This window comes from uncultured Sunxiuqinia sp. (assembly GCF_963974515.1).
Taxonomy (GTDB): domain Bacteria; phylum Bacteroidota; class Bacteroidia; order Bacteroidales; family Prolixibacteraceae; genus Sunxiuqinia.
In genome coordinates this window covers 1-44,615 of sequence record NZ_CAXBDD010000026.1, presented here as the reverse complement: position 1 = coordinate 44,615, position 44,615 = coordinate 1, and the positions used below count along the sequence as shown (strand labels likewise).

Annotated in this window: 35 protein-coding genes; 18 read left to right on the top strand and 17 right to left on the bottom strand. The window is 45.6% G+C overall.

All coding sequences use genetic code 11. From position 1 onward, the window contains the following. The coding region (locus AAC033_RS08350; RefSeq protein WP_339736973.1) for a hypothetical protein at positions 1-540 on the top strand (540 nt) is incomplete at its 5' end. A 65-nt stretch (positions 541-605) separates the two neighbouring features. Here AAC033_RS08350 and AAC033_RS08345 read toward each other — a convergent pair. Genes AAC033_RS08345 through AAC033_RS08335 form a run of 3 tightly spaced genes read right to left on the bottom strand, consistent with a single transcriptional unit; the run spans position 606 to position 2,851 of the window. Continuing rightward, entirely contained in the window at positions 606-1,163 is a 558-nt protein-coding gene (locus tag AAC033_RS08345) for a hypothetical protein (RefSeq protein ID WP_339736971.1), read from the bottom strand. Beyond that, the gene (locus AAC033_RS08340) at positions 1,150-1,614 is read right to left on the bottom strand and encodes a NigD-like C-terminal domain-containing protein (RefSeq protein WP_339736969.1); all 465 of its coding nucleotides are present in this window, start codon (positions 1,612-1,614) and stop codon (positions 1,150-1,152) included. Before AAC033_RS08340 ends, AAC033_RS08345 begins: the two co-directional genes overlap by 14 nt. Beyond that, entirely contained in the window at positions 1,607-2,851 is a 1,245-nt protein-coding gene (locus AAC033_RS08335) for a serpin family protein (protein WP_339736967.1), read from the bottom strand. Before AAC033_RS08335 ends, AAC033_RS08340 begins: the two co-directional genes overlap by 8 nt. A gap of 409 nt (positions 2,852-3,260) precedes the next feature. Between AAC033_RS08335 and AAC033_RS08330 the strand changes: the two genes are divergently transcribed. Both AAC033_RS08330 and AAC033_RS08325 read left to right on the top strand, forming a co-directional pair. Next, entirely contained in the window at positions 3,261-3,815 is a 555-nt protein-coding gene (locus tag AAC033_RS08330; RefSeq protein ID WP_339736965.1) for an RNA polymerase sigma factor, read from the top strand. After that, on the top strand, positions 3,812-5,302 hold the full coding sequence (locus tag AAC033_RS08325; protein ID WP_339736963.1) for an outer membrane beta-barrel protein: 1,491 nt from the start codon (positions 3,812-3,814) through the stop codon (positions 5,300-5,302). The genes AAC033_RS08330 and AAC033_RS08325 overlap by 4 nt, the downstream gene beginning before the upstream one ends. Positions 5,303-5,443: 141 nt before the next feature. On the opposite strand, the gene AAC033_RS08320 is transcribed toward AAC033_RS08325, so the two are convergent. Further along, entirely contained in the window at positions 5,444-7,276 is a 1,833-nt protein-coding gene (locus AAC033_RS08320) for a fasciclin domain-containing protein (RefSeq protein ID WP_339736961.1), read from the bottom strand. Positions 7,277-7,576: 300 nt separating this feature from the next. Here AAC033_RS08320 and AAC033_RS08315 point away from each other — a divergent pair, with 300 nt between their 5' ends. Further along, positions 7,577-8,491, top strand: a complete 915-nt coding sequence (locus AAC033_RS08315; protein WP_339736959.1) for a sugar phosphate isomerase/epimerase family protein — start codon at positions 7,577-7,579, stop codon at positions 8,489-8,491. Positions 8,492-8,524: 33 nt separating this feature from the next. Here AAC033_RS08315 and AAC033_RS08310 read toward each other — a convergent pair whose 3' ends face one another. Beyond that, a complete protein-coding gene (locus AAC033_RS08310) occupies positions 8,525-9,475 on the bottom strand; it encodes an NmrA/HSCARG family protein (protein ID WP_339736957.1) in 951 nt (316 codons plus the stop codon). 241 nt (positions 9,476-9,716) lie between these two features. Here AAC033_RS08310 and AAC033_RS08305 point away from each other — a divergent pair, with 241 nt between their 5' ends. After that, positions 9,717-11,246, top strand: a complete 1,530-nt coding sequence (locus tag AAC033_RS08305; RefSeq protein ID WP_339736955.1) for a bifunctional GNAT family N-acetyltransferase/carbon-nitrogen hydrolase family protein — start codon at positions 9,717-9,719, stop codon at positions 11,244-11,246. Between the two features lie 8 nt (positions 11,247-11,254). On the opposite strand, the gene AAC033_RS08300 is transcribed toward AAC033_RS08305, so the two are convergent. Further along, positions 11,255-11,884: a hypothetical protein gene (locus AAC033_RS08300; protein ID WP_339736953.1), complete on the bottom strand. Its 630-nt coding sequence runs from the start codon at positions 11,882-11,884 to the stop codon at positions 11,255-11,257. A gap of 223 nt (positions 11,885-12,107) precedes the next feature. Here AAC033_RS08300 and AAC033_RS08295 point away from each other — a divergent pair, with 223 nt between their 5' ends. Both AAC033_RS08295 and AAC033_RS08290 read left to right on the top strand, forming a co-directional pair. Then, positions 12,108-12,863 carry a hypothetical protein gene (locus tag AAC033_RS08295; RefSeq protein WP_339736951.1) on the top strand — a complete coding sequence of 252 codons (756 nt, stop codon included), beginning with the start codon at positions 12,108-12,110 and terminating at the stop codon, positions 12,861-12,863. 14 nt (positions 12,864-12,877) lie between these two features. Next, the gene (locus AAC033_RS08290) at positions 12,878-14,179 is read left to right on the top strand and encodes a hypothetical protein (protein ID WP_339736949.1); all 1,302 of its coding nucleotides are present in this window, start codon (positions 12,878-12,880) and stop codon (positions 14,177-14,179) included. Between the two features lie 405 nt (positions 14,180-14,584). Here AAC033_RS08290 and AAC033_RS08285 read toward each other — a convergent pair whose 3' ends face one another. Continuing rightward, the gene (locus tag AAC033_RS08285) at positions 14,585-15,052 is read right to left on the bottom strand and encodes a GNAT family N-acetyltransferase (protein ID WP_339736947.1); all 468 of its coding nucleotides are present in this window, start codon (positions 15,050-15,052) and stop codon (positions 14,585-14,587) included. A gap of 149 nt (positions 15,053-15,201) precedes the next feature. On the opposite strand from AAC033_RS08285, the gene AAC033_RS08280 reads away from it, so the two are divergent. After that, complete coding sequence (locus AAC033_RS08280; protein ID WP_339736945.1) at positions 15,202-15,951, top strand: polyprenol monophosphomannose synthase; 750 nt, start codon at positions 15,202-15,204, stop codon at positions 15,949-15,951. 188 nt (positions 15,952-16,139) lie between these two features. Further along, the gene (locus AAC033_RS08275; RefSeq protein ID WP_339736943.1) at positions 16,140-17,483 is read left to right on the top strand and encodes a dihydroorotase; all 1,344 of its coding nucleotides are present in this window, start codon (positions 16,140-16,142) and stop codon (positions 17,481-17,483) included. A gap of 717 nt (positions 17,484-18,200) precedes the next feature. On the opposite strand, the gene AAC033_RS08270 is transcribed toward AAC033_RS08275, so the two are convergent. Next, positions 18,201-19,073 (bottom strand): hypothetical protein, encoded by an 873-nt coding sequence (locus AAC033_RS08270; protein WP_339736941.1) that lies wholly within the window; start codon positions 19,071-19,073, stop codon positions 18,201-18,203. A gap of 83 nt (positions 19,074-19,156) precedes the next feature. Further along, positions 19,157-19,966, bottom strand: a complete 810-nt coding sequence (locus AAC033_RS08265; protein WP_339736939.1) for a patatin-like phospholipase family protein — start codon at positions 19,964-19,966, stop codon at positions 19,157-19,159. Between the two features lie 371 nt (positions 19,967-20,337). Between AAC033_RS08265 and mfd the strand changes: the two genes are divergently transcribed. The 7 genes from mfd (at position 20,338) to AAC033_RS08230 (ending at position 31,513) form a co-directional block, all read left to right on the top strand. Beyond that, positions 20,338-23,685, top strand: a complete 3,348-nt coding sequence (gene mfd, locus AAC033_RS08260) for a transcription-repair coupling factor (RefSeq protein WP_339736937.1) — start codon at positions 20,338-20,340, stop codon at positions 23,683-23,685. Between the two features lie 119 nt (positions 23,686-23,804). Next, on the top strand, positions 23,805-24,917 hold the full coding sequence (locus tag AAC033_RS08255; RefSeq protein ID WP_339736935.1) for an efflux RND transporter periplasmic adaptor subunit: 1,113 nt from the start codon (positions 23,805-23,807) through the stop codon (positions 24,915-24,917). Between the two features lies 1 nt (position 24,918). Further along, positions 24,919-26,577, top strand: a complete 1,659-nt coding sequence (locus tag AAC033_RS08250) for an efflux RND transporter permease subunit (RefSeq protein ID WP_339736933.1) — start codon at positions 24,919-24,921, stop codon at positions 26,575-26,577. Between the two features lie 12 nt (positions 26,578-26,589). Then, a complete protein-coding gene (locus AAC033_RS08245) occupies positions 26,590-27,972 on the top strand; it encodes an efflux RND transporter permease subunit (protein ID WP_339736931.1) in 1,383 nt (460 codons plus the stop codon). Further along, positions 27,944-29,320, top strand: coding sequence for a TolC family protein (locus AAC033_RS08240; protein WP_339736929.1), 1,377 nt, complete (start codon positions 27,944-27,946; stop codon positions 29,318-29,320). The genes AAC033_RS08245 and AAC033_RS08240 overlap by 29 nt, the downstream gene beginning before the upstream one ends. A gap of 210 nt (positions 29,321-29,530) precedes the next feature. Beyond that, entirely contained in the window at positions 29,531-29,917 is a 387-nt protein-coding gene (locus AAC033_RS08235) for a BlaI/MecI/CopY family transcriptional regulator (RefSeq protein ID WP_339736927.1), read from the top strand. Between the two features lie 3 nt (positions 29,918-29,920). After that, positions 29,921-31,513 carry a carboxypeptidase-like regulatory domain-containing protein gene (locus AAC033_RS08230; RefSeq protein ID WP_339736925.1) on the top strand — a complete coding sequence of 531 codons (1,593 nt, stop codon included), beginning with the start codon at positions 29,921-29,923 and terminating at the stop codon, positions 31,511-31,513. A 72-nt stretch (positions 31,514-31,585) separates the two neighbouring features. On the opposite strand, the gene AAC033_RS08225 is transcribed toward AAC033_RS08230, so the two are convergent. The 8 genes from AAC033_RS08225 to AAC033_RS08190 all read right to left on the bottom strand — a co-directional run bounded on the left by AAC033_RS08225 (position 31,586) and on the right by AAC033_RS08190 (position 41,060). Then, positions 31,586-32,641: an AMP-binding protein gene (locus AAC033_RS08225; RefSeq protein ID WP_339736923.1), complete on the bottom strand. Its 1,056-nt coding sequence runs from the start codon at positions 32,639-32,641 to the stop codon at positions 31,586-31,588. 3 nt (positions 32,642-32,644) lie between these two features. Further along, positions 32,645-33,709: an o-succinylbenzoate synthase gene (gene menC, locus AAC033_RS08220; protein ID WP_339736921.1), complete on the bottom strand. Its 1,065-nt coding sequence runs from the start codon at positions 33,707-33,709 to the stop codon at positions 32,645-32,647. After that, positions 33,706-34,617: a 1,4-dihydroxy-2-naphthoate polyprenyltransferase gene (locus AAC033_RS08215; RefSeq protein WP_339736920.1), complete on the bottom strand. Its 912-nt coding sequence runs from the start codon at positions 34,615-34,617 to the stop codon at positions 33,706-33,708. Before AAC033_RS08215 ends, menC begins: the two co-directional genes overlap by 4 nt. A gap of 117 nt (positions 34,618-34,734) precedes the next feature. Continuing rightward, the gene (gene menB / locus AAC033_RS08210) at positions 34,735-35,559 is read right to left on the bottom strand and encodes a 1,4-dihydroxy-2-naphthoyl-CoA synthase (RefSeq protein WP_339736919.1); all 825 of its coding nucleotides are present in this window, start codon (positions 35,557-35,559) and stop codon (positions 34,735-34,737) included. After that, on the bottom strand, positions 35,556-37,256 hold the full coding sequence (gene menD, locus AAC033_RS08205) for a 2-succinyl-5-enolpyruvyl-6-hydroxy-3-cyclohexene-1-carboxylic-acid synthase (RefSeq protein ID WP_339736918.1): 1,701 nt from the start codon (positions 37,254-37,256) through the stop codon (positions 35,556-35,558). Before menD ends, menB begins: the two co-directional genes overlap by 4 nt. Then, positions 37,253-38,368, bottom strand: coding sequence for a chorismate-binding protein (locus AAC033_RS08200; RefSeq protein WP_339736917.1), 1,116 nt, complete (start codon positions 38,366-38,368; stop codon positions 37,253-37,255). Before AAC033_RS08200 ends, menD begins: the two co-directional genes overlap by 4 nt. Next, positions 38,355-38,795 carry a PaaI family thioesterase gene (locus AAC033_RS08195; RefSeq protein WP_339736916.1) on the bottom strand — a complete coding sequence of 147 codons (441 nt, stop codon included), beginning with the start codon at positions 38,793-38,795 and terminating at the stop codon, positions 38,355-38,357. The genes AAC033_RS08200 and AAC033_RS08195 overlap by 14 nt, the downstream gene beginning before the upstream one ends. Before the next feature lie 171 nt (positions 38,796-38,966). Continuing rightward, a complete protein-coding gene (locus AAC033_RS08190; RefSeq protein ID WP_339736914.1) occupies positions 38,967-41,060 on the bottom strand; it encodes an alpha-galactosidase in 2,094 nt (697 codons plus the stop codon). Between the two features lie 361 nt (positions 41,061-41,421). Here AAC033_RS08190 and AAC033_RS08185 point away from each other — a divergent pair, with 361 nt between their 5' ends. Then, on the top strand, positions 41,422-41,862 hold the full coding sequence (locus tag AAC033_RS08185; protein WP_339736912.1) for a DUF4395 domain-containing protein: 441 nt from the start codon (positions 41,422-41,424) through the stop codon (positions 41,860-41,862). Positions 41,863-42,159: 297 nt separating this feature from the next. Continuing rightward, the coding region (locus tag AAC033_RS08180; RefSeq protein WP_339736910.1) for a TlpA disulfide reductase family protein at positions 42,160-44,615 on the top strand (2,456 nt) is incomplete at its 3' end.

Sequence of the window (44,615 nt, the reverse complement as noted above, 5' to 3'; positions counted from 1 at the left end):
TTGAAGTATGAATTCCAGACCGCACTGAAACTTACCAACGACACCAAGGTGGACGATACCGGCATGTTCCCGGACAAAGCGGAATCGCGCAGCGACATCCCGGCTATTCTGTCGGTTGGCGTGAACTACAAACCATCAAGAAAATGGCTGACTTCTGTGTCGTTCATCAACTATTTCGACAAGGGTGTTGATTGGGGAAACAACGTGTACGGGCAGGAAAGAGTGATTGAAAGCGGTTTGTGGGAGCTTTCAGCTGGTGTGCAATACAACCTGACCGACCGTTTTGCCTTGAGCCTGGGTGGTATGCAATCCACCACCGGCGTGAGCGAGCAATACCAAAGCGACTTCAGCTACAGCAATTCATCCAACTCGATGGCTTTTGGTTTCCAGTGGAAAGCGACCGAACAACTGACCTTGGATGCCGGCGTGCTGTACACCACTTATCAGGATGAAGACAAATCGTTTGGAACATACACCGAAACTTACGACAAGGAAAATCTCGGTATTGCCATTGGTTTATCCTACAGCATTTTTAGATAGAACGAATTGATTTCAGCTTGGATAACAGAGGCTCCCGAAACGGAGTCTCTTTCTTTTTGACGTTTTCAGAAATGCTCCCCGCCATAACCTTCTTCGCCGCGGATACCGATGAGCCACTGGGTGAGTTGATCCGAAGCCGAGCTGGTATTTTTCTGGTACAGGTCGCCGCGTTGTTGCAGCAGGTATCTGGTCAGCGTTGGGCTGTCTTTTTCGGCAACATAAACAGCATAAACCTCTGCGCCGGCATCGGCCATCACATGGTTTGGCTGGGTCAACTCTCCATGCCTGGCTTGCAGTGCCAGGATCCCGGCGGTTCTTATGTCGCTTTCGTCGAGCAAGGATAAACGCGCTTCGGCCTGCGAAAGGTTGCTTTCAAAATTTTGCCGGTTAATTTGATTGTCTTCCGGCCAATCCCAGTTTTCCGGCTGCTCGTAATCGTAAACCTTTCCCGCCTGATCGATGATAAAACCCTGGTGTTGGTAGGTCCAAGCATGGTTCACGTATTCAAACTGGAAATAAATGGTCATTTGCTCCGGCTTGGTTTCAAGCTCTTCGTGGACGCAGGAGGCCGAAAGCAGAAAGGGCAGAATAAAAAACAACATTTTCAACTTACTCAAATTCATAGCTCAATTCTTTTTGAAAGTGTTCGTCGCCATATCCGGCAGCCGAAAAGAGAAATGTAACGGGACTTTCGCCGCTTTCGCGCAGCCGGCTGATATCAAATTGCAGGGTTTCGGAGATCCAGGCTTCGCAGGCATCGTTGTTGGCGTTGTGCCTGATTTGGAAGCTTGGCGGAGGCAGCGGTGGCGTGCCGCACGATGGGTGCACATGCGCCAAATCGATGATGTGCTCCTTGCAGCCGCCGCCATAGCTCAGGTTGACGATCAAAAGGTCACCTTTCACCTTGACGGTATTGATCGTAACCGGATCATTCTTCAGGCTGTCGTAGTTGAAAACATTTAGATCGACATAGTCCGAAATATCGGTCTTTTGAAGCTGAAAATCCGGAGTGTCTTGTTCTTCCGTACAAGCCCAGAAGAACGCCAAAAACAGTATGAGCCAGAATTTATTCATGGAGCAGCGGATTATTTACTTTACCCAGAAAGAGGAACGCGTTGGTGTCTTTTTCGCGAATAGCGAAAACAAAGGGGCGGTCTACCCTAAAGACCGGCTCGGGGCCAACGGACGTGACGCCTACAGTAACGCCGGTTGCGGCAGCGGCTTCGGTTCCTTCTTCGTCTACCTTGACAAAGGTTTTGTGCTTCACTTCGGAAATGAACAAGTCACTGCGGTCGGCAATTCCTGAAAAATCGGATAAGCCGGGAGCAAAAGCGTTGGTCATGCCCAACGACTTGAGGTTGTCAACCAAGCTGTTGTCATATTCAAACTCGAATTTTGGCAGGTACACTTTCAGGTTGCTCTCGTGCATGTTTTCCAGCCAGCCATTTAATGCTGAAGGATTCATATTGTCAATCACCTCGTTGGTTGAATGATCCGCTTTGGGCAAAAACAACAGCATGCTGTATTTTTCACTTCCATACGGCAGTTCAAGCAGCTCGAAGGTGCTGGTGCTGGTATAGTGGAGCGTGGTTGGTTCCAGCATCATGGTCGGAACCTGCAGCTCGGCGCCATTGCCCGTATAAAACGGGCGATCGCTGGTGTCTCCTTTTTTGAATTGATAGGTCCACTTCCCGTTAAAATAAATGGCATTGATCAGGTACATGATGTCATATTCAGAAACCTGCTCGATGATTTTGTCAATTTTATCGCGGGTCTTGTCCTTCACCCAGCCGTTCACCCAGTTCAGCGTGGCGTCCTCATTGCCGAAATTCAAAGCTTCCACTTCAGCATCGTAGTAGTCTTGGTTGGTTGAAATGAAATCCGGCTTCACGCTGAAGTCATCCCGGTGAAAAATAGCGTTGGCAATGGACAGTTCCACCTTGGGGTCATGGCTTCCCAAAGCGGCAACCAGCGTTTTGTAGGCTTGGTTTATCTGTTTCGAAGTCAGACCAGCTTTGTGCAACACCATTTCCATTTGGGTTTTGGTGTCACCGTCGGCCCCGTTGTAAACCATGGCCAGGGCCAGCGAAACACTGAGAGGCGAGATCATCAGGTTTTTACCTTCGTCCAGCTCGGCGTTCACTTCGCGCAGCAACTCCAGTCCAAATGCATTGTCGGCTTCCACAATCTGCTCCGATTTGAGGTCTAGTTCAATATCGGTTACTTCACCTTCATCGATTACCGAATTGGAACAGGATTTTAGAAGGGGAGACGCTAAAAGCATGCTTAAAAATAAGATTATCGTTTTCATGGCTTCCGGATTTAAGTTTTGTTTCTGTTGTTTTAGACTGACAAGCTGTCGAAATGGTTGCGTCAGGAGATCAATAAAGAAAATGATTGTCCACGTACTCACGTATTTGTTTTATCGAGGCTGTCAATTATTGTCATTCATGGTCCTGTTATTGTCATTGATCGTTTCAAAACAAGTTTATGACAATTGAATGGCTTTTTAATGACATAGCCAATCTGACAGATATTCATCAAAAATAAATTCAGAAAATAATTTTCTCCACGCAACCCTTTGCTAACTTTTCCCATCTGTTTGTTGAAATCACCCACTGAGCCATTGCGGCTTGAACAGCGTTAAGCGAACAAAGGAATAAATTGCAAATTGTGCAAGTATTCTGCTAATTTTGATCTTAACCAATTTTGAATGGATTTTGAAAGAGCTCAAGCAACTCATTATTGATAGTGCTGCTGGAAAAGCGAAAGCGCAGGCTCAGCTTTACCAGTATTTGGCGCCCAAAATGTATGGGGTCTGTTTGCGCTATTCGAAAGATGAAACCGAAGCGGAGGATAATTTGCAGGAGGGATTTTTAAAGGTCTTTGAAAAGATTGGTTCATTCAGGCACGAAGGCTCATTCGAAGGTTGGGTGAGACGAATTATGGTGAACGCGGCACTGGAGCGCTATCGAAAAAACCACCTGATGCATCCGGTGGAGGATATGGGCATTTACGATGGGCCGGAGCTGAACGAGCAGATTATTTCGGAAATGTCGGCCAGGGACTTGATGAAGATCATTAAAGAGCTGCCGCCTCGTTACCGCATGGTTTTTAACCTCTATGTTTTTGAAGGTTTAAACCATAAGGAAATAGCCGAAGAAATGAAAATATCGGTAGGTACATCGAAGTCGAACCTGGCGCGTGCCCGGGCGATCTTGCAAGAAAAAGTAGTCAAGGTGTTTGGAGAAATAGCAAATAATTATTCTGCATGATAAAGGATAATAACCAATTGGATGATTTGTTCCGTTCGAAATTGAGCGATTTTGAACAAGAGCCGCCTGCCTATGTGTGGAGCCGGATTCGGGAGCAACAGGTGGGAAAGAAGCGGCGCTTGGTATTCTTCTATTTGAAAGGAGCCGGCGTAGCCGCTGCTGTATTGCTGGCCTTTTTACTTGGATGGCAGTTGCAACAACAACCAAAGGAGCTGGCTCCTGTATTGACCGATCATCAGGTCCAATCGGACAAGAAATTAAATCAGCCCGAATCGTCAGATTCCGCGACTGATACAAATGAAGGAACACTTCCAATACAAGAGAACGCTTCAGTTGAACAGCCGGGCGGCCTGGCTTTTGCCGAAGGTGGCCGGGAAAAAACAGAAGCAGATCAACCTGAAGCGATCGACAGCAACAATGCCATTAAATTTCAATTAACAGCAAATGAAGATGCCTCAAGCCATGAGAGCCAATTGGAAACTGATTCTTCAGAAAACAGGAACCCAGAAACCCGACAGTTCCAATTGCTGCGTTTGTTTCATTTAGAGTTGGACGATTCGTTTAAGGAACAGGCTCAACTGGCTGATTTGCGCAAAAAACAGCAGGGGGCGACAAGTCAGTTGAATGTGCTCGAACAAAAGCAAATGGAAGAGAATGCCCGTTTGTTAGCCGCCAACCGGCGGATGGGAAAACAACCATCAGGATGGCAGGTGGGCGCTATGCTCACTCCAGGCGTTTCGGTCAGCCAAAGCTCCCAAAGCCAGGAATATGCCAGCAGCATGGCCATTCCCGGATCGAAAGATAAATTGCAGATGGGTGGTGGAATTTCGGTTGAGTACAAAACACAAAAGCGCTGGAGTGTTCAAAGTGGTGTTTACTATAGCAAGCTGGGACAAACATCGTCCAATCAGGCTTTTCGTACGGAAGGGCTTTACTCCGATGTTGTTAGTGGCGAAACTTTGCGGGGCGAGGCGGCATATTTTAATACAGCCGTTGCGGTGAAGTCGGGCGAAATGTTGATGAATACCGCGGCCGGCGTGGTGGCGATCGACCGGTTGCCAACCAATGCGAGGCTGAGCAGCGGCTTTGAAACCTTAGCTGCCGATGATGGGATTTTACTGACTCAGACCGAATTTGAACAGAATTTTGAGTACATCGAAATTCCGTTGATACTGCGTTATCAATTGCTTGACGCGACTTTCGATTTGCAATTGCTTGGCGGCTTGAACACCAGTGTTTTGGTTGGCAACAATGCCTATGCCAACAGCCAATATGGCAACGAACGCATTGGCGAAACGCGCGATATGAATGCCGTGAATTACAGCACCAGTTTTGGATTTGGGCTGGGCTATGGCCTTTCAGATAAGATTAGCTTGCGGGTGGAGCCTCAGGTGAGGTATTTTTTGAATTCGCTGAACAGCAATGCCAACGTGAATTTTAAGCCCTATACCATTGGCATTTATACCGGCTTGAGTTATCAGTTCTAAGAAGCTGAGTTTGACGTAGACACAAGACCCCTGATTTTTTCCGGAACCTTCTTACAAACGAAAAAAGCATCTCATGTTGAGATGCTTTTTTCGTTTGTTTCTAATTGTTTATCTTGTTTTTGGCGTATTTCGATGGTTTTTTTATGGTATCATCACTTTGTCAATCACATGAATCACTCCGTTGGTGGTCTGCACATTAAGCAGCGAAGGAACCAAGCCGGATTCGCGCGTATTGGCATCGGTTATTGTCAAAGTGGAGAGATCAAGTTCAAATGTTCCGTTCAAGGTCGTTACCGATCCTGATTCCAGATCGCTGGAGTAAACCCGTCCTTCAACCACATGATAGAGCAATACGTTCGTCAAGGTTTCCAGTGGAATGTCATCCAGACTGTTAACATCTGGTCCCAGTTCGTCAAGCAAATCGAGGAAAGCCTGGTTGGTCGGTGCAAACACGGTAAAAGGCCCGCCTGTTGCCAGAGTGTTTGTCAAGTCGGCTTTGATCACTGCATCAACCAGAATGGAGAATTCGGGCGCTAAACTCTGAGCCGTTTCCACCAAATTCATGGTTGGTGGCAGCAGCACCTGGTCAATGGCGTGAATCACACCGTTTGACGCTTCAACATCAGGAATGGCCACATTGGCGTCATTAATCATTACCCCTGAAGTCAGGTCAATCTCAACTGCTGCACCATTCAGTGTCGGTACAAATCCGTTGGCCAGATCGGTTGAATAAACACTGCCCGAAACCACGTGGTACAGTAAGATCGGAGTCAGTTGTTCAGCTGTCAAATCAGACACTCCACCTACGCCCATTGTCGAAAACAAAGTTGTAAAAGCTGCGTTTGTGGGAGCGAACACGGTGAAAGGGCCTTCTCCTGAAAGTGCTTCAGCCAAACCAGCTTTGACAACCGCTTCAACCAAAATCGAAAATTCAGGATCAAAACTAATGGCTTTCTCCACAATATTCATCGGTGGAAGTAATACTTTGTCGATGGCGTGAATAACCCCGTTGGTCGCTTGCTGGTCAGCAATCACGACGTTCGCGTCGTTAATCATCACACCTGAGCTCAGGTCAACTTCAATTTCTTTTCCGTTCAGGGTCGGAACTGAACCGCTTGAAAGGTCGAATGAGAAAACCCTTCCGGCAACCACATGATAAAGAAGAATTGGAGTCAAATCTTCGGCGGTCAAATCTTCAATACCATTCACGCCCAAAGCGGTAAACAGCTCTTCGAAAGCAGCGTTGGTTGGCGCAAATACGGTGAATGGACCGCCATCGGCCAATGTGCCGGCCAGGTCAGCTTTTACAACCGCTTCAACCAAAATCGAAAATTCAGGATCAAAACTGATGGCTTTCTCAACCAAATTCATTGATGGTGGCAATAATACTTTGTCAATAATATGGATCACGCCATTTAGGGCTCTCAGGTCAGCTATTTCAACCATCGCATCGTTCACCATTACACCGCTCGACAGATCAATGTTGATATACGCTCCGTTGACCGTTTCAACCAGTCCATTTGACAAGTCGCTGGATTGCACGCGTCCTGCAACGGCATGATAAAGGAGAATCGGTGTCAGTTGTTCGGCCGATAGCGCATCAACCCCATCAACCCCAAGGACATCGAACAGTTCTTCAAAAGCGGCGTCGGTTGGTGCAAAAATGGTCAGTTCGTTTCTGGCCACAGTACTGGTCAAACCCGATTTTGCTAAAGCTTTCATCAAGGTGTTAAACTTCGGTTTTTTAGCATTAATACTTTGCTTTTTTAAATCAGAGAGCGTGCTGCTATATGCATCCGGAGTGTCGGTAATTTGCTGTAATGCCACGGTAATGTCGACCGACGTTGGATCTTCAAGGACAACGGGATCATCGTCATCGTTGCAGCTAACAAAAGTGAAGGCCATGATGACCACTAGAAGTAAAGAAGTTAAAGACTTCAATTGATTCGATTTTTTGTTTTCTTGTGTTTTCATTTGAGTTAAAGTTTTTGAATTTGAAAGTAAAACACGAGAAAGAATAAAAGTGTTTAAGATATAAAGATCTAAATTAGACAAAAAAGCATTTAATAATCGTTATATGCTAATAAAATAAGGGTTTCTGTAGGGGTAATGTTGTTTGTTAAGAATTGTTAATGATTTTTTGCATGAAAAAATTTTGGTTGTTTTTTCATAAGGAATACTGGTTTCGAAAAAAAGCGTGAGCATGGTCTGTAGAATTCATTGATTTGGTTTTCAGTCAAATTCGGACTAATTTGCTAATCAAAACAGAATGCCATGAGTCAGTCAGTATCGCGAAGAAGTTTGTTGAAGGCAGCGCTTGCCGCTTCCGTAATGGCAGCCGGAAGTTTTATTCCGGCCTATGCCGCCTCGTTGATCCCGGAAGTTTATTCCCATTTGTTTAAGCTAAGTTTGAATTTGTACTCGTTTAATGGTTTGTTGAGTCGTGGGGAAAAGGATTTGTTCGATATGCTTGATTTTTGTGCCCGGCATAATTTTGACGCCATCGACCCAACGGGTTATTATTTTCCCGGCTATCCCGAAGTTCCTGCCGATGCGTTTATTTTTGAATTTAAACGGAAAGCTTTCTTGCTTGGACTTGATATTAGCGGGACGGGTGTCCGTAACGACTTTGCCAAGCCGGATACGGACAGTCGCCGAAAGGATATTACGTTGATTAAAAAATGGGTGGAAGTGGCGGCTAAACTTGGCAGTCCGAACCTGCGCATTTTTGCCGGAACCAGCAGTCATGAGGGTTTTTCGCGTGAGCAGGTTTTTGAGTGGATGGCAAAGGACATTCGGGAGTGCTGCGATTATGGGGCGCGATTTGGGGTGATGATCGCTTTGCAGAACCACAATGATTTTTTGAAGACGGCCGATGATGTTGACCTGGTCTTTGACTTGGTTAATTCCGATTGGCTGGGTTTAAACCTCGATATTGGGAGCTATCGCCAGAAAGATCCCTATACGGAGATTCAGCAAAATATTGGGCGAGCCGTCACCTGGCAGATCAAGGAGAATGTATGGATTGATGGTGTGGAGAAACCGACTGACTATGTGAAGCTCTTCAAAATCATCAAAGAATCGGGCTACCGTGGCTATCTTCCTTTGGAGACTTTGGGGCCGGGCGATCCATATGAAAAAGTCCCAAACTTGCTCAGCCAGGTAAGAACCGCATTGGAGCAAGTTTGAAACTGGAGTAGAAGGTTTTAGGGCAGCTTGAATTTACCCAAGCGCAATCTGATCCTTATTTTGGCTGAGCCAACGTTCAAAAGTTTGTAGCTCAGGATTCAGTGATTTGGAGCGTTCCACATCACGTCGGCCACAAAAATCCGCTTCAAAATCATGTTTGAACTGAAACATGTTTCCCAAATCATCGGCTCCCGGAAAGTTGAAACTTCGATAGGTTGCGGGAGGGACATCATTGTACACGATCATTTGACCCAGCACCTTTGAAAAACCGTCTGCCATTTCCTTGCCAGTTAAATGCTGACCCGAAATTCCTACCGATTTATTTTTATAGGTTTCGCCAGCTTTGAAAATTCCGTAAGCGCATTTTCCAATGTCTTCGGCCGCAATGCCGGGAAGTTTCTTGTCGCCCATTGGCAGGGTTATGCCCAGTCTGCCGTCCTGCCCTTTCTGGGGGCCCATGCCAAAGTGGATAAAATTGTCCCAGTAGAACGAGGTGTAAAGCAGTGTGTAAGGGACGCCGCTGTTCTCGAAAAATGCGTTCGACTCGCCTTTGGCATCAAAGTGCGGTACTTTGAAGTGTTCCATCAGGGTCGGCATCCGGTCGTCGCTCAGCGGAACCCACTTGCGGGTATCTTCCAAAGTTGACCAGATGACATGGCCAACACCGGCCTCTTTGGCGGCTGCAGCCAGGTTTTGGGCATTGGCCCGTTCTGTTTCCGGCGAAAAGTGTTCCCAGAAAAAGGTCACACAATAGGCGCCATACGCTCCTTCAAATGCTTTTACCAGACTGGCTTTGTCCGCTACGTCGGCTTCAACCACTTCGGCCCCGAGTTGAGCGAGCTGTCTGGCTTTGTCCGAGCTGGCATTGCGTGTGATGGCCCGTGCAGTGAATTCGCCACTTTTATCGTTTAAAATGGCTCTGACCAGCCCGCCACCCTGCGATCCGGTAGCACCGGTAACCGCGATTATTTTCTTTGCTGTCATAAATCAAAAAAGTTAAATTAAATAATTAAATAATAGCAAGTTACGACAAAATCAATGCAAGCGCAATATAAAAGGATCAAAATATCTCAAATCAGTTTTGACAGGGTTGATAATTTTGAATCGGACGTTTATTGTTTTAATCAGGTCTGATGTTGAACCTGCGTTTTTATTTTCAGGATTCAGGCAGTAACTTTAGCGGCAATTAACTGTTTAGTATGAAAAATACAAGACCATTTTGACCATGATAAATACCAATGACATTGAGAATATTGAGCTGAGTTTTCTACAACTGAAGGATTACCAGGAATTGAAGGAGGCGCTGATTGAATCGTATCCGGAAATGCCTGATTCATATTGGCTGAAGCCGCATCTAAAGACTTTGATCAACTTGTTTCCCGAAGGGCAGGTGGTGGTGAAGGTGAATGGGCAGATTGCGGGTTGCGCTTTTTCGATTATTGTCGATTCGGCGAAGTTTGAAAATCAACACACCTACAAAAAGATTACCGGAAACCTGACCTTCAATACGCATAACCCCGATGGCGATTTGCTGTATGGCATTGAAATTTTTATCCGACCCGAGTATCGGGGACTGCGCCTTGGCCGCCGCTTGTACGATTACCGGAAGGAACTTTGTGAACGGCTGAATTTGAAAGGGGTTGCTTTTGGCGGGCGAATCCCGAACTATCGTAAGTACGCTGATGAAATGACACCCAAGGAGTACATTGCCAAAGTTCGTCTGAAAGAGATTCACGATCCGGTATTTAACTTCCAGATATCGAATGATTTTTATCCGTCCAAGATTTTAAAGAATTACCTCGAAGGTGATGACTCTTCAAAAGATTACGCCGTGTTGTTGAAATGGGATAATATCTACTACGAAAAAGAAAGTAAGCAGCCCTCAACCATCAAAAAAATTGTTCGACTCGGCCTGATTCAGTGGCAAATGCGGCTCTATAAAAATCTGGATGATGTGATGAACCAGGCAGAGTATTTTCTCGATGCAGTTTCAGGCTATCGCTCCGATTTTGCCTTGTTTCCCGAGTTTTTCATGGCCCCTCTGATGGCCGAGAACAACCACTTGAGTGAGCCCGAAGCGATTCGCGAACTGGCCAAACACACCGATGAGATTATCCGGCGCTTTTCGGAACTGGCCATTTCGTACAACATCAACATCATTACCGGCAGCATGCCCGAAATTAAAAACGACCGCTTGTATAATGCCGGCTACGTATGTAAGCGCGACGGGTCAATCGACCGGTTTGAAAAGCTTCATGTTACCCCCGACGAAGCTAAGGTTTGGGGAATGCAGGGAGGCTCGGAACTGAAAGCGATTGATACGGACTGCGGCAAGATTGGCGTGCTGATTTGTTATGATGTGGAGTTCCCCGAGTTGGGTCGTATTCTGGCGGATGAAGGTGTCGATATTTTGTTCGTGCCGTTTCTGACGGATACCCAAAATGGTTATTCGCGTGTGCGCAATTGCGCCATGGCCCGTGCCATCGAAAACGAATGCTATGTTGTCATTGCCGGAGGTGTTGGCAACCTGCCCAAAGTGCATAACATGGACATTCAGTATGCGCAGTCGATGGTTTTTACACCGTGTGATTTTTCTTTTCCCATGAATGGAATCAAGGCCGAAGCGACACCCAACACTGAGATGATCCTGATTGCGGATGTGGATATCGATTTGTTGCGCGAACTGAATCAGTTTGGCAGTGTTCGCAACTTGAAGGACCGCCGGAAAGATATCTATGAGGTGAATCGAAAATAGGCCGGATCTCAATAGGGAGCTACCCGGATGGAAGGAGGTGGTTGTTCGAGCCCCGTCATGATCAAAAATTCAGATGGGTCGATCGCAACCAGTTTCCCCTCCCAAAAAACATCAGTCGATTCTTTCGTGCTTTTTATTTTATGTTTTTGACGGTTGCCACCAATCAAGCTGACAATATGTGGTGTGCGGTTTTCCAGAGTAAAGGAAAACTCATTTTCCGATTTCTCGGCACCCAATAATCGAATAAAAAAAGGAAATGGCTTTTTGAGTCTGGCCCTGGTTATATCGAGGTCTTGCCTGAGTTGGACAACCCTCACTGGCGTAAATAGCTCTTTGTTGTTGCCCTCGTCGACAATAATCAGTTCAAACTCGCCATGAGTGTTCGGAACTTTGATCAGGATCTTGTCGCTACCCTCAATGGTGGGTTTTACAGAGAAACTCAGTGTTTGGTTATTCTCAAAGCAAATCACCGTGTTTGAGCCATCACCGTCAAATGGGCCGTAGATGTAACAATCAGAATTCGCTACGAAATAGCGAGGAATCACAAAATCGGCTAAAGCATTTTTTGAGGTCTGAGCGTCCGTGTGCTTGACAAGTGTCAGGACGACTATCAGGCAGAAAAGGTGGCATGGGTTCATTGTTTTAGATTTTTCGGTTTAGCAATGAAAAAAAACTAGCCTTTATGCATCAAAGATCAAACCATTTTTGGAATCACGCAAGCATGAGTGACGCCATTTTGCGAGAATTGATAAGAAAATAAGAGGCTCCATCTTCGTTTACACATTTAAAATATCCTCTCTCACGCAACCCTTTTTAAGTTCGCGCATCAACTTTCTGTAACCGACCTCAAAAAAAATCATTATGAATAAATTCATCTGCCTTTTTGCATTTCTTTTCGTTTTCGGAAGCGGCTTTGCTCAAAAAAATAAAAGAGAAGTCATTTACCTGAAAAACGGTACGGTACTGAAAGGGCAACAAACCCCGGTCGACGATGACAAGGTGGTTGTGCGTTCCGGAAAAAATCTTTGGGTGTTTAATTATTCTGAGATTGATACCATTACATCCAAGCCGATTTCAGGAGTATTTGAAAATGAAAACGCTACCTATTTTCTGAAAGCCTCCGCGGGGATATTGGCCGGCAGTTCGAACAATTCCAAACCCACTCCATTTTCGTTCGATGCCTCCATTAATTTTCGCCTGCTGCCTAAGTGGTATATGGGCGTTGGTGCCGGCATCGATTTTCTGGACGAATCATATATGCCCGTTTTTGGTAACCTGGAATTCCACTTTCGCGAGTCGCGTTTTACGCCGTTTATCGCTCTGCAGGGTGGCTACATGATCCCGTTGGATGACGAGGTTTACTCCGGAGGTGGTGTTTATTACGATTATATGCCTTGGTCTTCGTCGTATTATTATAATCCCGTGCCGCTCGAAAGTAAAGGCGGTTTAATGGTGAATCCATCCTTCGGATTTGTGAGTCAGCTAAACCCGAACCTGGGCTTGATGCTATCATTTGGCTATCGCTACCACGAGGTCAATTTTAAGGGTGACAACCATTATCAACTGGATCGCGAATACAACCGCCTGTCCATTCGCGTGGGAATTCTTTTCAACTAAAAAACACGAACACGATGAATACAAAAACGAGTTATATCAGCCTGATATTTGTGCTAACGCTGCTGTCGGCCTGCGAGGACAAACTGTACGAGACTTTTATGGGCAACGCACCGGTTTACATGACTTACGAGGATCTTCGGTCGGCCATTAAAATCGAGTCCACCCGCGAAATTGAAAAGCCCGGGAAAATCTATTTCAAAGATAACTATGTGTTTGTCAACGAAATTATGGAGGGCGTGCATGTGCTTGATGTGACCGATCCGGCCAGCCCCGAAAATGTTGGCTTCATTGTTATTCCCGGGAATGTGGATATCGCTATTAAGGAAGACGTGCTGTATGCCGACAGCTATGTTGACTTGGTTGCCATCGATGTATCAGACCTGGATAACATTGAGGAAGTAGGACGTGTGGAGGACATTTTTCCCTACACCGTTCCGGAATATGACACTGAATACCGTTTGGGAGAAATTGATGAAGACAAAGGCGTCGTCGTCGATTGGGAAATTGAGGAGGTGAAGCAGGCGATAAAGCAATACTATTACCCGATTTACTATGCCCGAAGTTTTGCAGAGAATATGGCGCTCGATGGAGCCTATTCGTCTAGTAAAGCCGGGGGAGTAGGAGGTGGCAGTGGTTCTACCTTTGGGGTGGGCGGTTCGATGGCCCGCTTCGGCTTGTACGAGGATTTCCTGTATACGGTGGACAAATCCAATTTATACACGTTTAAAATTGATGATCTTGAAAATCCTGTTGAACTCGATTCTAAAAATATTGGATGGAATGTGGAGACCATGTTCATCTATCATGATCACCTGTTTTTTGGCACTACTACCGGCATGCTGGTTTACAGCCTCGAAATCGGTCAGAGTCCAACTTATATCAACCGCTATAACCACATCACAAGCTGCGATCCGGTTGTGGTTCAGGACGATCTGGCCTACGTAACCCTGCACGACGGAGGGGGCTGTGGTCGTTCGGTGAACCGGCTGGATGTGATTCGAATGAATGAAGACTACTCGCAACTAAACCTGCTGAAAAGCTATTCGATGGCCAATCCGCATGGGCTGGGGATTGATGGCGATGTGCTCTTTATTTGCGATGGCGACGCGGGGCTAAAAATTTTTGATGCCTCCGATCCTTTGCAGATTTTATCCAATAAACTGGCGGAATTCCCCGACATCAATGCGTATGATGTCATTCCGCTCAACAACTATTTGTTTATGATTGGCGATGGAGGTTTTTACCTCTACAATTATGCCGACCTTCAAAATATTACCTTGCTTTCGACAATTCCCATTTCCGCGGCAGGTAATTAATCCAGTTAATTCAGTTTTAAAAATCCGGCTTTGTTATTAGGCCGGATTTTTCAGTGAAGCGATGTTGGCAGGGCAGGTGGTTTTGATTGGTAGTGAATGGCTGATCGGATGGTAAGCAGTAGTCTGCTCAGCCAGATGACAATCGGACAATTGGCAGTTTGTCGCCGCGCGGAAAATGGATTTTCCGACATCCAGTTTTCTCATTTCCCGGTGAGAGAAGAAGAAAAACGGTCGAGTTTTCTGTTGCCGTGCTGAGATGAGTGAATTAGTTATTGGTCATTGGATAACTAGTCATTAAATAGGAGCTCAACTCCGTTGGTTGGACTATTGGATTTTGAAACATGGATTCTGGAATTTGCCCCTCCCCGCGATTGTCTTCATGTTGGTAGCAAGCCCTTCTCCTCCTTAAAGCAACTTTTCCCAAAAATACATGGGCTCGTGGCATTCGGCATAACCAGCTTTGCGGTATAGCTTTTGTGCGCTCGCATTGTCGCGCCGCACTTCGAGGTTGATGCGGCAATAACCCTGTTCTTTGGCAAACGCGGCCAGGGCATTAAGCAGGAAGCGGCCGACTCCCTTGCCGCGAAAGTCGGGGTGCACCACAAAGTCGTGAATGTTGATCAGCGGTTTGGCCTGGAAGGTCGAGTAGTTTTTGTTGCAGTTGGCCAAAGCGGCAAACTGTCCGTCAACCACGGCAAAGAAACCCAGGTAGCCCGGGTAATTTCGCAGCCCTTCCAGAATTTTCGGGGCCAGCTCTTTGGGCATTGGCGCGCCATTACCCATATCATCCTGCATGTAGGCGTTAAGCAAGCGGATTAATTCGCGGCGGTGGACAGGATCCGACAGATCAATTGGAACAAATGTGTAAGTCATTTTTTTCTGATAAAAATAGGAAAAATGACCGAAATGGGATCGGAAAGCCGAATATGAATCAGGGCTCAATTTTCCTTCATTCTGAAAAAATCAACTCAGACTGGCTTAAAATACTTATTTTCGCAGAGCAACTAATCTTTATTTGATACATGAATAACCTGGTAATTATACCAACATACAACGAAAAGGAAAATGTTGCGGAAATGATCCGCACGGTGTTTACACTTCAAACGCCTTTTCAAATTTTGATTATTGAGGACGGCTCGCCCGATGGGACGGCCGAAATTGTGAAACGTCTGCAAACGGAATACCCCGACCGCCTCCACATGATAGAGCGCAAAGGCAAACTGGGGCTGGGGACAGCTTACCTGACTGGCTTTAAATGGGCTTTGGAAAAGGGCTACGATTTCATTTTTGAAATGGATTGTGATTTCTCCCATCCACCCAAAGACCTCGAAAATTTGTATCGGGCCTGTACCGAGGGTGGCGCCGATATGGCAATTGGCTCGCGCTACATTTCCGGCATCAACGTGATCAACTGGCCGCTGGGAAGGGTGCTGATGTCGTATTTTGCATCTGTTTATGTCCGGCTGGTCACCCGCATGAAAATCATGGACACCACAGCTGGCTTTAAGTGTTATGCCCGAAAAGTTTTGGAAACCATCAATCTGGATGATATCCGGCTGAAAGGTTATGGGTTTCAGATTGAAATGAAGTTTACAGCCTGGAAACATGGTTTTAAGTTGGTGGAAGTTCCCATTATTTTTACCGAACGGCAGGAAGGCACCTCGAAAATGAGCGGTGGCATTTTTAATGAAGCCTTATGGGGAATTCTGAAAATGAAAATCCGTAGTTGGTTTAAAAAATATCCGGGCTATTCTTCTCAAGGACGTGGATAAACGCGAATTGACTCAGGTTGCAGTGAACAAATCCCTTGAGAATCGATTTATATGAAAATATAAGGAGTGTGGCGGTGTAGCCTTTTCAGTTTTAGATTCGTAATTGAAGGTTGGAGGTCCCCGCTTAGATTTATCGCAAAACATTCAAGGCTCGAAAGACAATATATAAGCTTAATAAACCGAACATTATGAAGACGATCATTCACCAGGCCACCATCATCAATGAGGGGATTCAGTATCAGGGAAGTGTGTTGATTGAGGGCGAGTCTATCAAACGCATATTTAAGGAAGAAGTGGTTCCGGAGGCCTTGTTGAAGGAAGCTACCGTGATTGATGGCAGCGGGAAATTGTTGATCCCCGGTGTCATTGACGATCAGGTTCATTTCCGGGAGCCTGGGCTCACCCACAAAGGCGATCTATATACCGAGTCGCGGGCAGCCTTGGCCGGCGGGGTGACGTCGTATATGGAGATGCCCAACACCAAGCCGCAGGCAATCACACAGGTCGAACTGGAAAAGAAATATGCCCGTGCTGCCGAAGTCTCGGCTGTCAACTATTCGTTTTTTATGGGCGCGACCAACGATAACCTGGATGAAGTGCTGAAGACCGATCCTTCGAAGGTGTGCGGAATCAAAATTTTCATGGGCTCATCAACCGGAAACATGCTGGTGGACGACGAGAAAACCTTATCCGAAATATTCAGGCTGGCACCTACTTTGGTGGCTACCCATTGCGAAGACGAAGAAATTATCCGGAGAAACACCGCGATTTACCGCCAGAAGTACGGCGAGATTGTCCCCATTTCGCGGCATCCTCGAATCCGGAGCGCCGAAGCTTGCTATAAGTCGTCATCAAAAGCGGTTGCGTTGGCTCGTAATTTCGACACCCGCCTGCACGTCCTTCACATTTCGACAGCCGATGAAATGCAGCTTTTTGAAGCGGGCCCGGTGAAAGAAAAAAAAATTACGGCCGAAGTGTGTGTGCATCACCTTTGGTTTGAAGAAAAGGACTACGTCGATTACGGCACGCGAATCAAGTGGAATCCGGCAGTGAAGTCGGCTGCCGACCGAGCTGCCCTTTGGGATGGGCTACTGACGGACAAAATTGATGTGATTGCCACCGATCATGCGCCTCATACGCTGGATGAAAAGTCACATTCCTATTTTCTGGCACCCTCCGGCGGTCCGCTGGTTCAGCATTCGCTGACTGCTATGCTGGAGTTTGTGAGGCAGGAAAAGCTGACAGCTGAAAAGTTGGTCGAAAAGATGTGCCACGCACCGGCTGATTTGTTCCGGATTGATCGGCGTGGATATATCCGAGAAGGTTACTTTGCCGACCTCGTGCTAATCAATCCAGATAAAAAATGGACGGTTTGTCCGGAGAATATTTTTTATAAGTGCGGCTGGTCGCCGTTTGAAGGAACTGAATTCAGTCACCAGGTTTCCAAAACATTTGTCAATGGGCAACTGGCCTACGATCGAGGTCAAATCAAAGAAGAGGTGCGGGGGAAACGGCTTGCGTTTGTTGTTTAGAAACAAACATTTCTGCCGAAAAAGGAGCAAAAAAAAGCATAATAATTAATCATTTTGTGGTATTTTGGAGAAATGATCTGAGATGGAGTTTGATCAAAACCAAAGTCAGACAAATCAGTCAAAACATGGGATTGATTTTGAAGAAGCAAAACGATTGTGGCTTGATTCTGATCGAATAGAGATTCGTGCAAGGACAATTGATGAACCGAGGTTTTTAATTATTGATAAATTGAGTGGGAAGTTTTGGTCGGGAATTTTCGCGATAAGGAATAGAGCTATTGGAATTATATCTGTTCGGAGATCAAGGAAAAAAGAAATTGAGATTTATTAAAGCTGAAGAGTTGGATAAGAAAATTGATGCGGGTGAAGATATTATTGACAATCTGGACCTAAGCAAAGCCAAGAGACCGGGATTGAAACCAAGCGTGTAAGTGTTGATTTCCCTACATAGATGGTTCATAAACTTGATAAAGAAGCCATGAGATTAGGAATCACCCGGCAGTCTGTCATCAAGTTATGGATTTCGGAAATGTTCAGTAAAACATCGGATCAAAATGAGTAGTGGCCCAAAATTCCAGTGGAATTAATCCGGTTTTTTGAATGGAATATGAGGCAAGCAATAGCAGGAATCTCGGTTGGTCACTATCCTTTCCTTTTAGCCAATCGAGCATCGGTTCCTGTAATATTTGAAACCAATCTCTTAATTGGTTTGGTGCGTTAGTTCACCACAATTACCAAATACTTGTTGGTTTCCCAGAAACGGTCAGCATCTGTGATCACCAGCTTTTCAACCATATCGTCACCAATTAATTCATAGCTGCTGGCAGGATGCGTAGTGACGACTTTGGCTTTTTTAGAGTTCAGGCTGATTTCATCCACTTCCCGAATGTTGATTTTTGTAAACAGGTCAGGGTTAAAGTCTTTTCTGAATTTCAGCGTGCGTCCAATCCCCAGAAAGCCTCCCTCTTTTTCGACAATCCCATTTTCAACCAGCTCCTTGGCGGTTCCAAAAACGTAGTAAGCTGTGTTTAACGCTGAGGTTTGCTGGTCAATGGTGCCTGTTTTTTCCTCCAGCAATCGGGCCTGTTCCTCTGTTCTCTCCTGGGCAGCCATCAAGTCCTGATTCAAATCTGTAATGTTGAGTTGCAGCTTTTGAAGTTCTGTTTGTAAAGCAACAATCTCAGCGTCTTTGGTTTCCATTTGGGTACTCATCATGTTCAGCATTTCCTGCATTTCATTCATCTTGTGCGATGAGAAATCCATTTTCTTTTGCTGCGATGCGATCAGTTCCCGATTTATCTTAAGCAATTCATTGATCATCGCAATGTCGCGAAGAACTTTCTGACGGGTGGTCGATTGTGGTTCTGAACTGCTTTGGGATTCAATATCGACAATCTCCTCCAGCCTTTTTATCGAATCCAGGTTGGCTTGGATTTGATTCATCGTGCCAATAAAATCGGTGATGGCCGAATCTTTGTTGGCGGCGACTTGTTGCAGACTATCTTGTACTTCCTGCATCCGGTCAAGTTTTTTCTGCTGACACGAACCCAGAATGAGTAATGCGACTAAAATAAATGGTAGTTTCTTCATGATCAGATTATTTTACTCAAAGTTAAGATGTTTCCTGCTCATTTACATCATAGGCTTTCTATAATACGGATTTGGTAGGACAATTATTTTTCTTGTTGGCGTCTTTTCTTTTCTGCAATCACTTGCTCAAGGTCAATTAAGTTTGAATATTGAAGAATCAGGTTTTCGGTTTCGGAAAAACCAATGGCATAAATTTCATCGGCTTTCGAAAAGTCAAACACGCTGAATTGCTGCATGGCTGGTGGGTCAATGACCAGGTTGCATTGGTCAAATTTGTCGTCGACATCTTTCGAAATGGCCAGTCGAAAACTGCGTTCAGCAATGGCTTTGATGCCCGAAATTTCCTTTAGCTCTTCATTATGGTTCACATGTACGCCGATGATCACATTCACTTGGCCGAGCAACGGTTCGATTGGCAGGTTATTTAATATTCCACCGTCAACATAGGATTGGCCATTAATGATTCGTGGTTCGAAAACAATAGGAATCGACGCGGAAGCCAAGACATAGTCGATGAGTTTTCCGCTTGAAATCAGCTCTGATTTTCCAGTATTTAAATTGGTTACGGCACAGTAGAACGGCTTTTTCAAAGCCGAAAAGTCATCTTCAGGAATATGACTACGAAGGAGCTTTTCAATTTTATCCAGATCGAGCAGTCCACCTGAAGGAAATGCCCAACTGATTACCTTGTGTAATTTGCTTGCTTTTATCAGGGCTAAGATGGATGCCGGCTCATAGCCTGAAGCATATAAAACACCAACCAATGCGCCGATGCTGGTTCCCGAAATGATTTCCGGATGGATGCCATATTTTTCCAGCGCAGCCAAAACGCCAATGTGCGCGATTCCGCGTGCTCCGCCGCCACTTAATGCCAAACCGATTGTTGCTTTCATTTCATTGAATTAATAATTTCCAAAGGCATTCGAAGGAACTCGTTTGTCGTGATTTACGGTCCGAATTCGGGACATCTTGTGTTGAATGACTTTTACTTACTTGTTTCAAAGACTTTTTTCGTTTGAGGCTTAAAGATACGTTGCGGGCAATGAATTTCATCGGTTTTTTTTCTGAATGTTTTCTGCATCATGTTCGTCCCAAGCCAGATGGTTGTTTTGGATAATCAACAAGGAGACGGGCAGACTACCTTCGTGAGTTTTGGTTGCGTTTCGTGTGTGTGCTTCTGGATTGTTGCCCATCGGAATTTATGAACGATTGGCCAAGCCAAACTCAAACTATTCCCTATCTTTACGCGAAATTTTACAGAAATTTGGAATTACAGAATTTTAAGAAGGTATTTGAAAAGCAGGAGGTTATTCAATCTTTGCTGAAAAACATGGATACCCCGGGTGAAAAGATTCACCTGTCGGGGCTTGTTGGCTCGTCGCAAACCGTACTGGCTTCTGTCTTAGCCGAAAAGCATAATCAGCCCTTGGTATTTATTTTAAATGACAAGGAAGAAGCAGCCTACTTTTACGATGATTTGGTGAACCTGCAGACTGCTTCGCCATTGTTCTTTTTCCCTGGATCATACAAGCGGGCCGGGCAGTTCGATTCTGTTGAGCAGGAGAATATTATTCTTCGAACTGAAGTTTTAAACCAACTTCATGAACGCCACCAGATCAGTATTATCACTTACCCCGAAGCGTTGATTGAAAAAGTCATTTCGGGCGAGGGGCTGGAATCGAACAGTTTTCCGGTCCATAAAAACGACAAATTATCGATTCAGTTTTTGAATGATGTGTTGTTTGAATACGGTTTTGAGCGGGTTGATTTTGTGGTGGAGCCGGGACAATATTCCATTCGCGGAAGCTTAGTCGACATTTATTCCTTTTCGCATGAAGACCCTTATCGCCTCGACTTTTTTGGCGATGTAGTGGATAGCCTGAGAAGTTTTGATATCGAAACACAGATATCGAAAGTTCAGCTCGAAAAGATCGTGATAATCCCAAACATACAGGAAGGTCTGAGCGAGGAAAAACGGGATAATTTCCTGAATTTTCTGTCTGCTAAAAGCAGCATTTATATTCGGGATATTTCCTTGGTTTCAGATATGATTGATCGCATTTATCAGCAAGCGGTTGGCGAAGAAGGGTTAGCTGAGGATTTGCTCAGTCGATTGATTTCGGGGGCAGATTTTTTAAACCTTCTTAGTCGGTTCACCTGTCTGGAATCAGGAACAAGCAATTATTTTCAAAGCCGGGAACACTATCAGTTTAGCACATCAGCCCAACCGGTCTTCAATAAGAATTTTGAGCTGCTGGCTAAAAATTTGCAAGACAATTCGACCAAGGGTTATACCAATTTTATTCTTTCATCCAACCAAAAGCAGATTGAGCGGCTGCATGCCATTTTCAAGGATCAAAATCTGGATGTCGAGTTTACCGATCTGAACTTCACCTTGCACGAAGGGTTTGTCGATCACACGCTTAAGCTTTGTTGCTACACTGATCACCAGATTTTTGAGCGATACCATCGGTTTCAGTTGAAAACCCGGAAACCACAAAAGGAAAGCATCACGCTGAAAGAGCTGAACAAGCTGCATCAAGGAGACTATGTGGTGCACATCGATCATGGGATCGGGAAATTTGCGGGTTTGGTGAAAACCGAGGTTAACGGAAAAATACAGGAAGCTGTTCGCTTGGTTTACCGCGACAGTGATGTGTTGTTCGTGAGCATCCAATCGCTGCATCGCATTTCCAAATACAAAGGCAAAGAGGGAGTTGAACCCAAGATAAACAAGCTGGGAACCGGTGCCTGGCAAAAGATGAAGGAGCGCACCAAGAAAAAGGTGAAGGATATTGCCAAAGATCTGATCGCGCTTTATGCCGAACGTAAAAAAGAACGGGGCTTTGCCTTTTCGCCCGATTCTTACCTGCAAACCGAGCTCGAAGCGTCGTTTATCTATGAAGATACTCCCGATCAGGTGACGGCTACCCAAGCGGTGAAAGAGGACATGGAGCGTGAAATGCCGATGGACCGGCTGGTTTGTGGCGATGTGGGCTTCGGAAAAACGGAGATTGCCATCCGCGGCGCCTTTAAGGCGGTTGCCGACAGCAAGCAAGTAGCCGTTTTGGTGCCGACCACCATTCTGGCACTTCAGCATTATAAAACATTTTCCGAACGGCTCAAGGATTTTCCTGTGCGCATTGAATACATCAGCCGTTTGCGGCCTGCCGGCGAAATAAAAAAAGTATTGAAAGAAGCGGAAGTCGGCGCCATCGATATCCTGATTGGAACGCACCGTTTGGTGGGTAAAGATGTCAAGTTTAAAGATTTGGGCCTGCTTATCGTGGATGAGGAGCAAAAGTTTGGTGTTTCAGTGAAGGAAAAGCTGAAGCAGTTTAAAGTGAATGTCGACACGATGACGCTGACAGCCACGCCCATTCCGCGAACCCTGCAATTTTCGCTCATGGGTGCCCGCGACTTATCGATCATTCAAACACCGCCACCCAACCGCTACCCCATTATTACCGAGCTGCATGGTTTTAATGAGGAAATGATCCGCGAGGCCATCAATTACGAAGTGGCGAGAAATGGGCAGGTCTTTTTTATTCACAACCGGGTGCAGAATATTCATGAAGTTGAGAAGGTAATCAAGCGAATTGTTCCAGGGGTAAAAACCGTGGTGGGACACGGACAGATGGACGGCCCCAAGCTCGAAAAAATCATGCTCGATTTTATCAATGGCGAGAACGATGTGCTTATTGCCACCACCATCATTGAGTCGGGACTGGATATTCCGAACGCGAACACCATTATCATAAATAATGCTCAAAATTTTGGATTGAGTGATCTGCACCAGTTGCGCGGGCGCGTGGGACGATCAAACAAAAAAGCTTTTTGCTATTTGATAGCGCCACCGCTGGCAAGCCTGACCGGCGAAGCTCGCCAACGCTTGCGCGCCATTGAAGAGTTCTCGGAGTTGGGCAGCGGGTTCAACATTGCCATGCGCGATTTGGATATTCGTGGGGCAGGCAATTTGCTGGGGGCCGAGCAAAGCGGCTTTATTGCCGATATTGGCTACGAAACCTATCATCGAATTCTGAATGAAGCCATGCAGGAGTTGAAGCAGGGCGAATACAAGGAACTGTTTCAGGAAGAACAGGAAGCAGCTGGCAAAGCATTTCTGCAAACACAATTTGTCAACGATTGCCAAATTGATACCGACATGGAGTTGTTGTTCCCGGATACATACATCCAAAGTATTTCGGAGCGCATGTTGCTCTACCGCCAACTCGATAACCTGGAAAACGTAGCGTCTTTGCAACAGTTTGAGATGGGATTGATTGACCGGTTTGGAAAGCTTCCGCAAGTCAGCAAGGAATTACTGGAAGTAGTGCGTTTGCGCTGGAAGGCAATTGATCTGGGTATTGAGCGGATCATTCTGAATGACAAAAAAATGATTTGCTTTTTTATAGCTGATCAACAATCGCCTTTCTATCAAAGTGAAACCTTCACCAAAGTACTTCACTACTTACAACAAAACCCGAACAAGTGCCGGATGAAAGAAAAAAAAGATAAGCTGAGCCTTACCTTTTCGTATGTTCCCAACGTGGAAACTGCTGGTCATATGCTGAATGAGATACTTGAGCTTGGATCGTCAGATTCTCAATGATTCCAACCCAGTATCGGCTCAAAAACTTAATGATATATTTGGCGCCAACGGTTTTAACTTTTTGATGTTTTGGTAGTCAAAGCAATTTAAATTAACCTAAAGTACTAGCTAGTATAGCCATGGCAAATAATTCAAAACAGATCATCAGGATCTCCATCACTATTGTATTAATCATCGTACTTGTTGGGATTGTGATGTATCCCAAAGTCAAACCCTTGTTCCGCTCAAACGAAGATCCCGGCCCTCGGGGAATGGGAGGAGGACAGCAGCCGCTGTTTGCCAGTGGCTATATTTTGGTTCCGACAAAGATGGATGAGATGATCTACAGTACGGCCTCGCTGCTCCCGGATGAGGAAGTGGATTTGGCTTTTGAAACTTCGGGAAAAGTGGTTGGCATCTTTTTCAGGGAAGGAAGCCGGGTGAAGAAAGGAGAGTTGTTGGCAAAAATTAACGATCGGCCGCTGCAGGCACAATTGCAAAAATTAAGAGCACAACGTAAACTGGTTGAGGAGCGCGAATACAGGCAGCGGCAGTTGCTGGATCGCGATGCCATCAGCCGCGAAAGTTATGACCAGGTGGCCACTGAACTGGAGACGCTGGAGGCGGACATTATGTTGGTGGAAGCGCGGATTGCTGAAACCGAGTTACGTGCTCCTTTCGACGGAATTGTAGGACTGCGAATGATCAGCGAAGGCGCTTATGCATCTACCCAAACCAAAATCGTTCAACTGGTGAAGATCAGTCCGCTGAAAATTGAGTTTTCCATTCCCGAGCGCTATGCCGGTGAAGTAGTTGCCGGATTTCCGATCAGTTTCCAGATCGATGGCGTTCAGAAAACGTTTGAAGCTCAAGTTTATGCCATTGAACCGAAGGTTGACATCAATACGAGGACAATTGTTGCCCGGGCGCTCTATCCCAACACCAATGAAGAACTTAAACCTGGCCGCTTTGCCAGTGTGAGGGCACGACTCTCGCAGATTGAGAATGCGGTTTCCATTCCAACCCAGGCGTTGATTCCCGAGATGGAAGGTGAAAAAGTATTTATCCTGAAGAACGGAAGAGCCAGGCAAGTTCGTGTTGAAACCGGACTGCGAACAGAATCCCATATTCAAATCCGGTCGGGCCTGAATTTTGGCGACACCCTACTGACCACGGCAACCTTGCAGCTTCGCGAAGATCTTCCGGTTCAATTGGATACTTTGGTGACGAATCAACACTTACTAAACGAGTAACATGAGTCTCTCATCTATCAGCATAAAACGGCCAGTGCTGGCCACAGTATTTTCACTGGTCATCCTGCTTTTTGGCGCCATTGGAATGACATTCCTCGGCATTCGGGAGTTTCCCAGTGTCGATCCGCCCATTATTTCCGTCAGAACATCCTATCCCGGCGCGAATTCTGATGTGATTGAAACCCAGATTACCGAACCCTTGGAGCAATCGATCAATGGAATCCCAGGTATCCGGACCTTAACCAGTAGCAGTAGCCAGGGCAGTAGCCGGATTTCTGTCGAATTTGAATTGTCAGTGGATTTGGAAACAGCAGCCAATGATGTTCGCGATAAAGTGTCACAAGCTCAACGTTACCTGCCGCGGGATTGCGATCCACCAACGGTTTCCAAGGCAGATGCTGACGCCAGTCCCATTTTGATGATTGCCGTGAAAAGCCCCAAAAGATCGTTGCTCGAGCTCTCTGAAATCGCCGAACTGACGTTTAAAGAACAGCTGCAAACCGTTTCGGGCGTTAGCTCCGTGGGAATTTGGGGCGAGAAGCGATTTGCCATGCGCATTTGGCTTGATCCGGCTAAGCTGGCTGGTTATCAAATGACTCCATTGGATGTTCGGAATGCCATTATGCGTGAAAATGTTGAACTGCCAGCAGGAAGCATTGAGGGAAATACCACCGAGCTAACCATTCGCACCCTCGGCTTAATGACTACACCGGAAGAATTCAACAGTTTGATCTTAAAACAGTCGGGCGATCAGCTGATTCGGGTGCGCGATATCGGGCGGGCTGAATTGGGGCCGGAAGATCTGCGGGGCATTATGAAGATGAATGGAATTCCGATGGTAGCAACGGTTATCATTCCGCAGCCTGGTGCCAACCACATTGACATTGTGGACGCGGTATATGAACGGCTGGAATTCATGAAGAAAGACCTACCCGAAGATGTGGAGATTGACATTGGTTTCGACAATACTCAATACATCCGTTCGTCGATTGATGAGGTGAAAACCACGATTTATGTGGCATTCTTTCTAGTTGTCATTATCATTTTTACGTTTTTGCGCGACTGGCGAACCACGATCATTCCCATACTTGTGATCCCGGTTTCGTTGATTGGTTCCTTTTTTATCATGTATCTGGCGGGCTTTACCATTAACGTGCTCACGCTGCTGGCTATTGTGCTTTCCATCGGCTTGGTGGTCGACGATGCCATTGTTATGATGGAAAACATTTATGTGAAAATTGAAAAAGGCATGAGCCCTCGGCAAGCGGGCCTGGAGGGCGCAAATGAAATTTTCTTCGCCATTATAGCCACAACGATTACTTTAGTGGCGGTGTTCTTTCCAATTGTCTTTCTTGAGGGAATGACCGGAAGACTTTTCCGCGAATTCAGTATTGTTATTGCTGGTGCAGTGTCTATTTCATCATTTGTCGCGCTGACCTTTACGCCCATGCTTTCGACCAAACTGCTTAAAACCAGGCATAAGAGAAGCAAGGCGTACAACTACACCGAAAAATTCTTTGTCGGGCTGAATGAGGCCTACCGACGTTCGCTCGAAAGCTTTATTAACAGAAGATGGATTTCACAAGGGATTCTGGTTTTGTCTTTTATCTTGATTTTTATTTTTTGGAAGGTGATTCCTGCAGAGATGGCTCCTTTGTAAGACCGCTCGCAGATGAACGTGAATGTCTCTTCGCCTGAGGGTGCCACCTACGAATTTAACTACGACTATGTGGAGGATATAGCCCAATTGGTTGAGGACATTATACCGGAAAGGGAAAGCCTGACGACCTTGGTTCGCGGAAGCTGGGCGTTTGTCCGGGTAGTGTTGAAACATCCCTCGGAAAGGGAACGTTCGCAACAGGAAATTGCCAGTGATCTTACTGGCGAACTGCGGAAAAAAACCAAGGCACGGGCCAATGTGATTCAACAATCGACCTTTGGAGGAAGGCGCGCCCGGCAGCCCATTCAGTATGTGCTTCAGGCACCAACCATCGATAAGTTACGAGAGGTTTTACCTGCGTTTATGGCCGAAGTGGATGACAATCCCACTTTCGTGATGGCTGATGTCAACCTGAAATTTACCAAGCCGGAACTGCAAATTGAGATTAACCGTGACAAGGCTAACCTGCTGGGCGTTTCAACGCAAAACATTGGGCAGACCCTGCAATTGGCACTTAGCGGACAACGGTTTGGTTATTTTATCATGAATGGAAAGCAATACCAGATTTTGGGTGAACTCGACCGGCAGGACCGCAACAAGCCGCTTGATTTGAAGTCGCTGTATGTCCGCAACGACAAAGGCCATATGATTCAGCTCGATAACTTTGTAACGCTGCGTGAAACAACTGCACCGCCTCAGCTCTATCGCTATAATCGCTTCGTTTCGGCGACTATTTCATCGAGTTTGGCCGATGGAAAAACCATTAGCGAGGGTATTGAGGAAATGGACAACATTGCCGATCGGGTGCTTGATGACACGTTTCGTACCGCGCTCGACGGTGACTCGAAAGATTTTATGGAAAGCTCGTCGAGTTTGATGTTTGCCTTTTTGTTGGCCATCGTTTTAATTTTTCTCGTGCTTTCCGCTCAGTTCGAAAGTTTCAAAGATCCGATCATTGTGATGATGACCGTTCCGTTGGCACTTACCGGAGCTTTATTTTTTATGTGGTACTTCAACATCACTATGAACATCTTCAGCCAGATTGGGATTATCATGCTCATTGGTCTGGTTTCAAAAAACGGGATTCTGATTGTGGAGTTTGCCAACCAGCGTAAGGAGGCAGGGATGAATAAACTGGAGGCGATTAAGTTTGCGTCGGCTGCACGTTTCCGTCCAATCCTAATGACGAGCTTATCAACCATTTTAGGAATTTTACCGCTTGCTCTGGGTTTTGGTGAAGGTGCTCAAAGCCGGGTGGCAATGGGTGTCGCAGTTGTTGGCGGATTGACCATTGCAACGGTACTGACGTTGTTTGTGGTGCCCGGCATCTACCTGATAATTTCAAGTGAATCAAAAAATATAAACAATGAAGCGACCAGCCTCAAAACAAATTAGAACCTGGATTACCAAAAGTCTTTTGCCTGTTTTTCTGCTTTTTTTTCTTTCAGGAATGGTGCAGGCACAGGAAGTTTACGATTTGAGTCGTTGTGTGCTGACGGGATTGGAGCAAAATTTCGCCATCAAGGTGGCTCGGAACCAGGAGGAAATCTCGTCCAATAACTTTTCGCGCGGTAATGCCGGATTCCTGCCCACAGTGAGCACGACCAACAGGTTTGGCGGCAATGTCACTTCCACGACCCAGAATATGAATAATGACACGAAAAATACGTCGACAGGCATTCATAACACCACCGGGTCGGCGGCGGTAAACCTTGATATGACCTTGTTTCGTGGATTCAATGTACAAACCACCTGGCAAAAGCTGAATGAACTGAATCAGGTGGGCGAGATCAACACCCAAATGGCTATGGAGAACCTGGTGGCCCGGATTGTCGCCGAGTATTATTATTACATTCAACAGCTAAACTTCTTCAACAACATGGAATACGCTGTTTCGCTTTCAAAGGAACGTGCCCGTATTGATGAGGAGCGTTATCTGCTGGGGGCTTCTTCGAAGTTGGAATTGTTGCAGTCAATCGTTTATCTTAACGAAGACAGCTCGCGGCTTGCCCGTCAGAATGAGCAAATTTTGGAATCGGAAGTGCGGCTGAAAAAGCTGATGGCTTTTGACGATCTGGCAAAGCAGATTGAGTTGGAAGACACATCCATTGTTTTTAATGCGGATTTACAATACGATGCGTTGCATTCATCAACCATGGAGTTGAATACAAGCTTGCTAATTGCCCGGAAGAATCAGCTGATTTCCGAGCTTGATTATAAGATCATTGCTTCACGATCATATCCTTATTTGAATCTTACGTCGGGATACAATTATGCCTACCGCGGTTATGGAAGCGGCACGATCAGCGATTACGGGGCGTTAACAATCAACAATCAGCAAAGCCGGACTTTTAATTACGGGATTGTTCTGGGAATGGATATTTTTGATGGAAACAACCGTCGGCGTGAAAAATCTAATGCGTTGATTGAAGTCGAAAATCGGAGTCATCGGTTGCAGGAAGTGGAGCAGGACATTAAAGCTGAATTGTTGACCGTTTATTATGCCTACGAAAACAACCTGCGCCTGGTAAAAATGGAAGAGCAAAACCTGGAAGTAGCACGCGAAAACCTGGAAATAGCACTGGAGCGCTATCGGCTGGGCGCTTTATCGGGCTTGGAACTGCGTGAAGTACAAAAAAGCTTGCTTGATGCCGAAGAACGATTGATCTCTGTTAAGTTTCAAACCAAGCTCGCTGAAATTTCATTGCTCCAAATCTCCGGAAAAATCATGGATTACGTGTAATATCAGCATTGAGACTATGCTGTTATTGTGGTGAAGAGTTAGTTTCATCAATGAAGTTAGTCCCCTTGAATTAGGCATGGTTTTCTCGAAGCGACTAATAGTCAATGCGATAAAATTTAATCTACTATGTTTGTAGTAATTGTTCTATGAAAATAGTTTTTCCAATTTTATATTACTATATTTGTAGTAGAGAATTTAAAATGGAATGTGATGAATCTGATGCAACTGACAAAAGCCGAAGAACAAGTGATGCATTTTGTATGGAAACGAAATGAAACAGTGGTCAAAGATGTGGTCGAACAGTTTGACGAGCCCAAACCGGCTTACACCACGGTAGCCACAGTCCTCTCGGTATTGGAAAAGAAAGGTTTTGTCAATCGGAGGAAGATTGGCAATACCAACCTGTTCTCGCCGGCGGTAAGCAAAAAGGACTACACCAAGTTTCAATTTACGTCGCTGTTGAAAAACTATTTCAATGGGTCATTCCCCAAAATGGCCACCTTTTTTGCCAAAGAAAACAACCTCAGTATCGATGAACTGGAAGAGATGCTGAAAATTACGGAAAGTGAGCTCGACAAACCGGATAACAAGCTTTAAACCATGGAAACGCTGTTTACTTTTTTGATGCATGCTTCGTTGGGAATCATTCTTTTTTATGCGGTCTATTGGATATTTCTGCGTCATGAGACCTTTTACCCGGCCAACCGGTGGTATCTTTTAGCAGCCTTGACTTTGGCAGTATGCCTTCCGCTTTTTCCGCTTCGGTATGCGGTTTTGGTCGAAACTGCCAATGACAGCAACATGTTTCAAGCTTTGGCTGACACATTCAAAAATGTACAGGTTAATCCCGAAGTCGCAGCCACTTCCAATCCTGTTGGATGGGCGCAGATCGTATTGATTGCGTATTTTACAGGAGCGTTGCTGTTTTTAGTCCGGCTACTCATTCAAACGGTTATCCTGGTCGTTTTAGTTTTCAAGAACGGTATTCAATTGCGCGAAGGACATCGACTGGTGGAGAATGATAAATACGGACTGCCGTTTTCTTTTCTCCATCTTATTTTTATCAACCCGAAATTTCATACACAGGCTGACCTGCCGGAAATTCTGGCTCACGAACAAGTGCACATTCGTGAGAATCATTGGTTCGACCTGCTTTTCATAGAACTGTTAACAGTCATCTTTTGGTTCAACCCATTTATTTGGTTCTTTGAACGATCAATTAAACAAAACCATGAGTACCTGGCCGACCGGGGTGTGCTTAAGCAAGGACACAACGTGGGCCGGTACCAGGCGATTCTTTTAAACCAGTTAATGGGCATGCAGATTATTGGAATGACAAATAATTTGAATTTCGCCCTTAACACAAACCGATTAAAAATGATGACAAAACAAAAAACACCTAAGATTAAGAAGTACAAATTGATGTGGGCGCTGCCGATTGTGGCTTTACTGCTGTTAGCTTTTGCCAGGCCGGATTACCGGAGCAAAGAACAGTTGACAGACAAAGAAATAAAATTGTATGGATTTGATGCGATGAAAGTAGACCAGGACAAAGTCATTTCGGGCATTGTGATTGACGAAAATGGGGATCCTCTGCCCGGCACATCGATTGTGATTAAGGGAACCACAACCGGAACAGTTGCTGATCAGGAAGGTAAATTTGAGTTGGAAGTTCCGGAGGGAATCGAGTTTGCGTTGGTGGCCTCGTTTGTGGGTTATCAAACCAAAGTAAACGAAGTGACTATAGATGAAGAAGATTATGCGGCAACTTATAAATTTGTGATGGAGAAAGCGTTGTTTGGCATTGATCTTAGCGAGGAGCTCGCACCCCCTCCACCTCCACCACCTGCTCCTTCGACAAGCAGCGATGAATCGAAAGAAGTTTTTTTTATCGTTGAAGAACTGCCTCACTATCCTGAAGGCGCATACGGATTAAGAAAGTATGTCAAAGGAAAACAGGCTGAGTTAAAGGATAATTCGTTGTTCGACGGGGAGAAACTGGCAGGCAAAGCGACCATTGGTTTTACAGTGAATGCTGAAGGCAAAGTGACTAATGTGCAAGTGTTGCAAAAATCAACAGAAGCTGCCGCGAAAGCCGGGACAGCCATTGTTGCCGGCATGAAAGATTGGTTGCCCGGAAAACAGCGGGGAAAAGCAGTTCCGGTGAATTATGCCATTGAGCTGGATTTTTAGCTGCAAAAAATACGATCTGGAAAAAGGGTGCTTGTTCAGGCATCCTTTTTTTGTCGAAAATGTGCTCCAAATTTAATCCTGATAAACCGATTTACGATCAATTTTTCCATTTGGCGTACGCGGAAGTTGCGGCAAAAACCTAATTTGCCGAGGGCGTTCAAACTTGTCGAGGTGATTATGAATAGCTGTTTGTAACCTTGTAGTTGATGCACGGCTTTGACTTCCTTCAACAATCAAAATCAATTGCTGGCCAAGTGTTTCATGAGGAAGCCACGATATCATAAACGGCTGCCTGATGTGAGGCTCCAATTTTCTTTCCAGCTGCTCCGGCGAGAATTTGATTCCCCCGGAAATAATTACGTTGTCGGCACGCCCAAGGATTTGAAACGTTTTTTTATCCCGGAGTTCAGCCAGATCGTTGGTCTGAAGCGGCTTTTCCAAACCAGGCATTTTTATCCGTAGGCAGCCTTCTTCCGAAAGCTCCACCTCAATGTTTTCAAGGCAGTGGTAGAACTCGCTCGCATCGGCTCCGTTTAGTTTTCGCAGCGCGATGTGGGTGGCAGTCTCCGTCATCGCATAACTCGAATAGCAGGCGGTTTGACGGCTTTGCAGATTCTCTTCCAACGATGCTGGTACTGCGGAGCCCCCAATGAGCAGAAATTTCAAATTCCAATCCGCCGGTTGGCGGACAAAGGTCAATAATTTTTGGACTTGGTTGGGAACCATCGCCGCAAATTTGAACGGTTCTTTCTGCAGAAACGAAAAATCAGTCGAGGGATCGACCACGTGCACGTTCAGGTTTCCAATCAAGGCCCGAACCACCGTTAATTTTCCGGCTATGTATCTTGTCGGCAAACAGTGAAGTACCTGATCGTTTTCCTCCAAGTTGAAAAAGCGAATGGTCCGGAGGGCACTGGCTGCCACAAATGCCTTATTCAGTCGAATAACTTTTGGTGTTCCGGTGCTCCCGGAAGTTTGCACTTCAATAAAGTCCTTGTCGTTGTACCATTCCGCTAAAAAATCGAGCAAGGATTTTTCCCAATCGCTTGATCCTGATGTTTTCCGAAGCAAGGTTTCGATTCGGATTGGTGTGCCGTTTAGGGTTATATGTGTCGGATGAAGTTCCAATTTTTAAATTGAATTTTCTGGATTGCGATTGACCAGATCTTCAGGAAAAGCAAACCGTTTTTCCCTATTGAACCACAATTTTTCGCCACGGATTTCCAATGGCGAGTCGAAATTGTTGGTGAAAAGCTGGCCGGTTCCTAATCCCTGGTGTGTCGGAACATTTTTTGTAAACGCCCATTGCGCAATGGCATTTAGCCCGATGTTTGATTCCAGGTAAGAAGTGATCCACCAGCCAATCTTACGGCTGTTTGCCAGTTCAATCCATTCGTCACAGCCTGAAAGACCACCGTGTAAGCTGGGCTTCAGAATGAGAAACTGCGGACGGATCATCTCTAAAAGTTGCTCTTTTTCTATTCTTTTGGTGATTCCGATCAGTTCTTCGTCCAGTGCGATTGGTAGTGGCGTTTGGCGGCAAAGTCTTGCCATCGCGTCAAGTTGACCGGGCGAGATCGGTTGCTCAATGGAGTGGATATCCAGCTTGGCGAGCTGTCGTAATTTTTCCAAGGCTTCATCCGCACCAAAAGCCCCGTTGGCGTCAACCCGAAGGATGATTTCATCAGCCGTGTATTTTTCACGAATAGCCTGCAAAAGTTCCCATTCTTTTTCAAAATTGATGGCGCCAATTTTTAGTTTGAGGCAGCGGTAGCCGGCTTCCAACTTTTCATCAATCTGACTTTTCATGAACTCTGGATTTCCCATCCAAATCAACCCGTTAATTGGGATTCCGCTTTCTCCTTCGGTAAACTCGGACGAAAATAAATGTTGTTTTCCGCCGCTTTGGAGATCCAACCAAGCCGTTTCCAGTCCAAACTGAACCGAAGGAATTTGTTGTAGTCGCGGCCAATCATCCACGAATGATTTCGGGTTGGCACAAATTTCTGTTAGAAGCTGTTCTACTTGCCTGGGAGTTTCCTTACTTAGCCCCGGAAGAGGTGCACATTCGCCTATACCCGTACGTCCATTTTTAGTCAAAAATAAAAACCAAACGGGGCGACTACTGTACACGCCGCGCGATGTTCCGGCCGGCCGCTTGAACTGGAGCTCGTATTTTTGAAAACGGGCTTTCATGAAATCGCAAGAATTAATCCCAAACAGAATAACAAAGTAAAGGCCAGGGTTGAAAGTGACAAGCGTTTCAGAAATGGATCGAGCGAGCGGGCATCTTTTGTTTTGCCGATTTTTTTCAGGTCAACCAGAAAAAGCGGAAGCGCTAGCATGAACAACCATTGCCAGCCCGATTCCTGTTGGTGAAAGGTGAAAAGTACGGTGGAAAGCCAGCCCCACAAGATCATCGCGGTATGATAAATCCGGCTGTTACGTGCACCTATTCGCACCGGGAGGGTAATCTTTCCGGACTGCTGGTCATTTTCAATGTCACGCATGTTGTTGAGGTTAAGCACACCGGTGCTGAAGAATCCCAGGCTGATGGCTGGCAGAATAATAGCCGTTTCCCAATAGTTGGCATTCAAATAGAAGACGCCAATGACCGGCAACAAGCCAAAAAACAGGAAAACTGCTAAATCGCCAAGGCCAACATAGCCGTAGGATTTCTTTCCCGCGGTATAAAAGAATGCAGCCAACAGCGACAAAATTCCGAGCGCCACAAAAGCAAAAAAGGCCGCGTGCGAAAAATGCCACGTCCCGGCATATACCAGCCAAATGCCAAAAATAAAGCTCAAACCACCAACGACGGTCATTCCCTTTTTCATTTCCGAGTGGCTGATTTCGCCGCTCTGCATGGTACGGGTTGGGCCAAGCCGAAATTCATTATCGGTGCCCTTTTGGCTGTCTCCATAGTCGTTTGCAAAATTGGAAAAGACTTGGATCAGGGTTGCCGTGATGACCGCCAAAACGCTCACAAGCGGGTCAAGCGCCCCGTAAAACCATGCCAGTCCGCATCCCATAATAATACCCGATAAGGCCAACGGGAGGGTACGTGGCCGGGCTGCTTTAATCCAACTTTTTGTTGTTGCCATATCGTTTGCTTTAACCACTAAGTGCTCAAAGACCGCACAAAGGTCACTAAGAATTTTAATGAAGTCGATCGTACAAAATTGTAAGTTACAACTTTGTACGAATGTAAAAAGCTTGTTTTACGGGAACTTTGGATATTTCTTAAAATCCGGCTTCCGTTTTTCGAGGAAAGCATGTTTTCCTTCTTGAGCTTCTTCAGTTAAATAATAAAGCAAGGTGGCATTTCCTGCAAACTCCTGAATTCCGATTTGGCCGTCCAGTTCGGCGTTCAATCCCAATTTGAGCATGCGAAGTGCCAGTGGGCTGTGTTCCTGCATTTTTTGCGCCCAGGCAACGGTTTCATCCTCCAGTTGATCGAATGGCACCACTTTGTTGACCAAACCCATTTCCAGGGCCTCGGCGGCCGAATATTGCCGGCACATAAACCAGATTTCGCGGGCTTTCTTTTGCCCTACAATGCTGGCCAAATAGGATGAACCCAGCCCGGCATCGAAGCTGCCCACCTTGGGGCCGGTTTGTCCGAAGATGGCATTTTCGCTGGCAATACTGATGTCGCAGACCACATGTAACACGTGCCCGCCGCCAATGGCAAATCCATTGACCATGGCAATCACCGGCTTGGGCATGCTGCGAATTTGTTTTTGCACTTCCAAAATGTTGAGGCGCGGAATACCATCTTTGTCGATGTAGCCGCCTTTGCCTTTTACGGTCTGGTCTCCGCCGGCGCAAAAAGCCTTGTCACCGGCACCCGTCAGCACCACCACGTTGATATCCTGATGCTCGCGACAAATGCGCAGGGCTTCGCTGATTTCGTTTACTGTAGTTGGACGAAAAGCGTTGCGGTAGCGCTCGCGATTGATCGTGATTTTTCCAATTCCGTCGAAATAGTCGAAGAAAATGTCTTCGTATTCTTTAATGGTCTCCCAGTTTCGTGTTGTGCTCATCGTATTATGTTTTTATTTGATTTGACCTGTTTAAACAGCTCCCGAAATACCTTGGTGTTTATATCGGCGTCGGTAAAAACTTCCATAACTGCCGCTTTCTGTTGTTTGGGTGAGTAAAAATCAGTTAAGGCTGATTCAAGCTCTTCTTTATTCTCAGCTTTAAAATAGTCTAGTTCAAAAGCCCGCGCCAGCACTTCGGCTTTAAATTTATTTTCGGTAAAAAAGTGTTCGTGAAAAGCGGGTGATTCACTTGGTCCCTTGATCAGGCTAAAAATATTGCCGCCCCGGTTGTTGATGACAATAATGCGCAGATTGTTGCCAATGTATTTGCACCACAAGGCGTTGGAGTCGTAAAAAAACGACAGGTCACCCAGGATGATGGTGTTGAGCTTTTCCGATTCGGAAGCAAAGCCCACGGCTGTTGAAAGGCAGCCATCAATGCCGGCGGTACCCCTGTTGCCGAAGTAATGCGTGTTGCTCACCGGGTCACAAATCAGTGCATATCTGACCGGGGAGCTGTTTCCCAAATGCACGACCGAGTTTTGTGGCAGCACTTTTCGGCTGGCATCAAAAACCGTTAAATCTGAAAAATCTGCTTGCTCAATAAAATGATCGCGCTGTTGGGTTACTTCTTTCTCTTTGTCTTTCCAGCGTTTGAGGTAGGTTTTTTCTTTTGTTTCCAGCAGGGGTGTCAGTTGTTCGAAGAAGTCACTGGCATCCTGCGTAATCACTTTGTTTAGCGATCGGTAGGTATCGAAATGTCTGCCCGGCAAACTCAGGTGCCAGTGATGGGCCGGTTTCTGTTTCCGCAGAAATTGTTTGAGCGATTTGGAAACAAACTGCCCTCCAAAGCTGATCAGCAGATCGGGTTGAAACTCCTCCATTCGATCTTCGAGCAGGGCAGCCATCAGCGTGTCAATGTTGCCGCAAAAGTCAGGATCGTTCAGGTTGGCCAGGTGTTCTTTTAAAATCACGGCCCCTGTTTTCTCAGCTAACTCACTCAGCTGATTTTCCAATCCCGGGTTCGGGATTTGCTGACCCGCCAGGACCAATACTTTTTTTGCTTCGTTGAATACAGAAGCCAGTTGCTGCAATTCCAGCTCAGCTAAAGTGATCTGGTTTTGTGTGGCTTGAATGACTTTTACGGCTGGCAGTCTTTCATTCAGCAAATCATGCAGAGGTTCCTCCAGCGGAATATTGATGTGAACCGGCGCCGGAGTGCCGGTAACAGCCAAGTTCAGGCATTCATTAATTTCGCGGGCGGCAAACCACAATTCTTTTTCTGATTCACCTAAGGGCAGGCTGATTTCCTTTTGAACGAAATTCCGGTAAATACTTTCCTGCCGGATACACTGACTTTCCGCTTGGTCAATCCAGTAATCGGGCCGATCAGCGGTCAGCACAATCAGCGGGATATTGAGGTAAAATGCTTCGGCTACTGCCGGTGCATAGTTCAAAGTGGCCGTTCCTGAGCTGCAGACGATGGCTACCGGTTTTTGTTTGGCTTGGGCTAGCCCAAGGGCAAAGTAGGCTGCACTGCGCTCGTCGACAACACTACGGCAATTGAACAACCCGCTGCCGGCAAATGTGTGGGTGAGCGGGCCATTGCGCGATCCCGGGGAAATGACGATATCGTCAATTCCTTTGGTCAGTAGCAAACTGGCCAGTTGCTGAATTTGTTTTTTTGTTGAAATCATGTTGTTTGAACAGCTTCAATGGCAGATAACAAGGTGCCTGCTTTTTTGTTGGTTTCTTCCCATTCCTCTTCAGGTACCGACCGGGCTGTAATGCCTCCGCCTGAATAAAGAATGTATTGGTCGGGCATGATTTCCATGCAGCGTAAATTTACAAATAATCTGACGCAATCGTTCAGTCGCCAGGGGCCCAAATACCCGGTGTAATATCGGCGGTCGTGCGGCTCTATTTTAGCAATGAATTTGGCTGCTTTCGACTTGGGATATCCGCAAACAGCGGGTGTTGGGTGCAATTCGGCAAGAAAGTCGCCGAGTTTGTGAGCCAGCTTTTTTGCCGAGAACCTGAAACTGGTCATCAGATGAGCCACTTTGCCACTTTCAAGCGTTTCGGGTCCCTGGGTGGTGTAGGGGTGAATATTGAAGCGGTAAAAAACATCGAGCAGGTAGCGCGATACAAAAGCCTGCTCTTCAATGTCTTTGGTGTGCCAGCTGTAGTCCGAGTCGCCCCGGCGCGTTTGGGTGCCGGCCAGCGAAACGGTTTCAAGCATTTTCCCTTCCGATTTTAGCAATACTTCGGGGGTTGCGCCCATCCACAAGCCTGCTTTGGGTAAATTAACCAGGTACACAAAAGCGTTTGGCGTTTGCTGAAACAGTTGCAGGTAGAGTTGTCCGATGGATTCAGACCTTCGTTCGCACGGGATCAACCGGGACACAATGACTTTCGAGAGCTTCGTCGTTTTAATCTCAGCAATGGTATTTTCAATGTCGTCTAAATAGACTTTCTTATCAATGATCTGGTGCTGGTGTTCGAAGGGCTCATCGGTTTGGTTATCGTCGATTTGGTTCAGGTCAATGCCTAAAATTTCAGTGATTCCTTTTTTTACGATTCCCGGTTTAAGCAGCACCAACGGTGTTTGCGCACTGATTTGGTAAGGAGCAAAAACAAAGCCCTCTTGTCCGTTGAGTTTATTGAATTGAGCGGGATAAATCAAGTCCTTCTTGTCGGTAAGCAGCAGCTCCGGCGTTTGGCTTCCTGGCATGGACCATACCGCGAACGAACAATTTTTTTCGATCAGCTTATCCAGAAATAAGGCAAGGGTTTTAGTTTCTGTCATTCCGTTTCACAATCATATTGGTCACCCGGATTGTTGAAATCAGGCGGCCTTCTTCATTTCTAACATCAACATTCCAAATGTGCGTCTGGTTTCCGCGATGCAGAATTTTTGCGACAGCCCAGGCTTTTCCACTCTTTAACACACCGGTGTGGCTGCCGTTGACCTGAATTCCCAGAACATCGAATTCATTCAGATCGACCATCAGCATGCTGCCAAGCCCGGCGAGGCTCTCTGCCAATGCCAAATTGGAACCACCATGCAAGATTCCATCTGGGCGGCAATTTTTTTTCGACAACTCCATGCTCCCTTCGACCGTTCCGTCATCAATTTTTGTGATTTCGATTCCGAGGCTTCCGATCAACCCGGTTTGTGTGGCTTGATTAATTAGTTCAAGCGGAGTGTTGATATTCAGTAAACTATAATCCATAACCGTGTATTCAAAATGAGCCTCTAAAATAAGGTTTAGTTTCGAATAAAAACAGGCCATTTCCTCATGAAGAGAACAGATCGATTTTGTAATGTTCCTGAACGCTTTTACCTCAGCATATTAAAGTGAATCGGGGATCAACTGCAATTCATTGAAAGCTGAAATTTTTCGCTAACGGTAGACTTTTTTCAGGCGAAGCCCGCTAATGGACAAATCTTCGGGCGGATTATCGTTTCCGTTGGTCAAATAGAACAGCTTCGACTCGTGTTTTTGGAGGGTTATGGTGATTTGGCTCAGGTTTCCCAATCCCGTACTTTCTCCCAATTTCCATTCATAAACCCAGTTGTTGTTTTCCTCGTTGATTTCAGAAAAAACAAATGTTTCAGTCACTGTTTGCTCTGTATCATTCAAAATAAGCAATCCCCAAGCCCGGGGCGATCGGTATCGTCGAAGTACCACTTTGCACAGATGGTCTGTTCCCCACTGCGGAAGCGTTGCACTTTGAGGTCGTTCCTGCGGCATCAGCAACCGCCAGAAGTCCAGCTGTTCCTCGGTCAGATTAGAAAACCGGTCCGAAGTACTCACCACGCCTCCCATGATGCCGATCCAATTGGCCAGGCTGGTTTTCTCGGTCGCAGTCAGTTGGCAATTTTCGTCGCGCAGCGAAATCACATCCAGGTCGTTTTGCCAGAATACATTGTTGAAATATTGGGTGTTGTAGCTTTCCTGTAACATGTTGCCAACAGTTTGTTCGGTCCATTGGCAATTGATGCTGTTGGCAACGCGCATGGCATCGACATAGCCAATCATATGCGCATAAGGTGCAGTTCCGGTAATCCAGAAACTTCCAGCGCCAATTTCTTCACGGATAATGTTAAGCACCTCCGTAAATATTTGAACCGATGATTTTGTCTTGTCATATCGCTCAATGCCCACGTTGGGTTTCAAGCCCCAATCCATAAAGTCGGTTTTGTAGAAGGTAAAACCCATTTTCCGATAGGCTCGGAAGACCTTTTCAATGTATCGCTGTACATCGGGGTGACTTCCATCCAGAGCGTAATGTTTTCCCTCCGGAAATTCCCACTCTAAAATGGGCTCTCCATTCAAATCACGGATCAGCCAGTTTTTATGCCGTTTAAAAATTTTGCTTTCCTCACTAACCATGAAGGGTGCTACCCAAACACCGGCCCGGTACTGGCGCTGGAAGATATCGCGTGCAGCAGGTTCCAGCCCTTTGGGCCAGTTCTCAGTGTAGTCCAGCCAGTCACCATGAACGCAATAGCCATCATTGATCAGGATGGTATCAAGCATGATTGGCGGGTCGATAGTGTCCAGGGTGGTCAACAGTTCGGTCAGCTTGTCATGGCTGAAGTCGTGTTCAAATTCATTGAAAGAATCCCAATGGTAACTGGTTTTTGTATCTTTCCGGGCACCCATCTGTTCCGAAATGTTCCAGGCCAGGTGTTGAAGCGTTTCGTAGGGTTTGTTCCCGAAAAAGATATAAATATCAGGTAGCTTGATGAAGTCATCTTTTAGTGGAATATTCTCCGTTACGAAGCCGGTTTCAAACAGAACCTGCTCAACATCGGGGTAACGATCCGATAGTCCCCGGCGGTGAGGACGGTTGTACAGCGTGCTTTTTTGAATAAAATCGCTGTGTTCGTAAGTTCCAATAGCCAGAGTTTCATGTTCGGCTGATATGAGGCCGGTTACCAGGTAGGAATCGTATGACCAAGCTTGTTCGCCGGGTTTATTGCCGAACTCCTGAGGCGATGGTTCTTGAAATTCATATAGTCCGGATGGACCTCCAAAACCTTGCCCTTGTTTGAAGTATTGTTTTACTCCGTTGATAACGGCTTCGCCTAGCGGACAAAACCAGTAGGGAGCCCGCGACATGCCACTGAGCTCAGCTCCGATGGAAATGGAGCCTGAGTTTATTTTGAGGTCCAGCATCACAAATCCGCGGTCGAGCTCATAAATAATGCGTTTTCCTTTTGGCGAATCGCCCATGAAAGTGTTGCGCACAAAAATGCTTTGTCCGTCAATGGTGGGGCGACAGTTTTTTAGGTGCATGCTTCCGGCAATCAAGTCAAATGTGCCATCGTTATGGAGAATCCACTGGGGTTTTCCTATTTTAAATCGGTTGCGATTAACCGTGCTTGTTTCCTCAAGTGCGCTTGAGTAATAGGGGAGGGTTAATAATGAGCCAATTCCAGCACCTACCAATTTTAGAAAATTTCTTCTTTCAATGGCCTTCTTGGTCATAGACGTAGTTATTGATTCGTTAGATTGGGCGTAAATTTAACAACTTTTAACAGTAATTCTACAAATTGCGTTAAAACTTCAACTGTTGTTAATATATCTGAATATGAAAGCGTTAATGCAAAATATGTTGTATAAAACATGGTGAAATATTCAATCAAGATGTTTTAGTCTTCAGTTAAAGCGTTTGTTGAATCATTTTGTTGTGAGTTTCAAAGATTTTTTTTGCGAATGTAAAGAAACCATTAAGTCTTGGAAGTGTTATTTAGAATGTTTTCAAATAAGTAAAAGAAAAAGATATTTTTGTCCGATATAAATAAGCCACAGAGGTTTGTTTTTTTAGTTGAAGAAGGAGAGAGAGCATATGAAGAATTTATTTTGCCCCATTTCAAGCGAACGGATTAATGAACAGGTGCCAAGGATTACAGCTATGTTGGTTATTGTCATGGTGATTGTCGCTTTTGCGTTGGACTCGTTGATAGCTATGGCTTTTGTTGCGGCCGACTTTTTTATCCGTGGCTTCACCAAAATGAAATTTAGTCCGCTGAGTTTTGTGGCCTATTGGATCACCCAAGTGCTAAACTTGCCGGCCAGGCCTATTGATAAGGCGCCTAAGATTTTTGCAGCGCGAATGGGATTCGTGATGTCGCTGGCTTTTGCGGTTTTATTTGCCGCTCAGATTGGCACTGCATCGGCCGTAATTGCCGGAATATTGGTGTTTTTCGCAGGCCTCGAATTTGCTTTTGCTTTTTGTGCGGGCTGTTCCATCTACAGTTACTTGGTGCTCCCATTCTATAAAAATTAGTATTCAACCCAACATTGAATAGTTTTATCTCAGGAACCGGCTTTGGCCGGTTTTTTTATGTCTAATTTTTCGCGTATCGTCAGAATTTCAGGTGCTGTTTTACAATCGATCCGCGCATTTAATTTTCCTGTTTTCGTGTTCCCAGGGAAACAGAAACCTATTATTCCACCCTTTTGTCCAATATTTGTTAAATAACATTAAACTGAACGGAGTATTATGATGCTTTCATCTAAATGTCATAAATTAGTTCAAAATTGAATTTTTGTAAACCATCATCAACCTTTAAAACACTTTTTAATGAAACGAATTTTCCTCCTGGCCTTTTCCATGGTCATGGGTGTTTTTACTTTCGCCCAAACTGTTGTCGAGAATCCCAAAACCGGGATGAGCACTGCTTCCAATGTGCAGCTTCAGAAAATAGAGTTGCTCTCCGATGCCACGACGCTGTGGTTTCACGTTACCTATACTCCTGGTCAGTGGATTAGTATTCCGAAAATGACCTATATTCAACCGGTTGGTTCCAACGAGAAGCTGTTTATTGTTTCAGCCGAGGGCATTTCAATCGATGAACGGTTCACGGTCCCGGGATCAGGCGAGGTGAGCTACAAGCTGGTGTTCCCTAAAATTGATGCAGCTGTTGCCAAGCTCGACTATGGAGAGGCCAACGAAGGCGGCACCTGGTTTATTTATGACATCCAGTTAAAGCCCGAATTGTTTCAATCCGTTCTTCCCGAGAAACTGAGTGGGAGCTGGTTTCGGCACGACAATGCGCAATGGGAAATTAGCTTGTTTGACTCGGTTGCCATTTACAACAGCCAGGTGTGGAGGTATGGTTCCTATTCAGAAAAAGATGGAATAGCTAAAATTGAGCTGAAAAGTGAGGCAAAGAAACTGGATATTTATACGCAACTGATCAACGACTCTGTTTGCATGATTGGTGAATCGCCTTCGGCAATGGCGGCTTACGCAAACCAGCCGGATGAATCGGCCATTCCGGCCGATGATGACTTGTTTGAATCATCCGTATTTACAGTGGATACGGTCACTTATCGTGGTTTCATTCGGAACTTTAGCCCGAGATATTCGCAGCGCACAGGGATGGTTTATGTGAATAATGCGATTGTGGGCGATCAGATCACGCACTTAATCAGGATTGCTGATGACGGCAGTTTCGAGACGAAATTCCCAAATTCCAACTCGCAGAATGTCCTGGTTCGCTTACCATTTTTTTATGGCACTGTTTTTCTCGAGCCTGGAAAAACAACTTTTCAGCTTTTTGACAATAGCAACTCGAAAAACTCGGTATTGTTTATGGGTGATTGTGCCCGGATAAATACTGATTTGTTCCAACTGAAGGATATTCGGAGTTTTAATTATCAGGAAATGCAGGAGAAAATACTGGATTTTTCACCCGAACAATACAAAGCCTGGTGCGAGGAACTAAAACAGCGCGATTACGCTGAGATGGCAAATTACAAGCAAAAATATCCATTGAGTGCAAAAGCAAAACAGGTGAAAAGTCTGGAGTTTGAATATCGGAATGCTGAAAGACTTTTGAGCTATACGATGCAGAAGGTTTCAGCATGGAGGCAGAAAAACAAGATCCCAAGAGACCAAAGGGAAATTGATTTTAAACCCGAAAAGCCGGATAGTAGCTACTACGATTTTTTAACGGATGATTTTGCAAATAATCCGCTGGCGGTGATGACCGGGGAGTACTATTTTTTCATCAATCGGCTGATGTATGCAGATATTTTAAGGGAGGATGGATCAAAAACTGCTTTCACCACGCTCGACATTATTGAGGAATTGAGGAAGACGGGGTATCAGCCCACTGCCGATGAGGAAAAGATTGCCCTGCTACAGGAAGAGGTCAACTCCTCAGAGTTTAAAAAGCTTCAAGAAGAGTTTCAAGAAAAGTATGGCGTACAAGCCCAAGCTTTCCAGGAAAATCATGAGGACACGCTGAAGCACTTTCATCAGGAGAATCGAGGCAAACCAGTAACGCCTGAGATGATGGAAGCCTATTTCGCAGAACAACATATTGAGCTAACGGAGGAGGATCAGGCCTATCTTGCTGCATTGAAAGCCTTCAACAAACAACCACTGATTGCCAAAGTGTACCAACTTCAATCGGAAATTGGCGGTTCAGTGCGCACGTTTCATGATGAGCACCGGGCTTTTGTCAATGAACTCTTCACAAAAAGAAGGATTGAAACCCGAAATAAGCAGATCCAAAACGTTTTGGGAATTCAACCTGGCTTAGCTACCGATATCATGCTTTCCCAGGACTATTGTCGCCCGATCGTTTCAGAAATGACGCCCGTTTCCGATGAAAAATTGACGGATATGCAGGCGCGAATCACCACGCCGTTCATTGCCCGATATATTGGTTTGATGAATGACGCCACGAAGGTAAAAATTAAAGAGAATAAGAAGCTGGCAGTTGCACAGATCAATGATGTTCCTAAAAATGACGGTGACGACATTTTTGAGTCCATCATGAAAAAGTACAAAGGGAAAGTGGTTTATGTTGATTTTTGGGCAACCTGGTGTGGTCCTTGTCGGTCGGGTATCGAACGAATTAAGCCGCTGAAAGAGGAGCTTAAAGATGAAAATGTGGCTTTTGTTTATATCACCAATCAAAGCTCACCAAAAGGAACGTACGATAACATGATTCCGAGTATCAGTGGCGAACATTACCGGGTGTCGGAAGACGAATGGAATATCTTGAGCGACAAATTCAAAATCTC

Coding starts and splice junctions, on each gene's coding strand:
- AAC033_RS08345 (WP_339736971.1), bottom strand. CDS start 1,163: ATGAATTTGAGTAAGTTGAAAATGTTGTTTTTTATTCTGCCCTTTCTG.
- AAC033_RS08340 (WP_339736969.1), bottom strand. CDS start 1,614: ATGAATAAATTCTGGCTCATACTGTTTTTGGCGTTCTTCTGGGCTTGT.
- AAC033_RS08335 (WP_339736967.1), bottom strand. CDS start 2,851: ATGAAAACGATAATCTTATTTTTAAGCATGCTTTTAGCGTCTCCCCTT.
- AAC033_RS08325 (WP_339736963.1), top strand. CDS start 3,812: ATGATAAAGGATAATAACCAATTGGATGATTTGTTCCGTTCGAAATTG.
- AAC033_RS08320 (WP_339736961.1), bottom strand. CDS start 7,276: ATGAAAACACAAGAAAACAAAAAATCGAATCAATTGAAGTCTTTAACT.
- AAC033_RS08315 (WP_339736959.1), top strand. CDS start 7,577: ATGAGTCAGTCAGTATCGCGAAGAAGTTTGTTGAAGGCAGCGCTTGCC.
- AAC033_RS08310 (WP_339736957.1), bottom strand. CDS start 9,475: ATGACAGCAAAGAAAATAATCGCGGTTACCGGTGCTACCGGATCGCAG.
- AAC033_RS08305 (WP_339736955.1), top strand. CDS start 9,717: ATGATAAATACCAATGACATTGAGAATATTGAGCTGAGTTTTCTACAA.
- AAC033_RS08300 (WP_339736953.1), bottom strand. CDS start 11,884: ATGAACCCATGCCACCTTTTCTGCCTGATAGTCGTCCTGACACTTGTC.
- AAC033_RS08295 (WP_339736951.1), top strand. CDS start 12,108: ATGAATAAATTCATCTGCCTTTTTGCATTTCTTTTCGTTTTCGGAAGC.
- AAC033_RS08290 (WP_339736949.1), top strand. CDS start 12,878: ATGAATACAAAAACGAGTTATATCAGCCTGATATTTGTGCTAACGCTG.
- AAC033_RS08285 (WP_339736947.1), bottom strand. CDS start 15,052: ATGACTTACACATTTGTTCCAATTGATCTGTCGGATCCTGTCCACCGC.
- AAC033_RS08280 (WP_339736945.1), top strand. CDS start 15,202: ATGAATAACCTGGTAATTATACCAACATACAACGAAAAGGAAAATGTT.
- AAC033_RS08275 (WP_339736943.1), top strand. CDS start 16,140: ATGAAGACGATCATTCACCAGGCCACCATCATCAATGAGGGGATTCAG.
- AAC033_RS08270 (WP_339736941.1), bottom strand. CDS start 19,073: ATGAAGAAACTACCATTTATTTTAGTCGCATTACTCATTCTGGGTTCG.
- AAC033_RS08265 (WP_339736939.1), bottom strand. CDS start 19,966: ATGAAAGCAACAATCGGTTTGGCATTAAGTGGCGGCGGAGCACGCGGA.
- AAC033_RS08255 (WP_339736935.1), top strand. CDS start 23,805: ATGGCAAATAATTCAAAACAGATCATCAGGATCTCCATCACTATTGTA.
- AAC033_RS08250 (WP_339736933.1), top strand. CDS start 24,919: ATGAGTCTCTCATCTATCAGCATAAAACGGCCAGTGCTGGCCACAGTA.
- AAC033_RS08245 (WP_339736931.1), top strand. CDS start 26,590: ATGAACGTGAATGTCTCTTCGCCTGAGGGTGCCACCTACGAATTTAAC.
- AAC033_RS08240 (WP_339736929.1), top strand. CDS start 27,944: ATGAAGCGACCAGCCTCAAAACAAATTAGAACCTGGATTACCAAAAGT.
- AAC033_RS08235 (WP_339736927.1), top strand. CDS start 29,531: ATGAATCTGATGCAACTGACAAAAGCCGAAGAACAAGTGATGCATTTT.
- AAC033_RS08230 (WP_339736925.1), top strand. CDS start 29,921: ATGGAAACGCTGTTTACTTTTTTGATGCATGCTTCGTTGGGAATCATT.
- menC (WP_339736921.1), bottom strand. CDS start 33,709: ATGAAAGCCCGTTTTCAAAAATACGAGCTCCAGTTCAAGCGGCCGGCC.
- AAC033_RS08215 (WP_339736920.1), bottom strand. CDS start 34,617: ATGGCAACAACAAAAAGTTGGATTAAAGCAGCCCGGCCACGTACCCTC.
- menB (WP_339736919.1), bottom strand. CDS start 35,559: ATGAGCACAACACGAAACTGGGAGACCATTAAAGAATACGAAGACATT.
- menD (WP_339736918.1), bottom strand. CDS start 37,256: ATGATTTCAACAAAAAAACAAATTCAGCAACTGGCCAGTTTGCTACTG.
- AAC033_RS08200 (WP_339736917.1), bottom strand. CDS start 38,368: ATGACAGAAACTAAAACCCTTGCCTTATTTCTGGATAAGCTGATCGAA.
- AAC033_RS08195 (WP_339736916.1), bottom strand. CDS start 38,795: ATGGATTATAGTTTACTGAATATCAACACTCCGCTTGAACTAATTAAT.
- AAC033_RS08190 (WP_339736914.1), bottom strand. CDS start 41,060: ATGACCAAGAAGGCCATTGAAAGAAGAAATTTTCTAAAATTGGTAGGT.
- AAC033_RS08185 (WP_339736912.1), top strand. CDS start 41,422: ATGAAGAATTTATTTTGCCCCATTTCAAGCGAACGGATTAATGAACAG.